Below are 57,671 nucleotides of genomic sequence, written 5' to 3'. Positions count from 1 at the left end.
TTCGGCCTTGGTCAGGGTATCGGACTCCCGCTCCATCAAGGCATCGTGATAGGCAAAAAAGGCGCGGAACTCGTCTGGCCGATGGGCCAGCATTAAAAAGACATTGGGCACGAAACCGGCTTTTTCCTGCACGGTAAGGATGGTCTCGCGAATATCGGCAGGCAGATCAGTGAGTTCTTCCGGTACGCCGAAGCGGCTGAGTGATGTGTTCATGGTGGTTCCTTGTTTTTTTGAATGGTGAATGGTGAATGGTGAATGGTGAATGGTGAATGGTAGGGTGGATCCTTGGCGTTATCCACCGGTTCCTGAACCAAAAACGCCTGGCGGGTTGCCTCGCCAGGCGTTTTTCTTACTTAGCGTTTCGTGATCAGTCTTCCAGGTCTTCAAAACGTGGTACGCCAACATTCCAGGGCACAATGCTGTCGCCTTTCTCGCCCCAGTTGGCGTGATCCGCCAGGCGATGATTGTCTTCCTCGCGTACCTGCCCATAGCTTGAGTGTTTGTGAAAGGTTGGACCAAAGCGCTCCAGCACCTCGTCAACATCACCCGCATAGCGGGGGTCCTGAGGACGTTCCTGCTGCATCATGTAATAGGCCACATCCCAGGCGTCCTGATCAGACAGTGATAGCGGCTGCCCCAACGGCATGTTGTTCTTGATAAAGCCAGCCGCTGTGTAGGTACGTACGATACCAGCCCCCAGTTATTGGAGCCATCTCCCCAGGTGGCAGGAAAGACATACTCGCCGTCTTCATAGTGCCCTGAGCCATCTTCCTGGTGACAGATGACGCACTGGTCCTGATAAACCGCTTTACCATTGGCATAGCTGAGTTCTTCCGGGCGATCAGGTGCCGGGAAACCACGCCCGTAGATGGGTTGATCAGGATACATGGGCGCACCGGTGGCCAGCCACTGGTGGTAGGCAGATAGCGCCAGCATGTCATCGCTACCGTATTCCGGCGGCGTACCGTTCATTGAGTAGGCGAAGCAGCCGGCAATGCGCTCTTCAAGGTTGTTGACGTGCTGGTTCTTACCACGAAAATTCGGCAGGGTGACTGCAGCAGGCCAGATCGGTGCGCTGAACGGCTGGCGGCCTTCACCCAGGTGGCAGCTGGAACAGTTCATGTCGTTAAAGACATGTTTACCGCGCAGCTGCTGGGTGTTGGTAAACAGCTCATACCCACGGCGAATGACTTTCTTGAGCTCAGGATGAATATCCGCTTCTTCCAGGTCTGCCATGGTAGGCGGCACATGCACCAACTCGTTTTCCTTGGGCGCCGGGTAGCCCAATTCTACCAGCGTCTGATAAGGCGCTTCCGCTTCCTGTTGCTCACTGTCATCAGCGGCTTGAGCCATCATGCCGGTTGCCAAGGCGACAGATACCCCGGAAACGGCCAGCGCCAGGCTTTTCTTAGATATGTTCATGATCATTCTCCCCCTTCTTCGCCCGGCGCCTGGTTGGCATACCAGGCCGATACGGCGGCGATGTCATCATCGCTCATACGCTTGGCAATCGCTCCCATCAGATTCTGAGGGTCGTTGGAGCGTTCGCCATCTTTCCAGGCATGCAACTGGGCGCTGATGTAACCGGCATGCTGACTAGCAACCCCTGGAAAATCACTGCCTACCCCGGTGCCGCCGGGGCCATGGCAACTGGAACAGGAAACAATGTAGTCATCCCAGTCGCCGCGATTAGCCAGTTGTTCTCCGCGTGCCAACAGCTTGTCGCTGGCTTCTTCGCCTCCTGATGCTGGGGTGACGTCCATCTGGCTGTAATAAGCCGCCACATCAGCAATTTGCTGATCGTTCAGCATGCTGGCGAAAGGCATCATGCTAGCGTTCTGGCGTCGGCCTGACTTGAAATCATGCAGCTGTTTTGCAATGTAACCTGCATCCTGGCCAGCCAAACGCGGCCAGGACTCCCCTCCGGGTATATTCATCCCGCTACCGTTGGCCTGATGGCAGGCAGTACAAGTTACCGCTGCTGCCTGGCCACGCTGTGGGTCGCCAGGTTCCAGTGCCAGCGCGCTACCTGCACTCAAACCAGCGCCGAGTAGCAGGCCTAGCCCGCTCAATATTCTCTTGCTCATCACGGTTTCCCCTGTGGTGTTATGATTATGAACCCCTTGAAATCCTTTACCTGCCTTATAAACATAGCCCATAGCAGCGCATCAAGGAGTGAACTGTGCCTTTCACTCGCGGGCAGCGAGCAAAGACGCAGGCACAACAAATTCGGCAACCAGACCGCCGCCCTGGTCATTGTGAAACGCCAGACGACCGCCAAAACGTTCGGCAATGGCCGCCACTATCGCCAAACCAAGGCCGCTGCCCTGCTCCTTGCTGGCACGCCAGAAACGCTGGGGCAGCTGCTCCAGCGTTTGCTCAGAGAGACCTTCGCCGCGGTCTCTTACCTGAAAAGCCACGGCCTTTTCTCCCTCAATCCAACGGGCATCCACGTCAATCGGTTGGTCTTTCGGGCCATGGCATAGGGCGTTATCCAGCAGATTACGCAGGGCGGTGATGGCAAGCTCCCTGGGCATTGCCAGCACCGCCCCCGGCCACTGACCGGGCACCACAAAACGAGTGGCATCCGGCACCCGAGAATCCGCCATGGCGCAAGTTGCCACATCGGCCACGTGGCTTTCCTCGCCATCATCAAAGCGTAGCCGACCTTCTACCCGCGCCAGCATCAACAGTTGATCCAGTGTGCGGCTTAACCGCACAACGCCTTGCTCGGCATGGGCCAGCGACGCTGCTGCCGCCTCCCCATCTACTCGCTGCGCGACCTGAAGATGGGTCTTGATAGCCGTCAGCGGTGTGCGCAACTCGTGGGCAGCGTCGTTGGTAAAACGCTGCTCACGAATAATCGTCTGCTGCACGCGGGCCAGTAGCCCATTCAAGGTTTCAATCAGTGGCTGAATCTCAGCGGGCACGCCGAAGGTGGAAATCGGCGCCAGCGCATCCGGATGGCGCTTGGCCAACGATTCGCGCAGGCGCGTCAAAGGAGCAAGTCCGCGCCAAACCACCAGCCAAAGTGCCAGAAGGCTGCCCACCAGGGCCACCACAAAGGGCACGACGGCAACGCGCATGACGTCACTCAGCAGCATGTCGCGTTCGTCCATACGGTCGGCAGTGGTAATCGTCAGCCCGCCCCTTTCATAGGTGAACACTCGCCAGGTCATGTCACCTTCCTCGCGGTAGGCATGGCCACGCTCACCCGGGGTCAGAATGTCTTCCATATCGGTATGAGTGCGTGCCATGATTTCTCCACGCGGGGAGTGCACCTGGCAGGCCAACCCTTCAATCGGTGGAATCGACAGTGCCCGTTGATCCGCCTGCTCCCATACCTCAGGCGGGAGCTGAAGCATCAAACCGGCTACCATCCGTGCCGACTGGGCCAGACGCTGATCAAGGGTTTCCACCACTTTTTCTTCCAGATCCCACATCAGCCAGGCGGCCGCGCTGCCCCACAGCAACAGCAGAGTCGCCCCAAGAGTCATCAATAGGCGTACGCGCAGACTCAAGGAATATCTCCGGGAACAACAGATGCCTTGCCCAGGCGGTAGCCGAGGCCACGCACGGTTTCAATCACACCAGCCCCTAGCTTGCGGCGTAAATGATGGATGTGAACATTCAGCGCATTGCTTTCCACATCGTCGTTCATGCCATAAAGGCTGTCTTTCAGCTGATCAGCAGTGAGGACACTACGGGGTGCATGAAGGAAGGCTTCGAGCAATACCAGCTCACGACGGGACAGGGTGACAGGTTCTCCGTTGAGCATTACCTGGCGGGCCACCGGATCCAATGCCAGCACGCCGTGCTGAATAATACCGCTACTGCGCCCTGATGCCCGCCTTAGCAAGGCATGTAAACGTGCCACCAGCTCATCCAGATCAAACGGCTTGACCAGGTAATCATCAGCCCCGCTGTGCAACCCGTCGACCCGATCACGCACTGCATCTCTTGCGGTTAACACCAGCACCGGAATCTGCACGCCCTTGCTACGCCACTCTTCCAGCAGCTGCAGGCCGTCACCGTCAGGCATCCCGCGATCTAGCACCACGACATCAGTGGTCACCGTGGCCAGTGCCTGGCGCGCTGCCTGCAGGGTCACCACATGGTCGACCACAAAATCATAGGTCATCAGGCCAGCGCGGATGCCAGCGGCCACCAGAGCATCATCTTCAACCAGCAAAACATGCATAACGGATCCTTTCTGTTAATTTCAAGCATGACAAATTGGCATTAACCGAACGTTAAGCGTTAGCTCATCATTTGCCTCACAACAAAAAAGCCCCTGCTAACAAGGGTTAGCAGGGGCACCACTACGACTAAAGAACCAGTTATTGGCGGCGCAAAGGCCATTTTGCAGCGCGCACAATCCTCGATGTAAGCCTTAACGGCTTAAGCGCTGGGCGGCAAACCAGCCGATTACCATGGTCACCAGCATCGCTGCCAGAGGCAAGGAGATGCCGCCAATCGAGGCAATCGCAGGGCCAGGGCAATACCCGGATAACCCCCAACCAATCCCGAAAAGGGCGGCGCCTCCCAGCAGTTTGCTATCCAGATCCTGCTTGGTTGGCAGCTGGAAGCGCTCACCAAACAGAGGCGCATTTTGCTTGAATACCAGACGATACCCTACAAAGCTAGTCACCACGGCCCCGCCGAGAACAAACATCAGAGTAGGATCCCAGGCACCGGCAATATCCAGAAACCCCAGCACCCGGGCCGGGTCGGTCATGCCTGAAATCGCCAGACCCAACCCAAACAGCAGCCCGGCCACATAGCCCATCACCATCTTCATGCGCCACCTCCCATCACGTGGCGAACCACGTAAACCGTAATGATGGCCGTGACCAGAAAAGTCACGGTGGCTGTCAGTGAACGTACGGACAGGCGCGACAGGCCGCATACACCGTGACCGCTGGTACAACCGCTGCCGAGGCCTGTCCCTATACCCACCAGGAAACCGGCAACCAGCATCAACAAGACACCTCCAGCCGGTTCACCGATAACCATCCCTGGGGCATTGGCCACGTTACCCAGGCCACCACCCAACGCCATCACCAACAGTGGCCCGCTAATCAGACCCAGCAGGAAGGTGATACGCCAGGCACTGTCACCTTTTGGCCGCTGGGTAATCAGGTTACCCACGATGCCACTAATGCCCGCGATACGCCCCATGGTACCCATCAGCCAGACGGCTGACAGTCCAATCAGAATACCGCCGACGAGCCCTTGCAGGGTTGCCGTCCAGTCCACTCTGTTCTCCTTGACTTAAATACGTGTTGCTAAGCGGCTTACTTGGTTTTACAGGTGTTGATACCCAGCAAGGAATACGCCGGGCAGGTATTCAATAAACCGGTTGCCAAGGGCACCACACCAATCCAGCCCCAGACACCGATCGTGCCGGTCAGGGCGAGAACGATCAGCAGGGCGCCAATAACGATACGTGCAATCTTATCAATACCACCAACATTAGTTTTCATAGTTAACTCCTTGATTTTATGACGTTATAAAACGTCAAGTTGATATCACTCTGGGTAGTCAGTACACCCTGGCCCCTAAAGCGAGCGTGTGTGTACCGGTTCTGCTGTCACGCCCTTCACCGTCAATCCCGGAGAGTTGGGCACATTACTTTCAAAGGAAAGCGGCAAAGATGTCGCCTGCGGGCAGATTGCCTGTTCAGGGTAAAGTGCATTTGAAGGCTGGGTCAGTGCCACCCAGGCGCTGTAGGTGCTTAAAAATACAAAGCCGGTCAGTTCCTTACAAAAAGCCGTCGTTTGCAGACGATCCATCACTGGACCCTTAACCTCCGCCAGATGCAGAGTTACACCCGCATCCTGCAAACGATGATTGATAGTTTCAAGGCTTTCCAGTGCCGAGGCATCAATCACATTAACCGCCTGACAGGCCAGCACCACGTGCTTGACATCAGGCTGGCGGGTGACCACTTCCATCACGGTATCTTCAAGATAGCGCGCATTGGCAAAATAGAGGCTTTCATCAACGCGAAGAATACATAGAAAAGGCACAGTCTCGACGCTATAGCGCTCCACGTTACGGAAATGCTCACTGCCTGGCACCCGGCCAATCACCGCACTGTGCGGGCGGCTGGTACGGTACAGATGCAGCGCCAGCGATAACCCGACACCGGCAAGAATCCCGCTTTCCACCCCGTTACCCAGGGTCACGGCAATGGTAGCGAACATGGCTGCAAAATCGCTGTGCGAATAACGCCAGGTGCGCACAATAATGGGCAGATCCACCAGGCTGAGCACGGCAATGATGATGGTCGCAGCCAGGGTTGCTACCGGCAGGTAGGCAATCAATGGCGTCAGCAGCAACGCCGCCACGCCGATTCCTACGGCCGTAAAAGCACCGGCCGCGGGCGTCTGGGCGCCCGCATCAAAATTCACCACCGAACGGGAAAAGCCACCGGTCACTGGCATGCCCCCGGAAAAAGCAGCGGCCAGATTGGCACTACCCAGCCCGATCAGCTCCTGATTGGGGTCGATACGCTGGCGCCGCTTGGCAGCCAACGTCTGGCCCACCGAGACCGACTCAACAAAGCCGACAATGCTGATCAAAAGCGCTGCCATCAGCAGCTCCTGCCACAGGCCGACTTCAAACCCGGGCAGGCTGATCGGTGGCAAGCCAGCCGGAATCGAGCCGACAACGGCGACACCCTGTTGATCCAGCTGAAATCCCCAGGTCACCAGAGTGGTGACGGCGACTGCCACAATTGGCGCCGCCTTGGTCAACAGGTCTGCCACCATGGCAGGCGCGCCGAGGTTAAGTAAAGCCCCCTTCAACCAGCGCCGGGTGGAGTACAGGAAAACCAGGGTGCCTAAACCAATCAGAAACGTCGCCAGATGAATATTGCCGACTTCGCGACCCAGGCCGATTAACAGCTCAACAAGATTATGGCCGCTAGCCTCAACGCCCAGCAGGTGGCGCAACTGGCCAGCGGCAATGATCAGGCCTGAGGCAGTGATAAAACCGGAGATGACCGGGTGGCTAAGAAAGTTGGCCAGAAACCCCAGCCGCGCCAACCCCATCAGGGTCAGGATCAGGCCGGAAAGCAGCGCCAGCACCAGAGCTGCGCCCACGTATTCAGCGCTCCCCGGTGTGGCAATATTGCCTAGGGCAGCCGCCGTCATCAGTGACACTACGGCTACCGGCCCCACCGCCAGGGTGCGGCTGGTGCCAAAGATGGCATAGGCCACCAGTGGCAGCACACTGGCATACAACCCGACTTCTGCAGGCAGACCTGCCAGCATGGCATAAGCCAGCGACTGAGGGATCAGCATGATGGTAACGATAACCGCAGCCAGCAAGTCGCGCGTCAGCGTGTCTCGCTGATAATGCGGCAGCCATTGCAGGATGGGTAGATAGCGTTTCACGTTCACTCTATCTCCTTATCAGGGCTTGAGAATCCAACACATAAAACGCTCAACGCGTTACCTTTTGATCAAAACTTATGATAAAAACCTATGCTCAAAACCTGTGACGAACACCGGTTGATCGGTTCACGCTTAAAGCTTGTTGATGGGGACTTTCAGATACACCTGGCCGTTATCCTCGGCGGGCGGCATATCGCCTCCGCGCATATTGACCTGGACGGAAGGGATAATCAGCTTGGGCATGGCCAAGGTGGCATCTCGCTCGGTGCGCATACGCACAAATTCTTCTTCGCTCACCCCATCATATACATGAATATTGGCAGCGCGCTGCTCAGCAACCGTGGTCTCATGCTGATACACATCACGCTGCGGTGCCTTGTAGTCGTGGCACATAAACAAGCGTGTGTCAGACGGCAGGGCCAGGACTTTCTGAATTGACTGATAAAGCGCTCGCGCGTCACCGCCGGGAAAATCACAGCGTGCAGTGCCAAAATCCGGCATGAAGAGGGTGTCGCCGACAAAGGCAGCATCACCGATCACATAGGTCAGACAGGCCGGAGTATGCCCGGGCGTGTGCAACACGCGACCTTCAAGCCCACCAATGGTGAAGGTATCACCTTCTTTGAACAGCGCATCAAACTGGCTGCCATCCCGGGCGAACTCGGTGCCCGCATTAAACGCCTTGCCAAACACGTCCTGAACGATGGTGATATTGGCACCAATGCCGGTCTTGCCGCCCAGGCGCTCATGCAGGTACGGCGCCGCTGAAAGATGATCGGCATGCACGTGGGTTTCCAGAATCCACTCAACGTCCAGCCCGTTCTCACGCACATAGGCAATGATCTCATCGGCTGAACGCACATCCGTACGGCCTGCGGCGTAGTCGAAATCCAGCACTGAATCCAGAATTGCACAGGCTTTGCTGCCTGGGTCTTGAACCACATAGCTGAACGTATTGGTAGGCTCATCAAAAAATGCGTTACCAGCGGGGAAGTCATTAGCGCCTCCATAAGCAATCCATGTCTGAACGTCGCTGCATCCAGAAAATAGAGATAAAAAGTATACTTATTAGAGTAACGCAAAAATCGTTATATGTTTATATTTTTTGAAATATAAAACCTGATGATTAAAACAAGAAGGCGAAAAACTGACCCAGTTACATTTAATTACAAAAAAGTGATACAAGGCCTTGGCAAAAGTTCATAAATAGCTATACTCAAATTGTACCCATTGGCGATCTTGTACACCCCTCCCCTTAGCCAATGGGCTGCAGTGAGCCAAGCCCTTTGATGCCCGCCTTCCCCGGCGGGCTTTTTTTTATTCTGGTTTTTCACTCTACATGGATCAAAACTTCTACACGGCGGTTTCTGGCACGCCCTTCCTCAGATTCATTATCCGCTAGCGGCTGGGTGGCAGCGCGCCCTACTGCCTTTAGACGGCTCGGTTCCACCCCAGCTTCAATCAAAGCCTCAACAATGGCAATCGCCCGTGCACTCGACAAGGCCCAGTTGGAAGGGAATTCCGGCGTATTGATCGGACGGCTGTCGGAATGCCCCTCAACGGAGACGTCGCCCTGATAACGCTGGATTGTCGATACCAGCGAATCAACCAGCCCGCTGCCGTCCTCGGTCAATTCAGCCGCTGAACTGGGGAACAACAGCTGATCCTGAACGCGCAGATTAATGCCTTCTGCCACCCGGGAAACCTCTACTCCATCCAGGTCAGGCAGGTAGGCAGACGCTTCCACGCGTTGGGAAAGCGCCTGCTCCAACGCCACCGCCGATGCCACCGCATCATCGTCAATTTCTTCAACATTTACCGGTGGCCGGTCAGTCAGCACCACCATGAATTCCGCCAGTGGCTGCTGCAGATCAAACCCGGAGGGCAGCATTAAGCGTGGCAAGATAAAAGGCGGCGTCTGCTCAACGACAACGTCCTCTGACTGACCCTTCGACGGTTTAGCCAACAAAGGCGGAACACTGCTGAGCGGCGCAGGCCGTGGCGGCAGACCTGCCACGCCCAGTGCTGCACTCACCGCCGCTGGGTTAAGCAGACCAGGATCAGCGTAGCGGAATTCACGCCCCTTTTGCCATTTCCGTAGCTCTGCCAGAGGCTCGGGCAAGGGCACTTCAAAATGTGGCGTGGGTGGCTCTACCGGTTCCGGCTGACGCGATTTTACCAGCCAGCCGGGGTTTGCTGCTTCAGCCGCTACGATTACAATCACAAATAGCGCCACCAGAAGGGTCATAATATCGATGTAACTAACCATCCAGGCACTATCACTGTCATCCTCACCCTGCGCCTTAAGCAGTGAGTCATGACGCGGGCCGCCACGGTGATCTTCAAGCATCCGGTTTATTACTCATTCAAGAAAAGCGCCTCATAGCCGATGGGGCAACAAGCATGACACACTAACCGTCAAACTGAGACACCATTAGAAGTTCTTCATGCGAGTTCTTCATGCATTGAGCCTACAAGCCATGACCTCTTTATATGGCTACTTTAATAGCCGATTTTGTGTTTCACCCAAGAGATGACACCCATTGGATAATGCCGTTCACTCACAGGCGCGAACCGTCCTGATTACCGGAGCAACAGGGGCGATTGGCAGCGCGCTGGCCATGGCCTATGCGCAACCTGGCGCCCGGCTGATTCTTCATGGCCGCCGCCATGGTGTGCTGGCAAACCTTGCTGAACGCTGCAGAGACAAGGGTGCCCACGTCGAGACAAGCGGCGTCGATTTGACCGATGATATGGCACTGGCCGAATGGTTAGCTCAGGTCAGCACCGCAAGCCTGCCGGATATCGCCATCTTCAATGCCGGGCAGAATGCCCACCCTATCAGCACTGGCTACCTGGAAGCACAAGAGAGTGCGCAGGCTCTGATTGACATCAATCTTAGCGTGCCCATGGCCATGGCTCAGCATTTGGTGCCTGCCATGCGTACGCGGGGCAGCGGCCAGCTGGCTTTTATCAGCTCACTTGCTGGCTGGCATGGGCTCCCCAGCACACCCACCTACAGCGCCACAAAAGCTGGCATCAAGGCTTATGGAGAAGCCTTACGCGGCTTGCTGGCACCGGTGGGCATTGGTGTCAGCGTGGTCATGCCAGGCTATGTTACCTCCCCCATGTGCGACGCCATGCCTGGGCCAAAGCCGTTCGAGATGCCTGCACACAAGGCGGCCATTCTTATACAGCGTGGTATTGCAGCCAACAAGGCGCGCATCAGCTTTCCTTTCCCACTTAATTTTGGCACCTGGTGGCTAGCGGTGCTTCCCGCTGCCATTTCACAGCGAATTATCCGCTTGCTCGGATTTGGTCGTATTAAAAGAGAGGCCAAATGATGGCAGCCCTGTCTGTTATAAGCCTTCCTCTTCTTCTAGGAGGATTGGGCACCCTGCTGATCGAATATCTGCTGCGACCTCAGCCATTGTCTCCCTGGCGGCGAGGTATTGCGCCGGGATTGATTCACCTGGGCAGCTGGCTACTGCTTTTCGGTCTATTTACCCTATTCCTGCAGCGCCCCTGGTTTGCGGTCGTATTTATTTTATCGCTTCAGTTGGTCATTGTGCAGTCCAGCAATACCAAGTCGCGGACGCTCAACGAACCTTTTATCTGTCACGACTTTGAATACTTCTGGGATGCCATCAAGCACCCAAGACTCTATGTACCCTTTTTCGGCATTGGCCTTGCCATCGCCGCCAGCAGTGCAGGCGCAGTAGCCATCGGCGCCTTCCTGTTCTGGGAGCCATCGTTAATGACCCAGACGGGAGTAACACATTTCATCACTCTCACCCTGAGCATTGCAATCACAGGTGCCTTGATACTGGCAGGCACCTGGCGAGCGCTGCCGCCACCCAGCCTGGCGCCCCGGCAGGACATGCATCAACTGGGGCTGTTTTCCAGCCTCTGGGCCTATGGCATCGCCCTGTTTAGCGCCCCGTCAACACCGCCGCTCTCACCCTTCACTCAGCGCCTGAACCGCCAAGGTCAGGCAGCTGATTCCCAACTACCTAACGTCGTGATGGTACAGAGCGAGTCATTTATGGACCCCCGCGCCTGGTGCGCTGAGATTAACCCGCAGTTGTTACCCCACTTTGACGCCACTTGCCAGCAGGCCGTGCAACGCGGTCAACTGAAGGTGCCCGCCTGGGGCGCCAACACGGTAAGAACCGAAGCGGCAGTGTTGACCGGTATCGCACCTGAAGCCTGGGGAGCCTGTCAGTTCAATCCTTATCGCCGCTTGGCCCGCCAGTCGGTTGCCAATCTGGTTCAGATATTTCAGCAGGCAGGCTACCGGTGTATCTGTGTGCATCCTTATCCTGCCAGCTTCTATCTGCGCGACCAGGTAATGCCTAAGATGGGGTTTGATCAATTCCTCGATATCGACGCTTTTGAGGGGGCTGATAAGGCAGGACAGTATATCGGCGATGCAGCTGTGGCGAGAAAGGTTGGACGACTGCTCAAAGATGACGATAATAGGCCACTGTTTATTTTCACAATCACTATGGAAAATCACGGCCCGCTACATCTCGAATCACCGTCCCGTTCAACGCTGGGAGAGACATTACCCGCAGCACCATGGCCATTATCTGGCCATCAGCGCGACCTGGCGGTTTATCTTAATCATCTGCGCCAGGCTGATGACATGCTGGGCAGTGTCAAACGGCACCTGCAATCATCGACACGCTCTGGTGTACTGTGCTGGTATGGCGACCATGTTCCCATACTCCCTGACGCTTACAGGGTTTATGGTGCCCCTGATGGCACGACCCCTTATGTGATATGGTCGACGCAAAATACCCTGGATGGCGAGTCACACCACTCGCCTGCAGCGTCTTCGCCACTTTTCAAGGAAGGTTCCCAGGAACGTCCTGAACTGAAGACAGCGCTACCGGCCGAAGAACTGGGCATCCAGCTGTTTAAACAGGTGTTCGAACGCGGTATAAAGTAGAGATGCGAGCAAGGCGATACCAGAACATCAGGAGTAAGAATGACTAAACGCGTTGCCATTATCGGTGCCGCCCATCGTTTCCCTGGCACGACCCCTGAAACGTTCTGGCAAGATCTGCAAGCCGAAAAGGACTTTGTGACCCAGGTTGCCCCGATCGTTGGGGCCAGGAAGCATTTTGGCACCCCAACAAGCGTAACCCAGGTACCAGCGTCAGTTTTGCAGCAGGCAGTTTGGGCGATATCAGTGGTTTCGATCCCGAATTCTTTGGCGTTTCACCCCGTGAAGCGGCCAATATGGATCCTCAGCAACGTATGTTACTGGAGCTGACCTGGGAAGCCATGGAAGATGCGGGAATCAAGCCTGGCAGCCTGCGCGGCAGCCAATGTGGCGTGTTCCTGGGCGTTGCCAGCCTGGATTATTCCTATCGCATGGCCGACGACATGGCGGCCATCGATGCTTCAACCGCGACGGGCAATACCTCAAGCATTGCTTCCAACCGGGTTTCCTACGTGTTTGACCTGCATGGGCCAAGCATGTCGCTAGATACGGCCTGCTCATCGTCCATGGTAGCCTTTCACCAGGCCTGTCAGGCGATTCGCAGCGGTGAAACCAATATGGCCCTGGCAGGCGGCATCAGCCTGCACCTGCACCCCTACGGCTTTATTATCTTCTCCAAGGCCAGCATGCTCTCCCCAACCGGGCGCTGCCAGGTGTTTGATGAAGCGGGCAATGGCTATGTGCGCTCGGAAGGCGCCGGTCTGTTCATGCTTAAGGACTACGACGATGCCGTGGCCGATGGCGACCAGATCCTCGCCGTTGTGGCAGGCTCAGCCGTCAATACCGATGGCCACAAGTCCGGCCTGACCGTCCCCAACCCCAGTGCCCAGATTGATCTGATGCGCCGCGCTTACCAGCAGGCAGGTATCACACCGGACGAAATCGATTACCTGGAAGCCCACGGCACCGGCACCGCTGTGGGAGACCCGATAGAAAGCCGCGCCATTGGCGAGGCCCTTGGCATGCATCGCCAGACACCGCTGCCGATTGGTTCCATCAAGAGCAACCTGGGCCACCTTGAAACCGCCTCTGGAGTAGCAGGCCTTGCCAAGGCCCTTTACAGCCTCAAGCACCGTGAGGTGCCCGCCACTATTGGCATTCGCAAACTTAATCCCAAAATCAAGTTTGACGAATGGAACATTAGCGTTGTCACCCAAGCCCATGCGCTGAAAAAACGTGGCCGTCTGGTGATTGGCGTCAACTCCTTTGGCTTTGGGGGCGCCAACGCCCACGTTATTCTGGAAAGCCCGCCTGAACGCGCTCCGCGCCCGGCTCCTGCACCGCACCCCTCAGCGCAGAGCCCTTATCCTATACGCATCAGCGGGCGTAGCGACGGCGCATTGGCAGACAACATTGCGCGTCTGATTGCCCTGCTGCGCGCTGACAGTTCAGATGCTTTCTACGATATTGCCCATACGCTCTATCGGCATCGTGAGCATCACACCAAAGGTGCTTTGGTGTTTGCCCATAGCGCCGAGCAGGCAGCTGATGCTCTGGCGCGATTTATCGATGATGCTGACAATAAAGACCAGAGGGAAGCCTCAGCGCCCCTGCCATTCGTCACTGCTTTTGACAGACTCAGTGATGCGCAAGGCCCAGTGTTTGTCTACGACGGTAACGGCTGCCAGTGGGAAACCATGGGCCGTGACCTGCTCGACAACGACGCGATTTTTGCTGCGGCGATTGATCAGGTAGACCAGCTTTTCAAGCCATTAGGTGGTTTTTCTCTCGCGGATGAGTTGCGCGGCAATAACGGCACAGAGCGTTTTGAGCACACTGAAATTGCCCAGCCAGCCCTCTTTGCTTTGCAGGTCGCGTTAACTCAATGGCTCGCCGCTCACGGCGTGCAGCCAGCGGCGGTGTTTGGCCACAGCGTTGGTGAGGTAGCAGCGGCCTGGGCGTCAGGCGCGCTATCACTGGCTGATGCCGTCAAGGTGATTTACTACCGCAGCCACTTTCAGGGCCAGACGCGCGGCCAGGGTGAAATGACCGCCGTCGCCCTTGGCGCCGAAGAAATTCAACCCTGGCTTGAGCAGCCCACCTACGATGATGTCCATCTGGCGGGTATCAATAGCCCCAACGGTGTGACGCTGGCAGGTAACCCCGCTCAGCTGGCGTTAATGGAAGCCGCCCTGGCCGAACAGAGCATCTTTGCCAAGCGTCTACCGCTGGATTACGCCTTCCATAGCCCCGCCATGGATACCATCGCCTCTGGCGTCATTGATGCCTTGGCTTCCATTACCCCAGGCCCGACCCGCATTCCCTATATCTCCACCGTAACTGGTCAGCTCCTGGAGGGTGCAGCGCTGGACGCCACCTACTGGTGGCAAAATATCCGTGAACCGGTGCGTTTCCATACCGCCGCAGCTGACCTGATCGCGCAAAGTTTCAATGTCTTTGTTGAAATAGGCGCTCACCCGATTCTGCGCCGTTACCTGACGGAAACCCTGCGCGAGCAGGATATCAACGGCATTGTGCTCAGCAGTGTAGAGCGCGCCAAGTCGGGCCCTGATTGCATGTCAGCCGCCTTGGGCAAATTGCTACTCAGCGGTGTCGATGTCGATGAGCAGGCCTTTTTCCCGGTAGAGGGCCAGCGGGTATCATTGCCGCGTTACGCTTGGCAGCGCCAGTCGCTCTGGGTCACCCCGAGTAGCGATAGCCAAGGGCTGCTTGACCGCTACTACCAGCACCCATTACTTGGCTACCCGCTGGCTCAGCAGGCGCGTACCTGGGAAAGCCAGTTGGATATTCAGCGCCAGCCCTGGCTGGCGGGCCACGTCGTGGGGGAAGGGGCCGTTTTTCCCGGTGCTGGCTTTGTCGAACTGGCGTTGGCCGCCGCCCTGCAGCGCCAGGATACGCCGGTGGTGGATATCGAAGAGCTGGAAATTCGCGCGCCTTTATTGCTGGATACGCCCCATGGCCGCTTGATGCGCCTGCATATGGGTGAACACGATGGGCGCATGGAAATACGCTCCCGAGAGCCTGCCGTCGGTCAGGAATGGCAATTGAACGGCGTGGCCCGCATGCTGCAGGAAACCTGCGGCTCACTGCTGGAACGCCCGGCGCCAAGTCGTCCGAAGCGCGCCCCGGACTACACGCTTGAGCACCACCTGGCCATGGCAGAGCGCCTTGGCCTGCACTACAGCGGTGCATTCCAGGCCATCGCTCACGGCTGGATCGAAGATAGCAGTGTGATTGGCGAGATCATGGCCAATGATGATCTACGCTCCTCTCAGCAAGGCCTGCATTTACATCCTGGTATTCTCGACAGCGCTTTCCAGATGTTTATCCCGCTTCTGGCCCATCAGGCGGATGCCACTCCTCTGGCGTTTGTGCCTGTGCGCGTCGGGCGCATTCAGCTGGATACCCAGGCCGGCATGCCTACACTGGCTCATGCGGTCATGGGCAAACGCTCGCCACACTCCTTTACCGCCGATTTCGAGCTGTTTGATGCCCAGGGCAAGGCCGTGGCCATCCTGTCAGAAGTGCGCTTCAAGGCCATTCGCCTGAACCGCTCCCAGGATCAGGCATTAAGCTATCTCGATATCCAGCTGACACCGGCTCCCCTAGAAAGCAGCGGCTTTGCCACCCCGGATGACGCCATGGCCCGCCTGGGCAATCTGGTCAGCGCCTACGGAACGCAAACCGGCGAGCGCTATGCCAATGAAGTCGCCCCCTTACTTGACCGCCTGAGCGAAGCGTTCAGCGAGGCACAAGTGGACGAAGAGCAGCCGACACCACAGGCTATCTGGCAGTTGCTGGTGCAGGATTACCCTGATTACTTTGCACCGATCCACCTGGTGGGCCGTCTGGGTTTACACCGTCAGGCGTTGCACTCAGGTGCCACCGATCTTGATTCCCTGGGTATCAATGACGAACAGCTCAGCCGCCTTAATCGGGTATTGGTGGGCGAAAGCGGCTGGCAGAGTATCGCCCAGCAGCTGACTGACCTGCTCGATACTCTGCTGGCCAGCCAGCCAACCGGCCAGCGCCTGTGCCTTTTGGAAGCGGGCTGCTGTGTGCCCGCCCTTGGCGAGCGGCTACTTGAACATCTGGCCCATTCAATGCGACGCTCCATGCTGGAGGATGTTTTCCATCAACGCATTCTGCCCACCACAGAGGCGGGGCTGCACCAGGCTGAGCAGCTGCAGGAAGCTTATCCGCTACTGGATATTCACCCTCTCGATGCGGCCATGCCCTGCTTGAAGGATGGTGAAAAAGCCCAACTGGCGCTGGTCAGCCTGGATGTTACTCACCCCAAGCGTACCTTCCAGTTGCTAGAGGCACTCCCTGCGCTGCTGGCACCCGGCGCACAGGTGCTGTTGCTAGGCATTCACCCCAGCCGTTGGCTGGATGATCTACTCGCTACCCCTGGCATTGATCGTCAGGTGCTGGAACCGGCCATGCTCAGCCAGTGGCTGACAGATACCGGTTGGTTGGCCACACCGGCCACTGCCTTGGAAGGCAATGACAACGGCGCCTACCTGATTCACGCGACTGCCTTGAGCAATAGCCAACCCAACCTGGCTACTCTGCCAAGTCGTCGTCACCTGCTAATCACGGATCACCCGGATGACCCACTGGCCCAAGGGCTGGCAGCACTGCTTGAACGGCGCAATGAAGCCGTTCTACTGATCGACACTCAGGATTCACCGGCCAGCCTGCTGTGCGAGGCACTTGAACAGCCAGCACTGGCCGAGCACACCAAACTCGCCCTGAACGTGGTTGATTTGCGTGGCATGCGTGACATCAATGCTCAGCACCAGGCAGTTGTCGACACCCAGACACAGCGCTGCGACCTGGCCAGACAGTGGACCATGGCATTGGAAGCTGCCTGCATTGAGGCCACACTGTGGCTGACCACCCAAGGCGTAGGTTCGCTATGGCAGCCTGAATCAGCCACCCAAGTGGCTGATCATGCCGTCGCCGCTGACGCCGCCCTTTGGGGGTTTGGCCGCTCCCTGGCCAACGAGGCAGTTGAACATGACGTTCGTCTGGTGGATCTGCCTGACGAGCCCAACACAGTTGCCTTGGCCTGCTGGGCCACCTCACTAAGCAGCCCGGACGCTGAGAGCGAACTGGTAATTACGCCGCAAGGCCAGCGCTTTGCCACACGCCTGCGCACTCTGCCAGCACCCAGCCCCGCTACGACCAAGCAGGCAGCCCAGAACGCTGATGATTTAACCCAACAGGCCATGACCCTTGGGTTTGCCATGCCGGGCCAGCTTCGCCAGCTGCAGTGGCGCCCTCGCGCCCTGCCTGCTCTGGGCGCCGATGACGTGGAGATCAAGGTCAAGGCGACCGGGCTTAACTTCCGTGACGTGATGTATACCCTGGGCCTGCTGTCTGATGAAGCCATTGAAAACGGCTTTGCCGGCCCGACTCTGGGGCTGGAGTTTGCCGGTGAAGTAGTCGCGGTGGGTGATGCTATCTCCCACCTGGCGCCCGGCGATGCCGTGGTGGGCTTTGGCCCGGCCAGCTTCAGTGATCGTCTGATTGCCAGCCAACATGCGGTTGCTCCCTTGCCAGAAGGCATCAGCTATGCGGCTGCGGCGACGATTCCGACCACTTTCTTTACCGTCTACTATGCACTCAAACACCTGGCCCGCCTGGAGCCTGGGGAAAAGGTGCTAATCCACGGCGCAGCAGGCGGCGTAGGTATTGCCGCCTTGCAGATTGCCCAATGGCTGGGAGCCGAGATCTACGCCACCGTCGGCTCTCAGGAGAAGCGCGACTTCCTGCGCCTGATGGGCATTGAAAAGCTTTACGACTCCCGTTCGCTGACCTTCGCCGAAGAAATCCTTCAGGATACCGGCGGTGAAGGGGTCGACGTGGTGCTCAACTCCCTGGCAGGCGAAGCCATCAACCAGAACCTGCGCGCGCTGCGCCCCTTCGGGCGTTTCCTGGAGCTGGGCAAGCGCGATTTCTACGAAAACACCCATATCGGTTTGCGGCCCTTCCGCAACAACCTCAGCTACTTCGGGATTGATTCCGACCAGCTGATGAAGGTACAACCCGCCCTGACCCAACGCCTGTTTGGCGAGATGATGGCGCTGTTTAACGATGGCACCTTAAGCCCGCTGCCGTTTACCGCCTTCAACCACAGTCAGGTCATTGATGCTTTCCGCTACATGCAGCAGGCACGCCAGATCGGCAAGGTGGTGGTTACCTACGAACAGCCGATTGCTGCCCAGACCAAACAGCCTCTGGGCAGCGGAGAGCTGTCCTTGTCCAGCGAGGCCAGCTACCTGGTCACCGGTGGATTGGGCGGCTTCGGACTGAAAACTGCTCAATGGCTGGTAGGTAAAGGTGCCAGAGCATTAATACTGGTCAGCCGCAGCGGCCCCACCAGCGAGGAAGCGCAAACAGCGATAGCCGAGTTCGAGGCCCAGGGTGTCACCGTGCTGGCTGCAGCCTGCGATATTACCGATCGTCAGGCACTGGCTGAGGTGCTGGCCAATGCCAGCCAGGCATTGCCACCCCTGCGCGGTATCGTGCATGCCGCTACCGTGATTGACGACAGCCTGATCCGTAACCTGGACGCTGAACGCATTCACAAGGTGCTGGCGCCCAAGATCGACGGGGCGCGCCACCTTGATGCCCTGACCCGCGACTGCCCGCTGGATTTCTTCGTGGTCTACTCGTCGGCCACGACCCTGTTCGGCAACCCCGGTCAGGCTAACTATGTGGCCGCCAACCACTGGCTGGAAGCCTTTGCGGCAACCCGCAGGCAGCAAGGCCAACCGGCAACCTGTGTACGCTGGGGAGCCATTGAGGATGTTGGTTTCCTGGCTCGCAATACTCGTACCCGGGATGCGCTGCAGGAGCGCCTGGGCGGTTCGGCGCTACGCTCCGACGATGCCCTGAAGGTGCTGGAACAGATGCTGCTATCCCCTCTGGCAACGCCCAGCCTGGGCGTGCTGGAGCTTGACTGGAATGCCTTGGCACGTTTCCTGCCTACGGCCAACACACCGCGCTTCAAGGAAATTGCCCGCACCAGCGATGATGATGGGCAGTCAGACAGCGACAGTAGTGATATTCTTGCGCTGCTCGAAACGCTCTCGCCAGACGAGTTGCATACCGCCGTTGTCGATCTTTTGCGCGCTGAACTGGCCAGCATTCTGCTGATCGAGGAAGACAAGATTGATCCTCAGCGCTCTGTCTACGAAATGGGTTTTGACTCACTGATGGGCGTTGAGCTGATGACGGCCATCGAAAACCGTCTTGGCATTGCCATCTCCGTCATGGTGTTGAGTGAAGCCTCTACTCTGGATAAGCTCGCTGCCGTACTGATTCATAAATTGCAGCAAAATGACGACGATGTTGAAGAAGCTCCGCAGGATGCGTTAGCCTCTCTCGCTGCTCGTCATGGAGCAGAAGGCCTGGAAGCCGATCGAACCACTGCCACTTGAGAAATAACATGACCGCGAAGCGCTCAGAACTAAAACGGCAATTGCTTGAACAGGCTCGACAAAGGCCCACGCCCCGCACCGCGGGCAATACGGGATTGGGGCCGTCTGGGCAATCGTCGCGCCCTGCATCGCGCAAGGTGCCTGAGCGCTTCACTCGCTTTGATGCCCACCCCGGCTATCAGCAGATTGCACTGATGCGCCAGGGCGCTGAACAGCTGGGTCTCAAGGACCCTTTCTTCAAGGTGCATGAAGGTACGGCGGGCGCCACCAGCGTGATTGACGGGCGTACCTGCATCAACTTTGCCAGCTATAACTATCTGGGCTACTCCGGCGACCCAAGAGTCAATCTTGCCTCCACCGAGGCCGTACAGCGTTATGGCACCTCGGTATCTGCCAGCCGGGTGGTGTCCGGTGAGCGCCCGATTCATCAGCAACTTGAGCAGGCCATTGCCAAGGCCTATCAGGTTGATGATGCTGTGGTATTCGTCAGTGGTCACGCCACCAATGTCTCAACCCTGGGTTACCTGCTAGGGCCAAAGGATCTGGTCATTCACGATGAATATATCCATAACAGCTCACTGGTAGGCGCTCAGCTATCCGGCGCCAAGCGGATGTCTTTTAGCCATAACGACCTGGCGTCACTCGACGCCCTGCTGGAACGCCATCGTCACCAGTTCGAACGTACCCTGATCGTCGTCGAAGGCCTCTACAGCATGGATGGCGACATTCCTGATCTGCCCGCCCTGGTCGCATTGAAAAACCGCCATCAGGCATGGCTGATGGTCGATGAAGCCCATTCCTTCGGTGTGCTGGGAAAAACCGGCCTTGGTTTGCGTGAGCATTTCAATATCGACGCCGGCGATGTGGATATCTGGATGGGCACCATGAGCAAGACGCTCTCGGGTTGCGGTGGTTATATCGCTGGCAGCGTGCCCCTGGTCGAGACCCTGCGTTATTTCGCCCCTGGCTTCCTGTATAGCGTTGGCATGCCCGCTCAAGTAGCGGCACCCTCGCTCAAAGTGCTGGAACTGATGCCCGAGGAACCCGAACGAGTCGAGAAACTACAGGCTATTTCACGCTATTTTCTCGAACAGGCCAATGCCCGCGGCATGGATACCGGCCACAGCATTGGTGCGGCCGTGGTCCCGGTGATTGTGGGCAGTTCGCCGCTCGCCGCCCACCTCTCCCATGCCTTGTTCGAGCAAGGAATGAATGTTCAGCCCATTCTGCACCCGGCAGTGCCTGAAAAAGCGCTCGCTTACGCTTTTTCATCTCCTGCGAGCATACTCAAGCCCAGGTTGACCAGACCCTGGATGCTTTGGCAGATTTATTAAGTGACGCTTGAAACCACAAGGATTGTCCATGTCCGTGCCTATCAATAACCCGGAACCCGCCTGGTACGTGATTCAGTGCAAAGGGGGAGAATCATTCCGGGCGGCAGAAAATCTGGGCAACCAGGCATACGACGTTTTTCACCCGGTGCTGAATACTCAGCGAAAACGCAACGGCAAACTGACCACTGTCTGTGAACCGCTGTTTCCGCATTATCTGTTTATCCGCCTGGATCAGATTGCCAGCAACTGGCGGCCGATTCGCTCAACCCGAGGCGTGCTCAGGCTGCTGACCTTTGGCGATACCCCGGTGCCCGTCTCCGATGCGCTGATTGAAACCCTCAAACAGCAACCTCACAAGCAGGAAGGCATCCACAGCTACTTCACTCCGGGGCAAAAAGTCACCATTACGGAAGGGCCGTTCAAGAACCTCGAAGCCATCTTCAAAAGCACCAAAGGCGAAGAGCGCGCCATCGTGCTGATCAACATGCTCCAACGCCCCCAGCACATCGAAATGAGCGTGCACCAGCTGAGTAAAGAGTGAGGAGGGAGGAGTGAGCGCGCTTCGCGCTTGAGAGGAGTCACCTCTCATCAGCCTAAAGCCCGCAGGGCGCTCACAAGCCCGCAGGGCGCTTACTTATCCCCCCCATACCACAAAATGCGGGTTGAGTTTTTCAGCGGGGGTGGCGTAGCTCAGCGGCGTGCCTTCCAGGGTTTCTACCCGGCCACCGGCCTGTTCGACGACGGCGTGGGCGGCGGCGGTATCCCACAAACAGGTGGGACCTAAGCGCGGGTAGACATCCGCTTCCCCTTCGGCGATGGCGCATAGTTTAAGCGAACTGCCCATCGGCACCATTTCATGCGCATCGAGCTGGTCTAACCAGGCGGCCAGGTCCGGGCTGGGGTGAGAACGGCTGCCAACCACGCGCCAGGAGGTGCCAGCGGCAGGCTTGCCTGCCACCTGAATCTCATGGCGCTGGCCATTGTCATCCACCTTGACGGCACCAAGGCCCTGAGCAGCCAGATAGGCGGTTCCCAGAGCAGGCGCGATGACGACGCCCAGCACCGGCTTGCCCTGCTCAATCAAGGCGATATTGACGGTAAACTCACCGTTACGCTTGATAAACTCCTTGGTGCCATCCAGCGGGTCAACCAGCCAATAGCGGCCATCGTTATCTACCCCTGTAAAACCCGCCTCGTCTTCTTCCGACAATACCGGGATCCCATGAGGCAAGGCGTTCAGACCTTTAACGATAATCTCATTGGCGGCTTTGTCAGCTTCGGTCAAGGGGCTCTTGTCTTCTTTCTCTTCGACGCTGAATTCCCGCGCGTAGACGGTCATGATCGCCTCGCCTGCCTGGCGGGCAATCGCTTCAGCGTTTTCCAACAGCGCCTGGTCAATTATTGCCATGTTCTTGTCCTTGCGATGGTGTGTCGCTCAACCCATAAAAAAACCCGCCAGCCAAGGGCCAGCGGGGAAAGTCAGTCGGCTATCAGTTAATCAGGCCGCGTTCACGCAGCGCCTTGATAACCGCATCGGCGGCGTCTTCCGGCTGCATTTTTGCCGTATGCAGGTGAATTTCCGCTGACTCAGGTGCTTCATAAGCAGAATCAATCCCGGTGAAGTTCTGCAACTCACCGCGACGCGCCTTCTTGTATAACCCTTTGGGGTCGCGCTCTTCAGCAACATCCAGCGGCGTATCAACAAAGATCTCGATGAACTCACCCTCGTCCAGCAGGTCGCGCGCCATACGGCGTTCGCTGCGGAACGGTGAAATAAAGGCTGTCAGCACAATCAGGCCAGCATCCACCATCAGCTTGGCCACTTCAGAGACACGGCGGATATTCTCGACCCGGTCAGCATCGGTAAAGCCAAGATCGCGGTTCAGGCCGTGGCGCACGTTATCGCCGTCCAGCAGATAGGTATGCTGGCCCTGAGCATAAAGCTTCTGCTCAACCAGGTTGGCAATGGTTGACTTGCCTGCCCCGGAAAGGCCGGTGAACCACAAGACCGCTGGCTTTTGCACCTTGGCTTCCGCGCGCTGCGGCTTGCCGATATCCACATGCTGCATGTGGATATTCTGGCTACGGCGCAGAGCAAAGTTGAGCATGCCCGCCCCGACCGTATTGTTGGTCATACGGTCGATCAGGATAAAGCCACCGGTATCTTGATTTTCCTTGTAGGGGTCAAACGCCACCGCCTTGTTCAGGCTCAGGGTGCACACACCAATGGCATTCAGATCCAGCTGCTTGCTGGCGGTATGCTCCAGGGTATTGACGTTGACCTGATACTTGATATCGGTGACGGTCGCCGACACCGTCTGAGTGCCCAGCTTCATCAGGTAAGGGCGGCCAGGCAGCAGCGGTTCGTCATGCATCCACACCAGCGAGGTTTCAAACTGGTCAGCGGTCTGCGCGGGCGAATCCACACCAGAAATAATATCGCCACGAGAGATATCAATTTCATCTTCCATCAGCAGCGTGACCGACTGCCCTGCCACAGCCTGTTCCAGGTCGCCATCATAGGTATAGATGCGCGATACCTTGCTGGTGCTACCTGACGGCTGTACGCGAATTTCATCGCCCGGCGTGATCACACCGCTGGAAATCATCCCGGTAAAACCGCGGAAATCCAGGTTCGGACGATTGACCCACTGAACGGCCATGCGGAAGGGATTGCGCTGCAGCCGCTCGTCATCCACCTCCACGGTTTCCAGATACCCCATCAGAGTCGTGCCGTGGTACCAGGGCATTTTCGCGCTATGCTCGATAACGTTATCGCCCTTGAGCGCCGACATCGGGATGAAAGTAATATTCTCCAGGCCCAACTGCTTGGCAAACTCGCGGTATTCCTCGACGATTTCATCAAAGCGGGCCTTGGAATAATCAACCAGGTCCATCTTGTTGATGGCCACGATCACCCTACGCATTCCCATCAGCGACATCAGAAAGCTGTGGCGACGGGTCTGGGTCATGATGCCATGACGCGCATCCACCATCAGGATGGCGGCATCCGCATTGGAGGCACCGGTGACCATATTACGGGTGTACTGTTCGTGGCCGGGGGTATCCGCAACGATAAACTTACGCTTGTCGGTAGAGAAAAAGCGGTAGGCAACATCGATGGTAATGCCCTGCTCACGCTCTGCCGCCAGGCCATCCACCAGCAGGGCAAAATCCATATCCCCGCCCTGGGTGCCATACTTTTTGGAGTCCGCTTCGATGGAAGCCAGTTGGTCTTCAAACAGCAGCTTGGATTCAAACAGCAGGCGGCCAATCAGGGTGCTCTTGCCGTCATCAACGCTGCCACAGGTGATAAAGCGCAGCAGCCCCTTACTCTCATGGGACTTCAGATAGCCCTCGATGTCGGCGGCGATCATATCGGATGAATGTGCCATTAGAAGTAGCCCTCCTGCTTTTTCTTCTCCATCGAGGCGGCGCTGTCGTTATCGATCACGCGCCCCTGACGTTCCGAGGTATTGGTTAACAGCATTTCCTGAATAATCGCCGGCAGCGTGTCGGCTTCCGACTCAATGGCGCCGGTCAGCGGGTAGCAGCCCAGGGTACGGAAACGCACCTTGCGCATCATCGGCACCTCACCCGGCTCCAACGGCATACGCTTATCATCGACCATGATCAGGGTGCCATCACGTTCAACCACAGGACGCTCGGCAGAGTAGTAAAGCGGCACAATCGGAATGTTCTGCAGATAGATATACTGCCAGATATCCAGTTCCGTCCAGTTGGACAGTGGGAAGACACGAATCGACTCACCCTTGTGCTTGCGGGTGTTGTAGATTTTCCACAGCTCAGGGCGCTGGTTTTTCGGGTCCCAGCGATGCTGGGCGGTACGGAAAGAGAAGACACGCTCTTTGGCGCGGGATTTCTCCTCGTCGCGGCGGGCGCCCCCAAAGGCTGCATCAAAGCCGTATTTATCCAGCGCCTGCTTCAGACCCTCGGTCTTCATGATCTCGGTATGAATCGCCGACCCATGGGTAAACGGATTAACGTTTTTCTCAACCCCTTCCGGGTTGATATGCACAATCAGCTCCATGCCGATATCACGCGCCATATCATCACGGAATTCGTACATGGCCCGGAATTTCCAGCGTGTGTCGACGTGCATCAGCGGAAAAGGCGGTGGCGAGGGTGCAAACGCCTTACGTGCCAGGTGCAGCATGACTGCACTGTCCTTGCCGACAGAATAAAGCATCACGGGATTGTCGGTCTCGGCGACCACTTCCCGCATGATCTGGATGCTTTCTGCCTCCAGACGTTGTAAATGGGTAAGAGATGTCATCGTTTTACCTGCTTGCTATTGGAATCAGGGTTGTTGGAAGCCCGGTTATGAGGAACACAGCCATTGGAAATACAGTTATTAAAAACAGTACTTTTTGCGCCAGCGCGAACAGATTCGCCGGGCACCAGGCCAATATCGGCGGGTACAGGCACCAGCCAAAAATCCCGCTGAGCGGCCAGCCACGCCGTTAGCTCAGGGGCAGCGCTCAAGGCAGCACCGTGAAACACCAGCGCAGCCGGGCCATTGGCGGCCAGTGCCTTCAGCGTTATCAGATAATCCTCAGCCACCGGCGGGCGCCTGAAAGAGCGCATCCACAACCGGCCGCGAGAACCATGTAAATAGATTTGATAGAGGGAGCCATCAGGATGTGACAGATGGCGTACTCCACCCTGCCAGCGCTGCGCGGCGCTGTTGAGCTGTTTGAACACAGGGGCGACCGCCTGGCGATACCAACGGCCACGCATTGAGCGCTCCTTGCTCAAGGAACCCAGCGGCCAGGCCTCGCGCTTTAGATGCTCTTCCTCCCACCAGTGCTCCACCGCCCGCTGGCTAACCGGCTGGCTATGCGCTTTTTCAAGGCACTGCGCCAGATCGGCGCTATTCCATCCAGGCTCGCCCACAGGTGGCAGCTCATGTAGGCATTGCCATAGCGTTGCTTTCAATGCAGGCGCCAGCACATTGGCCTGCCCTTTATGGCGGCCACGAGGCCTAACGGGCACCGCTGCCCATCCTCCTTCACGAAACGCTTTCCAGGCAGCAGAAACAGTGGGTGCAGAAAGCCCTGTGCGTTCACATACCTGCACCACAGTGAGACCGTCCAAGCGCAGCTGAACCGCTTTGATGCGGCGCTCATTCAGCTTTTCAGGCGATAAATGTTTAGTCATTTAAAAATCTTTAACTCACTGTTATACATGCATAAAAATTACAAATAAACGCTATTTCCAATCAACTGTTAGACACCATCATAAAAGGCTGCGTAAAATTGAGCAAGTCACCCGTTCACATGCAAGGATAATGACCAATGACGCCCTGGGCGGTTCTCGCTTCCATCGCTGTGCTGCTTGCCAGTCTGATCAGCGGAAAAGTCAAACCGGCAACAGCCTTTGTCAGCCTGGCAGGCGCCTACCTGGTCGCTGGCCTGGTGGACACCTCCGTTCTGCTGGCCCAATACACCAACCCGGCGCTGGCAACGCTATTGCTCCTGTTGCTGGTATCGCTGGCCCTGGAACGTTCCCCGCTGCTTGACTGGCTCTCCAGTCACCTGCTCAAGGGCAGCCCACGCTTCGCAACGGCGCGCCTGATGGGCACCACAGCGGTGCTTTCCGCGTTTTTGAACAATACGGCCGTGGTAGCGGCCTTTCTGGGGCCATATCGCGCCAGTCGCGTATCGCCCCTTCGCGTTTGCTGATTCCGCTGTCCTATGCCTCCATTCTCGGCGGTGTCACCACCCTGGTCGGTACCTCCACTAACCTGGTGGTCAATTCTTTCTATCTGAATGCCAACGGCAGCGAGCTGGGCATGTTCCAATTTGCACTGGTTGGGCTGCCCGTGGCCCTGATCACCTTTGGTGTACTGCTCTGGCGCGCTCAGAAACTGCCTCACCATCACCCTGAAGACACCGATGAAAAGCTCTCCTATTTTCTGGCCGCCGACCTGCATGCCAACTCACCCATGGTGGGTAAAAGCATCGAGGACAACGGCCTGCGCCGCCTGGAAGGTCTTTACCTACTGGAAATCGAGCGCCATGGCCGCCTGATCAGCCCAGTGGGACCGGATGAGCTGCTGCAGCCCGACGACACCCTGGTGTTTACCGGCGAAACCAACAAGGTTCAGGCCCTGCAGCGCTTTCCCGGCCTGACTCTGTTCGGGCATCAGGCCGACGATGTACTGGCCACCAACCTGGTGGAAGTGGTGATTTCTCATGAATCAGAACTGCCCGGCAAAACCCTGCAGGATGTGGATTTCCGTAGCATGTTCAGCGCGGGCGTGGTGGGCATAAGGCGGGGAGAAAAGCGTCTTGAAGGCCAGCTGGGCAAGATTCCACTGCGCGTAGGTGATTGCTTACTTCTGGCGGTCAGCGCCGATTTTCGCCAGCATCGCAATCTGGACCGCAACTTCCACCTGCTCAGCGGCAGTTTCAAACGCCCCCAACTCAATCGGCGTGAGAGCCTGCTGACGCTCAGCGGTTTTATGGCCGTGATCGGGCTTGCGACCTTTAACCTTTTACCGCTATTTCACGGCCTGATGCTGCTACTTGGCGGCTTACTGGTCGGCAAGGTGCTCAGCGTGACCGAGTTGCGCCGCCGCTTTCCGTTTGAGCTATGGCTGATCATTGGTTCAGCGCTGGCCATCGCCCAGGCGCTGGAAGCCTCAGGCGCAGCGGCTCTGCTCACGGAAGGCATGCAGGCCATGTTCAGTGACTATGGGATCTATGCGGCCTTTATTGGTTGCTACCTTCTCACCCTGCTATTGACCGAAACCGTTACCAACAACGCCGCTGCAGCGTTGGCATTTCCGTGGCCTGGAGTACCGCCCAAGCCTTTGGCGCCGACCCGCTGCCGTTTGTTATGGCGGTTGCCTACGGCGCCAGCGCCTGCTTTTTGATTCCCTTTGGCTACCAGACCCACCTGATGGTCTACTCACCCGGGCGTTACCGCATCAGCGACTTTCTAAAAACCGGTTTACCCGTCAGTCTTGTCTACTCCGCCGCCGTGCTGATCCTGACCCCGCTGGTGTTTCCGTTTTAGTGGATCGTGAGTCGTGAGTCGTGAGTCGTGAGATGTTACTACTTACCATTCACTACTCACTACTCACCATTCACTACTCACCATTCACTACTCACCATTCACCACCCTCAAACATGCAAACCACATTCGCGCTGCAGGCCGAAGAAGCGGGTATCTTCTTCCTGCATGCCGGGGCGTAGGGGCTGGCTGGTGTGCCAATCGCCGACGGTCACGTAGCCTTCTTCCCACAGTGGGTGGTAGGGCAACTCATGGCGGGTCAGGTAACGGTGGATATCGCGGTTATCCCAGTCAATCAGCGGGTAGACCTTATAGCGGCCATCCTGACGCTGCTCTACTACCGGGCGGGCCTGACGAGAACCGGATTGTTGGCGACGCAACCCGGCGAACCAGGTGCCCACCTGAAGATCTTCCAATGCCTGCTCCATAGGCGTGACCTTCATCAGCTGGTTGTAGCCGTTAATCCCCTCGGCACCCTGTTCCCAGAGTTTGCCGTAAAGAGTTTCCAGCCGCGCGGGCGACATCTGCGGAGTCACGACCTGCAGGTTCAGCTGCAAGCGCTCAGTAAGGGTATCAATAAACTGATAGGTCTCTTTGAACAGGTAGCCGGTGTCTACCAGTAACACCGGCAGGTCTGGCTTGATACGGGTCGCCAGATGCAAGAGAACCGCCGACTGAATACCAAAGCTGGAACTCAGTACAAACGCTCCCGGCAGGTGTTCCAACGCCCACTCAACCCGCGCCTCAGCGGGCTGCTGCTCCAATACTGTGTTAGCAGCACCCAGCTCAGCGGACGATGGTTCAAAACGGGTGATGCCAGTAACAGGTGATGCATGTTCAGTGTGATGGGCGGAATACGCCATGATCGCACCTCCTCTGTTAAAAGATGGAGAATGCCACCATGATAGACCGCCAACGAAAAGAACATAAAAGAATAAAAAATAATTTTATGATTCTTTTAAAGAATATAGTGATGTCAACCTTACTACTCGCGACTTGTCATGCTGCATAGCTTCTCAACAATGGCCATGCGCCTTGCTTAGACGCCTCAAGAATCACAATTTCAACAATCGACCCGTCGTTCGCATAGCTTATATGGGTATTCCAATCCTGAGAAACTTCTTTCACTATCGGCTTTTCAGAAAGATGGAGCACAAGAATATCATCAGCGTCATCGTAAGTTGTTCTCATGAAATTACTCCCCTTCGAAATAGTGCATTACCGTTTTAACTACCAATCGAGCCTCTAATGTTACAGCCACACGAAGCAAATTATCACTCCGAAAATCAAACTCTTTAGCTATCCATAACCGACTGTCATCTTTATAACGTGTTACTCCTGTTTCTAATAGATCATGCAGCTCAATCTCCGAGACCCCTCTTTGAAACATTCGTTCACGTGCATGTCGAGTAACCAAAACAGATAGCCCAAATCGCTCAGAAAACATCTTATTTCCTTCGTCTATTTTCTCCCCAACCGTTGCCAGAAATCTGCAAAAAGGGGCGCGGCTGATTCAAGGAAATAGATATCCTCGGTCGGCCGCGCCCCATCGCTTAATACTAACCAGCGCTCACTCCTCACTCCTCACTCCTCACTCGCCTAACGCAACGAAAAATCCTCATACGCCAAGGTAAGGTTAGGGTTATAGGCAGGATCATGATTCAGCAGATCTCTCCAGGTTCGACGCATGTAAGCCATTTCCCTCAATCTTCTAGTGCGCTTTTTAGGCGTATTATCAGCCCCACGCGAAATCGATTCATGATGATAAAGTTCTGCATAAGGCGTCCACAGATTTCGATATCCCGCTTTGTAAACTTTCAGGCATAGGTCCACATCATTGAAGGTAACCGCCAGTTTCTGCTCATTTAGCCCGCCCACTTCGTAGAATACGTCCTTGCGCACTAAAAGACAGGCGCCAGTAACTGCGGTTAGATTCTGGGTCAGTTTCAACCGTCCGCAATAACCCTCCGCCTGACGCGGAAAGAAGCGGTGCGCATGGCCAGCCACGCCACCCAATCCAAGAATGACGCCACCGTGTTGCAGGGTTCCATTCGGGTAATACAGCTTTGCCCCGACACAGCCGATGTCAGGGCGTAATACCTGCCCAACCATCTCGCTCAACCAATCGCCATTGATCGGCTCAATATCGTTATTCACCATGCCAATGATGTCGCCATTAGCGTGACGCACGCCGAAATTATTAATCGCCGAATAGTTAAACGGATGATGCCAATGCAATACCTTAACGCGTGAATCGCGCGCTGCAACATCCGCCAGATAAGCCAATGTTTGCGGGCAAGTACTCTGATTATCAAGAATTAATAGCTCGAAATGACGGTAGTGCGTCAGCGCTAGGATACGGTCGACACAAGGCCTGAGGATGTCGACGCCATCGCGGGTAGGCACCAGCAGACTGACTAACGGTGGCCTTTCACCAAGGGGCCATCGGACATGAGCGCTAAAGGGTAATTGGCCATGACTCACCCTTGCTTCACACCCCGGCAAGGTGAGCTTTACCCAGTCTTCGACCAGTAAGGGGATATAATCCAAGCGCTTCTGGTCTGCTTTATGGTGAGCAATATGGCGATGGTACAGCATCCAGGGTAAACGCTTGACCGTACCCACCGTCGAAGTTTCCCGTTGGGACAGCCAAGCCAAAAAGCGCAATGCGCGAGCATAATCCAGATCATCACGCCGCATATCACTGCGCACACGCCCACCGATCTCCTGATAGACTTCAAGGCGCCATAAAATACGTCGTTTATAGACCGCCATTCTGCCAACATAATGGGTTGAGAGCAGCAGATCGGGATTCCATTCAGGCTTGAAGGACGGCTGGGATCGCCGCTTTTCATTATCGACCACATCCTCATCGGCATAGAACAGCTGGCAGCTCGGCGCTTCGAGCCAGGCATCCGCTATACGGCTGAGTGCCAGCGGTGCAAGAATATCACCCGGTGATAAAAATAAGGTGCCTTCGCCAGAGGATTGAATAAACGCATGACGCGTCAAAGCGGCTAACGAGGCTTGCTGACAAATGCTCACATAGGCCGCGCTAGCGCATATATTGTGAGCCAACAGACGAATAGCTGCTACCTGTTTGGCATTCAGCGTAGCAGGAAGTGCAATGCTGACTTCCCACTTGGAATAACGCTGAGCCATCAACGAAAGCAGTGTTTGCTTAAGGCCCGCCATGCCAACGCGCTCAAACTCAACGTCATGCAAAGGCAAAAGAATGGCGAATGTAGGAGAGGCTTTCTCATCGGAATATAACCAATTTTCAGCCAATCGACATAAATCTGGCTCAACGCTGCTAACCCAATGAGTGTAGCCATATTGTGTACTGGCACGCATAAAGGTTTGGGTATGTTCCGCCAGCGCTACACTCTTTCACCGACAGCCACGCGCAACAGATTCACGGTGCAAGGCTCGTTTAACCTCACTCACCCCCATACCTTTGTAATCAGGATGAATACTTGATAAACGTCGCGCTAGCCGGTCATGAGCAAACCATGGCGTCAGCCACACCCAACGCAGGCGCTTTATCTTAAGGGTATTTGAAGCATTGGAGGTCGCCAGTGAAATGCGCCTCACACCTAAAGGGATGAAAACAAGCCGTTTAGCTATTTTCCCCGGCTGAACAGGAATACCCAGTTGGAACTTTTTGTGGCGCGTTTCTACCAGAATGATAGCCACACCATACATGGCACCTTCATCGACATGCAGTTCAATCATATTCCAGCCTGGCCAGGGCCGCTCGCCAACCAGATCGAACTGTAACTGATTCCCTGGTTTGCCAGGCTGCAACACAGGTTCTCTATGCCAGAAAGGCTTTCCAGAGAATTGCTTGCTCAACCACTGCTGTACCACATCAGATGCCTTTACCACTGTTTTAAACAAGCCATTTATAGCGATTTTTAGCATCGTCTGTGTTTACTCACGTCATTGCATAGTCAATCGATAAGCGTGACTCGCTCTATTTTGCAGGAAAGACTTCCTCGCTGTCACTCAACCGTCACACTCTTGGCCAAATTACGGGGCTTGTCTACGTCAGTCCCTTTAACCAGAGCAACGTGGTAAGACAGCAGCTGAAGCGCCACCACATGCAGCACAGGCGAAAGCAGGCCATAATGCTCAGGCATTTGCAGTACGTTCACGCCTTCACAGGAAGCCACCTGGCTATCGCCATCGGCAAATACATACAATTGGCCACCTCGGGCGCTGACTTCCTGCATATTGGCCTTGAGCTTCTCAAGCAACTCATCATTAGGCGCCACTACTACGACCGGCATCTCTGCATCCACTAGCGCCAGAGGGCCATGCTTGAGCTCACCAGCTGGATAGGCCTCCGCATGAATATAGCTGATTTCCTTCAGTTTAAGCGCGCCTTCCAGGGCAATCGGATAGTGGCGACCACGCCCCAGGAAAAGAGCATGGTGCTTGTTGGCAAAATGCTTGGCCCAGGCCTTAATGCTGGGCTCCAGTTCCAGCACGTTTTCCACAGCCACAGGCAGATGGCGCAATTCATCCAGGTAGGCTTTTTCATCCGGCTCACTCAAACGCTGATTGGCCTTGGCCAGCAAGAGCGTTAACAGAAAAAGCGCGCTTAATTGAGTGGTGAATGCTTGGTGGAGGCCACACCGATTTCCGGCCCTGCGCGAGTAATAAAACGCAGCGCGGTTTCACGCACAATCGCGGATTCCGGCACGTTACAGATCGCAAGTGTGTGCGTATGGCCCTGCGCCTTGGCATGTTCAAGCGCGGCAAAGGTATCTGCCGTTTCTCCAGATTGAGAAATCACCACCACCAGTTGACGCGGGTTGGCCACACTCACCCGGTAGCGGTATTCGCTGGCAATCTCGACATTGCACGGCAGACCCGCTACCTGCTCGATCCAGTACTTGGCGGTCATGCCCGCATAGCTGGAAGTACCACAGGCAATAATCAGCACCGAATCTACCTGCTGAAATACCTCAGCGGCCTCAGCGCCGAAAATACCGGGTTCCAGCTTGCCCGCCCCACTGATCATCTCAAGCGTGTTACCCAGCGCCTGAGGCTGTTCAAAGATTTCCTTCTGCATATAGTGGTTGAACTCACCCAGTTCGACCGCATTGGCAGAAAGACTGGAAGTGATGACCTCACGCTCCACCTGTTGACCACTAGCGTCTATCAGAAAAATGGAATCGCGGGTCAGTTTGGCCACGTCGCCGTTTTCCAGATACATCATACGCCTGGTCACCGACAGCAAAGCCGACGCGTCCGATGCCGCATAATGGCCATCATCGGCAACACCCAGCATTAACGGTGAACCTTGACGGGCCACTATCAGAGTATCCGTTTCATCCTCACTGATCACCGCCAGTGCAAAGGCCCCCTGCAAACGCGCAACAGCAGATTGCACCGCAGAGAAAAGATCACCCGCTGGCTCTGTACCATCAAGCTCACCTTTCAGGCAGGCACGGATCAGGTGCGCGATGGTTTCAGTATCCGTATCAGAGGTAAATTCGTACCCCAGCGTTTGCAGCGTGGAGCGCAACGCTTCGTAATTTTCGATGATGCCGTTATGCACTACCGCCAGACCGGTAGAAATATGCGGATGCGCATTATGCTCTGCCGGCACACCATGAGTGGCCCAGCGCGTATGGGCAATACCCACTTGCCCCGAAAGCTGCTGTTCAGCTACACGCGCCTCAAGCTCAGCCACTCGCCCCTTGGCTCGAGCACGCTGCAAGCCGTTGTTAAGCACCGCAAGCCCAGCAGAATCATAGCCACGGTATTCGAGTGTTCTCAGGCCCTGAAGCAGAAAAGGGATACATTCCGTTGCGCCGATCGCGCCGACAATGCCGCACATAGTGTTTCCTGTTGGTAGTGAGTAGTGAGTAGTGAGTAGTGAGTAGTGAGTAGTGAATAGTGAGTAGTGAGTAGTGAATAGAATAAAACCTGTCTGGCCACAGACCCTCACGGACGACACGGACAAAGACAAGAACAAGAATAAAAAGATTTTTAGGTTTTCGTCCGTGTTTTCCGTGAGTGTCCGTGGCCAAGAATTAACTTGAATCTGCCCTCTTTTATTCTTGTTTAGAAAACAGCACCTTGCCGACGCGCTGAATATGTGATTTTAGTTCATTGTTCTCAATCTGATCATAGATAGACAGGTCAATTTTATAAGGCAGCAGTAAGTCATCAAGCTCCATTTCCAAGCGATTAAACGTCTGCCAATCCAAGCGTCCTATCAAGGTGATGTCGATATCTGACGAAGCACGATAATTACCCTTAGCACGTGAGCCATAAATCACTGCCTTCTGAATGCCCACGTACCGTGAGAGTACAGATTGCAGTTTTTCAATATCGCCGAGTGATAGGCCAAAGCGAGAAGTCATGCTGGCTTTCCTTGAGCCAAACCACCTTGTTGAATTTCAAGCTGCACGAACGTTTCTTCAAGATCATCAAGAAGTAATGCGTAGCGCTGTTCAAGGTTAGCCAGAATTTCATTAGCCGTTGCTTCATTATAGGTATGCACAGTGCGATTTCTATCCTGCAACATCGCCATCCAGGTATGTCCGTCACTGATCAGACCTGCCTGAAACGCATTACGAATGGCATCTCTTGACCCTGCGATCGTTTCTCCTTGCCAGAGCAAATAATCACGCAACAAATTCCAGGCAAGCTCATAGGTAAATTCGAAGGCCTGAATGGTTCCCTGTTTTTCAAGTTCACTCAATGAACGTTCATGCATCAATGACAAAGCACTATTAAGCTGAGCATGAGCCTTTTTGAAATTCTCAAAACGCTGACGCCAGCGTATATCCTGATCGCTCATACCTCACTCCTCTCTTCAAGCAGCCACGGATGCACACGGATAGCCACGGATAAAACCTTAAAATCTTTTGGGTTCTGAATTTGTCCTTATCTGTGTTGATCCGTGTGTATCCGTGGCCCAACAGATTTTATCTGTGGCCTAAGTGTTTTTCACCCCAGCGCATCGGCAATTTCACGGGCGCAGCGGTGTGCCATCTGGGCATCTTCGGCTTCTACCATGACCCTGATAAGTGGCTCGGTACCCGATTTACGCAACAGCACACGCCCCGTTTCTCCCAGATGCTTCTCAACATTGGTAACAGCTGTTTTAACCGCCTCGACATCCAATGGGTCAACCCCCTGCTCGGCCTGGTAGCGTACGTTGATCAATGTCTGCGGCAGCTTGCGCATCCCTTGTTTGGCGGTATACAGGTTAATGCCACGCTTCTGTAACGACGCCAGTACGCGTACTGAAGCAATAATCGCATCCCCGGTTGAAGCATGATCCAGGCTCAGCAGGTGCCCGGAACCCTCACCGCCAATGCGCCAGCCGGTTTCTTTCAGTTGCTCCATGACATAACGGTCGCCTACTTTGGCCCGTCTGAACGGAATGCCACGCTCAGCCAGCGCCAGCTCAAGCCCCAGGTTACTCATCTGGGTACCTACAATGCCACCGGTGTAGCCTTCTGCCTGAGCCTCACGCGCCATCAGGAATAGCAGTTCATCGCCATCCACTTCAGCTCCGGTGTGATCCACCATCATCAGGCGGTCAGCATCACCATCCAGCGCAATGCCCAGATCAGCGCGTTTTTCGATCACCGCAGCCCGCAGGCTGGCCAGATCCGTTGCGCCGCACTGATGGTTGATATTCACCCCATCCGGCTGGTCGTGCAGGCTGATCACCTCGGCACCCAATTCGCGATAGACGGCCGGTCCGACTTTATAAGCCGCACCATTAGCGCTATCCACTACCACCCGCAAGCCGTTGAGGTTCTGCTGGCCAGGAAAATGAGATTTGCAATACTCAATATAACGCCCCGCCGCGTCATCAATGCGCCGCGCCTTACCCAGTTTTTCAGAACTGACGCAGGTCATGCCGTCTTCAAACGCACGATCCAGCCACTGCTCGATTTCATGCTCCTGCTGATCGGTCAGTTTCAGGCCAGATTGCGCAAACAGTTTGATGCCGTTATCGTAAAACGGGTTATGTGAAGCGCTGATCACCACCCCCGCATTGGCACGAAAAGTAGTGGCAAGATAAGCAATCGCAGGCGTCGGCAGCGGGCCGACCAGCGCAATATTCACACCAGCGGCAGAAAAGCCCGACTCCATGGCCGACTCCAGCATATAGCCGCTCGCCCGGGTATCCTTGCCAATCAACACCTCGCTGACCCCTTCTGCCCCCAACACCTGGCCTGCCGCCCAGCCCAGCTTCATTGCAAAGTCCGGCGTCATCGGAAACTCGCCAACACGCCCGCGTACACCATCAGTACCGAAATACTTACGCATAAAAATCTAGCCCTAGGGTATTTTTGCTAATTGTAAAAAAATTTTGCCATAGACACACACAGAAAACACATACAAAGCCAGCTCTCCCACGGACCCTCACGGACGACACGGACAAGAACAATTCAAAAAATAGAACCCTAAGAGATTTTTGGGGGTTTTAGGTTTTCGTCCGTGAGCGTCCGTGGCATAAAAAAGGTTTTATCCGTGGCTGAACTAACGGTCACTCGCTATCCAAGTACCCAGTCGATAGCGAAGCTGATGTAGACGCGCATCGGAAAGTGTCCCTAACTGCCCCAACAGAAGAGCACCGTCTAACACCGCAAGCCGCGAGAGACGAAATACGCTAGCGACCTTTAAACCCGATGCAGAAAACGCTTCATCATCAGGCATCAGCACCCAGTCCAGGCTTGGATTAGCCTGATGTAACTGAGACGGATCATGCACACCAACCAGTCATCCCAGGTGTCATTTAATTGACGCAATAGAAGTACGGGGCGCTTCTTACTGCTTTTCAAATCCGTGTAAGGAAACGGCATCAACGCAATCTGCCCGGCACGCTTCATTGCCAGCGTTCCTTCAAGTCATACTCGGAGTAGAGTTCTGGCTCCTCTTCAAGCCCACGCATGGCTTGATCCAAGCTCATGGCTTGAAACTGGTTCTCCGACCAATCGGCTTCGGCACTCTCAGAGGCTTCTCCATAGCGCTGCTCCAGAAAAGCGACAAAATCCATCACCTCTTGTTGACGAACAGCGGGAAGACGGCTGACCTTAGCAATAAGCTCTTCAAATCGCATGACAACGACCTCGAAATGATATCACTTAATTAACATCAGAATAGCATAGCGGTAGCGCCTTCCGCAGACTCCACATGGCCGCGCTTAAACAATAAATTAGAGGTTTATCGAGCAAGGTCTATAGCGCCACGGACGCTCACGTAAAACACGGACGCAAGCCTAAAACCCAAAAAAACCTTTTAAGATTTTGTTTTTGAATTTTTCTTGTCCGTGTCGTCCGTGAGCGTCCATGGCATAAAAAAGGATGTATCCGTGGTTATCCGTGCTCATCAGTGGCAGAGTTGGTAAGGGCTACACCTCGTACCCGGCCTCGCGGGCTAGCAGCGTATTTGCCTGTAGCCAGCCTTCGATGTGGCCGCAATCAAACGTGCGCCCGAGCATGCGGAATGCCTGCACAGTCTGGCCTTCCTGCATCAAGCGGTCGATGGCATCCGTCAGCTGGATCTCGTTACCCGCGCCGGGCGGCTGATCGCGTAACAGCTCCATAATGCGATACGGCAATACATAGCGACCAATCACAGCAGAAAGACAGGAAGGCGCTTCCTCAGGCGTAGGCTTTTCAACCACACCGCGCATATCGGCACTTTCACCGGCGTCAGGCTCATCGCAGTCCACAATACCATAGCGCTGCACATCTTCTTTCGGCACGGCTTCCACCATGATCTGGGCCGCTTGGTTAGCATTCCAACGCCCCACCATATCGCCCAGGTCACAAGCGCTGCTTGCCACCTGAGGCTTGACCAGCACATCCGGTAGGATCACCGCAAAAGGCTCGTTTTCATCCAGCAAGTGAGCCGCACAGTAAATGGCGTGCCCAAGCCCCTGAGCATTGGGCTGACGCACACTGGTCACTTTCAGCTGTTTGGGCGAAATGGCCGACAAGGTTTCCAGCAGGGCATTCTTACCCTTGCTGGCCAGTGAATGCTCAAGCTCAAAATGCCCATCAAAATGATCCTCAATGGCAGACTTGCCCGCCCGCGTGACCAGAATAATCTCATTGATACCCGCCGCCAGCGCTTCTTCCACCACGTGCTGAATCAAGGGGCGATCCACCACGGGCACCATTTCCTTGGGAATGGCCTTGCTGATCGGCAGTAGCCGGGTACCAAAACCGGCAACCGGGATAATGGCTTTATGTACTTGCGTCATCAAAATGATCCTTTAAGTCCCCATACCTATTAACAACAAAAGAGTCTGTTTATTTTACAGCGTCTGACGCTGCCTTGTGATGAATTGCTTCGCGAAGCCACCCTACGAAATACCCAGAGATCATCATAACCCTTAGGGTGGATTCTCGGCGGCATACGCCCGGCACATAACCTGAATCAATCAATAAACCCACCGACGGATGACGACGCAATCCACCGATTCCCGAAGCATAAACACATCAACCGCGTACGCTCGCCCACCTATAGCAAACAAGACAAATAATCAGCCGTTGTCTACCAACAACGCTTGTATGTCTTCCTGGGGCACCTGAATACTCTCAGGCGCTGCAAATGCCCGCTCGACACCTGTTGGCGCCACGCGCAGCGGTTGCCTGTTGCGTAATTGGTAAATATGCCACCGGCTCCAGCTCTCCCAATAGGCCAAACGTTGAGGTGACACCGCGTTTTCCTGGTGGCCGGTTTCCTTGGCCGTCATCAAGGAATCATCCCGATGCGCCCCAAAGGCCAAAGGCAGCGTCAGCCCCTTGACAGCCCTTTTGCCAAAATGCAATTTCAACCGCGCCAGAAATTCACTATCTGCACCGGTACGCACCAGATCCCAACCACCCATTTGCTCAATCACCTCACGTCTGAACAAGGGTGAAGACGGGTTCAAACGTGTGAACGGCGCCGTCTGGCGCACAAAAAACTGCCCGTCATCACTCAACCTTACCCATCTGGAGGTTGTTGCAATAACCTTCCTGGATGCCAACATAGGTGCTAGCTGGCGACTGATTTTCTCTGGGTGAGACCAATCATCAGAATCATGGCAGGTAATAAACTCCCCATTTGCGCGCTGTAGGCCATAGGTTTTAGCCACATAAGTACCCACGTTTTTAGGCAATTGATAACACCTTACCCGGCTATCGTGTTCAGCACATGCCTGCAACATCTCAAAGGTGTTATCCGAACTGGCATCATCCACCACAATAATTTCCAGCTGGCGGTGGTGCTGTGCCAACAAAGACTCAATCGCACGCACCGCTCGCGCACCAGAGCAATAGGTTGTCATCAAGACACTGACCAGCGGGCCCTCTGATAACGGCCCAGCCTGTTCGACGCTGGCAGTGGCCAGGTTCATTACGCCCATGGGCGCAGCCGCATCAACAGGCTGAACTTCTCCAAGCCCATGGCTTGCCAGAAAACGGTTAAGATACGCGCCCTGTTGCTTAGTTGATTGAGCTTTCAGGTTACTTTCAACCAACACCGCTTCAGGGTCAGGCTGCGTGACAGCATTCAGGTAAGCGCTCAAACGTGTTTCAGCCACATCTACCTGCCCCAAACGCAGCGCCAGCGCTGCCGGTAAAAACGAACCCCTCAGGCAAACGGGCACTATCACACAGCGATTCAGCCAAAGGGGTGAAAACGCCGCGATTGCCTGAATAAAGGCGGGCTCACGACGCCCCAGCAAACCGCTTTCCAGCAGCGAGCGCGCCACAGCCTCGGCCTTTTCAGCCTCACCCTGCGCGGTTAACGAAGCCGCCCTGGCAAACTGGGCGTTGGCATGATGGGAGTAAACAGGTAAATCAACCACCGTCTGATACATACCCAGCCGATAATGAGACCACACACCCATAGGCGACCGAGCAAAACGATGACCACCAGTGGCAAGCGCAGGAGCGTATTGCTGAATACTTGCATACAACCGCGCTTTCGCTGCCTGAAGAAAAGGCATTCATACTCCTGTTAGGATCAATTATTCGGCGGCTTTATTAACCGGTACGCTTAATTCTAAAAATTGGGTTGTTTATCCACGGGCCAGACCACGTCCAGATGCAGATGTGCATACAGAGCCGTCGCGAGTTATTGCCGAGCTCTGAATCTGATGTCAGGTTGATGCGCTAAAGCGGGATCAAGGTGGTACATCTCTCGCGGTGGTTACCAGTGACAGCAGGCAGCCTGCAACACACGAATACATGCTTGGCCGGTAAAACGCCCAGGTCTGCCTGGCATCCAAGTATAGGTGGCGGCGGCGAAACGGGCCAAGGCGTGAGGGTAACGCCTTAGCCACAAAAAACCGCAACACTAGCCTCGTTAACCAGGTTACGCATCATGCCTCTGCCTCCGGTTCACCTACTCCCCGATGCTCAGGCGGATAGCCGTTCGGCCAATCAGCCTGAACCTTGAACGCCTGATGCAGATGCTCGTCAATCGCTAAACACTCTTGTTCCGTCATGGTGTCGAGGCCTGCTTTATCGACCACGACTTGCTCACATTCCCACTTCGGGTACTGATCCAGGCAGTGCCGTGCCAATAAAGCGCCCACCACCACCGCCCTGGTAGCACGCACGCAGTCCTGAGGCCCGATAATGACTACATTACCCGCCGCTGCCATGGCTTGGTAGCGATCACGCACTGGCTGCATGGCCGGAGAATCGTAGTGACGCCAATGAAACAGCGCCACAGGCTGTGAGACGGAGTACATGCGAATCAATTGCTCTACGGCTTGACGTTCGGGTGAAGCCTCCCCAGATCAGCGACGATTAGCCAATCACACTTGAACGGCAACGGCGTTTTTTCAACAGCTGAGACGGAGCAAAGAAAGGCCGCTGACCGACTTCACAGGGCAGCGTACGAAAAGCGGGCTTACCGGCGGTACGGTGCCACCAGACCTGGGCCTCGCGATAGATACGCCGAGAGCCATAGTGAATGGTGCGCACATGTGTAGGGCCAGTTCGCGTTAACGAGGCGCTGTGCTGCAACGCGAAAGAAAGTGGTATATTAGGTTTGACCGCAACGATGGCGTTCTTTCCAAACGCTGCGCGAATGCGCCAGATAAACTCGGTGTCTCCTCCGGCACGCACCCGGTCCCAGGCGCCAATTTCATTGATTAGCGAACGCCGGAACATCAGCGAAGATTCATTTTCGCGAAGATAGCCCTTGCCAGGCGTGGCACCGATCAGCCTCACGGCGAACTCTTCACTCACCCGGCATAAGCTGCTAATGCAAGCCTGGGCTCTGGGCGCAGCCAGCAAGGCGTTTACTTGCAGTGCAAGTTTTTGCGGATGTGACCAGTCGTCAGCATCGTGTACGGTGATCAGCTCACCTCGCGCCTCGGCTAAAGCCGTTAAGCGCGCCGCATAGGCACCCTGATTGTGCTTATGCTGCAAGGGCCTGACGCGGGAATCCTCTGCTGCCAACCGGTTCAACACCTGCCAGGTGGTATCATCGCTGGCGTCGTCCACGGGTAATATTTCGAGCGCTTGCCAGCTCTGCGCCAGTAAACTACGGATTGCCGTTTCCACGGTGGCAGCTGACCGATAGCAGGGCACCAGAACACTGACTAAAGGGCAAGACTCATTAATAGTATCGACACAGCATTCACCACCACTCAGGTTGGCTAGCGTCAGCGGCTGATATTTATCTCGAAGCATCAACGGCTGGAGCTTGTAGCGCGCTAGTATGACATTGATCTGTGAAAGACGTTGTTCATCTTCTTTTCCCTCGGCCAGCGCCAGATTAGAGCAGGCCAGATACCACTCACTGTCGGGCTCGCCACTCTCTGCCAGAGCAGCCAGCAGCTCCCGGGCCTGTTCGAGACGCCCAAGAGAGATCAGAGCCTCGCACTCCAGCACGCCTTGCCCCGGTTGCCAGCGCCGCGCAGGGTGCAGGCTCCGCGCTAGCACCAAGTAGTGCAGCGCCTGCTCAGTATCCGCGCCATCGGCCAGATACCAGCGCGCCACCACCCATGCCGCCAACGCCTGAGCGCGTGGCAAGCCTAACGGTGCCGACGCAACATACACCAGTGCCGGCAGCGCATAACGGGCATAGCCAGCCCACAGCTTGCGCTCCAACTCCAGAACCGTTGCCATGGTTGGAACATTGGCTTTCGGCGCTACGTTAACAGTAATATCCCACCGGAGTTCAGTACCAAGTGCATTGAGTCTTGGCATCGGCTGCCGTTCAACTTTAGCGTAGCACCACAGCAGCCCTTGCAGTATTGCTTTGACCATGCCCTTCAATGGGCCGTTTATCAGCCACGCCAACAGGCGTTCAAGCTCGCGGAGTGTTTCAAACCTTGAAAAATTCAACTTGAGTCCTGTTCACCGTGAAATGCTTTTACCCAGCAACAATTGATGCTGATTTAAATGTTCATTCGAGCTTTAAAGGCCTCTGAGCCAATTCGCATACAGCCACGCTTTCCCTATGCACAACGAGGGCATGGCTACGCTTGCGTATACTGTAGCCACCCTGGCTTGATTGTACTCGGCTGCAGCCATCAGCAAAGACACTAACTGGATAACAGGCCACAGCACTTTAGGTGCAGGCTGCTGGTAATAATATAAACGCAACCAATAGGCGCAGTAATGCCAATCTTCCTGAAAGGCGAACCAACGTGCCAACATCCAGGCAGCAGAGCGCACATCGCCCGGCGGGCCTTTTTCAGTACATCAATACAGTCGGCGGTATGCTCACGCCGCCATAACTGCTGCATCAGCTCTTAAATGGTTTGTGCGACCCGCACTTGCCTTCCCGTTGGCCACGCGTTGCAAAATGGGCAAGCAGGCTGGGCTCGATATCAGCCAGTTCCGGGTAAGTTTCGGCATAAAAAAGTGAGTTGAACGCGGGACTTGGTTTTTGGCCCAGGCTTTCGCCACAACGAAGGAAGTCTTGCAGCGGCTGCATCCCCGTTTCTTGCACGTCCGGGTAACGCTTGCAGTATCAGGAGGCATCAAAAAAGCCTCAAATTTGGCTGACATATCGCTCCCTGATCATGTTAGTAACATTGGCTGGCGGCAGGCAACAATGGGGGTATCTCGATCACAACGAAACAACAGGATTTTCAAGAGGTGTGGCGATCTTCCGGTAATGAAAATCAAGGCCAAGGTGCCGCTCGTCATAGGCAGTAAATGTATTACTTTCATCGCTGGCTGCTTCTACTGGTAGCGTATTACCAGCTACTCCTTGTCTTACATGCTTCAAGCATGCTAGGCCTTTTTCCAGCGGAAAAACTCAAGATCAAACCCATAAAGTTCTGCCCAACGTTTACAAATGTCTATTTCATCCTGGCGATTGGCATCGTCTATCCAGACTTCAACATCAGCAGCCATGCGTTCATGTAAGGCAGGAACGGCTGGGTAGCGTGCGTAGCTGCAAGTCCCCTCGGGCGGGCCATCTACTACCAGTAACTCAATCTGTTGAATATTTTCGAAATGAAGCGGATACCAGCGAGACTTTTTTTTCTGCATTGACTGGGTTCAGGTGATCATTATGCCAATCAACCAACTCACCGACGCGAAGGTCTACCCAGCCAGTCAGATTTTCATCAACCAATGTTTGCCATGTTTGATTGCCGAATTTTTTAAGATGTTCAACTATACAGCTTACCCTGGTTATTTTGACGTAGTGCGTCTGCAATAACCAGTGTGCTCGCCCCACTCCCTGTCTCGACGATAACCTTTGGCTTGTGTTCAATGATCCAACGGTGCAGGCGTAGTAAAAAATCAGGAGAGACTGGCCAACCGCGCAAAGGCGGCAGACTGCCTTGCAGCTTTAATGAACGCTGAAGCCAAAAGAAGCTCTCAAGCTGTGTGTATATCTGGTCAACTTGACTTTTAATATTTCTTTCTTGCTGATTATTTAGCTTTCTAACCTGATTTGTAAGCTGCTTGACAAGTTCATCCTGTATATTTTGATCCACCAACAACCCCTTTGAATTAATTAACTATAAATCAGAAGCATTATGCCTTTTCGAAAATTCGCATAAAGCAGGTTCCAAATCCCCCTCAGCGCCAATCGCGCCCACAATAGTGGTAAATCTTCAGTCGTTTTTCTAAATTTACTGTTAACTGATGAAGTTTATTTTCAACAAATAAAGCGATATTTTGATTGACTATGTCGCAGTAATATAGACAAAAATTAATTTTGGGAACAGTAGGGTTTTTTTCAAACCTTACATAATAACAGAAGAATGGTAGGCCGCCATGATTCCTCGATCAAAACGCTTAAGAAAAGACTCAGCGGTCGCTATACGGTCGCGTTTCAAATGCACATAAAAGGCATCATTACCAAACCTTGAATGCAACCTCCCCAACATCCATGAAAGACGATTATCCACTTTAATATGCCTTGCTGGGTAGTTTATACGAGATTTACTTACTTTATGAGAGCTCGTTTCGTGACCTTATGTGTAGTTCTTAACATAGCTAAATGACCGAACTAAAGAAACAGAGCCACACCTTCCTATACATAAAACAAACACATTATCAAAAATCAAAAAACACCGCCTCAAGAAAAGCTGGCTTACAAAAATGATATAATTTATTTATATCGTCTCAATACGTTTCATCTGAGGACAATTTTATATTCGCCTCTTAGTTATGAAAATTTTTCCAAGGCTTCTTCATCGCAAATAATTTCGTTATCATCATTGCTTGAAGGCAAAATAAAATCTTTTTTACCAATAGATTTAAAGAAATGCTCCATTACATATCTAACACCAACATCATTAACTTCCCTTAAATTTGGCTGATAAAACATACCTCTAGAAGGGTGGCTAGATATAATTTCATAAGAAGGGAAATAGAAGACATCATCATAATCTTCGGCAAAATCACCAGCGACCGATCTAAGTATAGATTTTGAACGAATAGTAGCGACAAGAACATGATCGTTACTAGCAGTGGCATTTAATGGCACTGGGGAAACAGTCAGCAACATCTTGAAGAAAGGATTTATCTTTTTAACTATCTCTCGGAATTCTTTTAAATCATTATAGATATCATTATACCTGAAATTTTTAAAGTAGAACTCTTCCTCATTATAATTCCCTGCAATGGTTCCAGGGGCTGTAGGAAAAGCAGTATCATCCTTTTTGATAACCATGCTTCTGTTAAACCAAGAGTAAAAACAAAAACATCCAAATTTTCTAGCATTTCTCTTACGGCTTGAAGGTGCTTACTTCTAACTTTATGGACTAAATCTTCTGATTCGTAACCCGCTGGATCAACGGAAGGTCTTAATGCATCAAAGTATCTATTATTTTTTTCCCACACAATTTTTTGAGGAGAGCGAGCTTGCAATGCTTCTTTAACCAATTGCAACAGCTGTCTTGTCGTATAAATATTACCATATCTGCAGCTATAAACTTCATAGCCGAATTTTTTAGCTTGCTCTGGTTTAATAAAATCTGGCCTTGGCTCCATATCTAGATAATTAAAACCACTTTTTGTAAATGACGACCTATATGCTGAGCAAAACAACTTCCAGCTGTAGCTATTTTATCAGTGTCTTTAATTTCTATAGGTTGTGCCAAATCCTGCATATCAAAATAATGTACATCACGAACTGACTTTCCCCAAAAATTTTTGATAGGAAGTTTTGAATAAGGGTTTTTCATAGCAACACCATTAATTATAAGTTAGAAATTTTGCTCTGGATAGCAATCTCATCAGCTTCAAAACCAGCTTCTGAAGCAACAACCTTTAATTCATAAGCTCTGTCTTTTTCATCCTCTTTTCTTAATAATTCATATTTATCTGCAATACCTAGCACACTATTGGTATCATCTTCACAAGCAGCTTTAACCCAACGGCCCCATTCATTTGGTGGAAATCTATGACCAACATAACCTGTATGGTGAGAACTAATAAAAAGGATATATTCTTTATCTTTTTTATTTAAATCATTTATTTTTTGTAAAAAACCAACTGCTTGCATCCAAAAATGGTGGTCAGAAGGATTTTGGATGTAAATAATTTTAACATTGTTATCTTTATATTTCATATAGCAGTCAGCTGCATCCCAAACAACGTAATTTTCGATATCGTTCAAATTTGAAGCGCTCCAACCATATTTAGCATAACGCTCTATATGGCCAGAAAAATAATTTTTAATATTTAGTATTGGGTTTCTTAAAACCACTATTGAATTTTTAATTTTAGCGGCATGAGCAAGTGCTGGATATCCACCTATAGAACCTCCAGAAAACAAAACTTTTGATGGATTAATCTCATCAATTATTTTTTTAAATAAATAGTCTAAAAACACAGGCAAGTCTAAGTCTTTAATCCCAGCGTACCAAGTAACACCTAGCTCATCTGATATATTAAGTGTTGGGTCTGCTATTGAAATTACTAGCGCTCCTTCAATATCTATATTTTTTAAAAAATTTCCTTCAAAAACTGGCAAGGAGCGTTTTTTTCTATCAATGGCACCATGAAAGAAAAAGACTAATTTATCACAAAGCTCTTTATTTTCTGGCTTTTTTATAACTTTTACTGGAATATCCGCACACTCACAGTTAATAGAAACTGTAACATTCTTCCAATCTTTATATCTATTACCATCAAAAGCATGACTTAAGAATTCATCAATATTTAGAGCATTATCCAAATTCATATACTTCACCTAAATAAATCAAGAAACGTTTGATAAAACATCGCAGTTGGGCACTTGCATTTCAGCTTCTGCAGTATACCTTCTTTTCTTTAATGGGAAGTCTAAATATGCATTATCTATATTCAAAGAATTTTTATGCCAGCACACCCAAGAATCGCGATATGTTTTACGAGAATTTGACAACCCGCCATTATTAGAACGTATTCCATGATCAGGATGATTTGTTAAGCTAGTTTCTAAATCTAAGCAAATCATACCAATTTGTTTAAAATTCTTAAATTCATTACCTAATAACTTCTCTGCTCGCGCTATCATTTCGCTATCAGCACCAAACCTTACTGAGTCCCAATAGCCAAGCACTTCTTTTATGAATTTTCTTTCAAACATACAAGAGATTGACGCTTTTCGAGCAGCACCATCAAAAGAAAACCCTGTAACTTTGCCAATACTCCCAAAATAACCACTCGGTCTCATTCTTAGCATATGAGTAAGACTTGCCCTTGGATAACCATTCTTTTTAATTAATTCTATATGTTTTTCAATACGCTGAGGATGAGCCCAATCATCAGCATCATGGCCAGTTATATAATCGCCTCTTGCTTCTTTCAAAGCTATATTCTTCGAAACATATGGCCCTACATTAACTTTATTACTTATAACTTTAACACGCGAGTCACTCTCTTTTATTTTTTTAAAAAACCAGCAGTCTTATCTGTACTACAATCATCGACTAAAATAAGCTCAATATTTCTCCAAGTCTGATTGAGTATTGACTTAGCAGCATAGTAGACTGTATCTTGAGAGTTCCATACGGGCATAATAACAGTTACTAACTCTGCGTCAATATCCTCAAACCTCCCCTCAGTATAAAACCTAGATATCATACCCTCTTCGCGATCGTCCTTAAGCAACAATTTTGATATATTGAAGTACTCAAGATATTTATTAAAGTAATCTAGCCATCCTTTTTCATTTCCTTTTTCTAGCTCACAGTTTGCCAATATTATATTTTTAGTATAAGCAAGTTCTTTTGGTAAATTATCATCTAAAAATTTAATAGCCTTATTTTTAAAACCTCTACTTAAAAGATTGTTAGCTGCCCACAATATACAGTCTTTCTGTGGTTCCCTCCCACTTTTATAGCAAAGGTAGTGAACAAGAGGGTTCATCCCCTTTTTTCAATTCCAGGACGAGTATCAAAATGAAAAGAGGAGCTAAAATTTGGACCAGGATCTCGACGCAGCAACCCACCATACTTATAAAAATGCTCCACGGGAGCCATACCGGTCTTAGCAACATCTGGATACTTTTTTAAATACCATTCCTCATCAAAAAGATCTGATTTTTTTATTCTTAAAATTTCTTTATCGTTTACCTTATTCATTTAGAGCCTCACCTCACTCTTGCCTTCACTACTAAGTACGCTTTTCATATCAAAATATGTAGAAACATCTTTCCCAAACTTATAAATATCACTGCCCATGGCTTTAAATTCATTATGCGCTACGGCAATTACCACAGCATCATATTTGCCATTATTCAAGCTGGACACCATGCTAACACCGTATTCGTGCATGGCTTCCTCGGGGTCTACCCAAGGGTCGTAGATATCCACGACCATGCTGTAGGATTTCAACTCGGTAATCAGGTCGATCACTTTGGTATTACGAATATCCGGGCAGTTTTCCTTAAAGGTCATGCCCATTATCAGCACCTTGGCGCCTTTGATCAGTTGGCCTTTTTCAATCATCGCCTTGATCAATTTGGAAGCAACAAAACGTGCCATACCGTCGTTGATTTCACGCGCCTTACGAATCATGTCCGGGATATGCCCTACCGACATGGATTTGTGTACCAGGTAGTAGGGGTCTACCCTATGCAGTGGCCACCCACCAGCCCGGGCTGCAGCTTGATGAAGTTCCACTTGGTCGCTGCGGCTTCAATCACGTCGTTGGTGTCTATCCCCAGATGGCTAAAGATCATCGCTAGTTCGTTGATCAAGGCAATATTGACATCCCGCTGGGTGTTTTCAATTATCTTGGAGGCTTCTGCGACTTTAATGCTGCTGGCCTTGTGGGTGCCTGCCTCAATAATGTTGCCGTACAGTTGATCAACAAAATCAGCCACTTCCGGTGTGGAGCCTGAAGTAACTTTCATGATTTTGGTGACAGGGCGCGCTTTGTCGCCCGGATTGATACGCTCCGGGCTATAGCCCGCATAGAAATCTTGGTTGAATACAAATCCTGAAACAGTTTCAACTACAGGTATGCACTCTTCTTCTGTTGCGCCTGGGTAAACCGTGGATTCGTAAATCACAATATCACCCTTTTTGACAACACGCCCCAGCATTTCAGAGGCTTTGATCAGCGGGGTCAGATCCGGTTGGCGGTGGTCATCAATCGGTGTAGGTACCGTCACGATCAAGACATTGGCAGCTTTCAAGTCTTCTTCATTACAGCTGAAGGTAAGGTTAGCCGCTGCTGCCAGTTCCACCTCGTCCACTTCCCGGGTGTTATCTTTCCCCTGCTTCAGCTCTTCTATCCGCGCTGCCTTGATATCAAAACCAATGGTCGGGAAGTGCTTGCTGAAGGCTACTGCCAGAGGAAGACCAACATAGCCAAGGCCAAGGATTGCAATCGTAGTATTTTCCATTTGCATGGAGACTGACTCCTAATCATGTTATTTGCCTAAAGCAAACATATGGTTATTCATTAAGCAGAGGTTGGGTTGTTACGTTCTTCCAGCATGCGGGTAAGAATGGCCAGTTCTTCAAATCTTTCGTTGATATTGGCATCTTTTTCCTGCAACTGACGCTTTAAATCAGCAATCTGTTCGTTCAGCTGTTGTATTTCCTTACTTTCCAGCACTTGCTTTATACCTGGAGGCTTTTCACCTTCACCTGCCGCTATACTTTGTTCACATAAAGCGATGTTAATATCGAAGAGCTTTTCACCGTATTGTTGCGCTGCTTTACTGTAAAGCTCTTTCGCAGCTTTATAATCACCCTGATTAAAAGCATCGTGGGCGCGTTTGACGAGGTCTTTTTCCATGAGTGTCTCGTGAGTGGTGAGTGGTGAGTGGTGAGTGGTGAGTGGTGAGTGGTGAGTGGTGAGTGGTGAGTGGTGAGTGGTGAGTGGTGAGTGGTAAGTGGTCGAGCGAGTGGGGACTCTCTGTACTCAACACACTATGTTTATGGCTCACTGTTCACTTTATCCACTCTTATTCTCTTTGCACCTACCCTTCTACTCTGAGGCTTTGGGTATTGGGTAGGTTTAGCCAGTGGCCAGGGCGCTGGCGATTTTCTAGCAGTTTATTCCAGTTTTCTTGCAAATTGGTTTCCTGCGGCTGGCTGCTGCCTTCCAGAACGATATCCAGGCGCTGGGTGGGCAGTTGCTGTAGCAGCACAGGCAGCGTCACTTCACGGCTGTGGCTAGCATCGGGCAGGGCTTCACCCACTATTACCAGTACCCGGGCATCGTCGGGTAGCCATTGGTTAAGCCGTTGTAATGTGGCATCGGCTGCGTAGAACAGTGCTGATTGGCCGTTGGCCTGACACTCTACCCAGGGGGCATACACCACGCTCACCGCTTGCGCCAGCGTCTTATTACCAAGACGTTGCTTGAGCGCTTCACTGGCGGCTTTCTGGTGCTCAATGCTGACGACTGCCTGGGGCAGATCCGCATTGGAAAGCGTCACTTCATTGTCTTGCTGTTCGCGCTGGCCACCGCTGAGCCTTCGCTGCTGTTGACGAGTGTTAAGTATCGCCTGAGCCAGCAGCTCGGTGGTTTCTGAGCTCCCCAGTACCACGACAACATCATGTTGGGTAGTTTCGTAGTGCTCCAGCAGCGCCATGGCATAACCCGGGGGCAGTTGAGTACTTACCGGCCGCTGGCCATGCTGCAGGTAATGAGTCAGGGCCTGTTCGTCACGCTGCTGGCGGGCGCTGCGGGTCACATGTTGACCAAGGGCATTGGTAGTTTGCTGGATATAGGTTTTCTGCTCACCGAACAGCGCTTCCAGCTTGCCTTCAAGCTGTGCAAAGCGCTCATTGCTTTGCTGAAGTGCGTCCAGCTGTTCGCTGAGCTGGCTGATGGTGGCATCTCTTTCCTTCAGCGCTTGCTGGGCATCTCTCAGCTGAACTTTAGCTTCTTCATGCTGTTTCTTGCGGTCTGCGAAGTAACCATTATATTTTTCTCGTTCTGCTTCTGTGGCCTTTAGCCTTTCCTCAAGGTTAGCTGCTTGCTCTGCCTTGGTATGGAGTTCGCCCTGTAAGGTTGCAATCTTTTCTGCACCCTCTTCAGCCTGCTGCTTGCGGCTTAAAAACCAGCCGTGGGTTTCTTCAAGCTTGTGTTGTAGTTCCTGATGGGCTTTTTCAATCTCCTGACGCTGCTTTTCAGCCTGTTGATAGTTGCCCTCGGCAGCCTCCAGTTTTTGCTGCGTTGTTTTCAGCTGCTGGTTGGCTTGCTCAAGCTTTTCAGCCGTTTCTTTCTGTGCTTGCTGGTGCTGCTGGCTAGCTTTTAATGCTTTGTTCAGACGATTTTTCAGCGTGTCGCGTTCTTCACTAAGCTGCTTGAACTGCGCCTGCTGTCTGGTTAGCTGTGCCTGCTTGTCTTCCAGCTGTTGCTGGGCTTGCTGCTTGTCCTGTTGATAGATTTCTTCCAGCTGTTGTTTCAGGATCCTTCTTTCTTCAGATGGTGATCTGATGCATAGCCAGTGCTCAATATGCGGGTGCCGCTCCTCTTTGCGATGCACCACACTAAAGCCTGTTTTTTCAAGCGCTGTTGTCCAGGCCTTGGCCGATAATGCTTTTGGTGACTGCTCTGCTGTGCTGACGCGTATCATCAATACGTCTACATTTTTGAAAGCATCTTGGCAGGCATTCAGCAGATCTGCCTCACAGAAATAATCAATAAACACCCACTGACCAGCGCTTTTCCAGTGGGTGGCTGCCCAGCTGGAAAGGCTTTTGGGTTCACAAGGCTGCCGCTGTGTTTCTGAGATATTGGGCCATAGCACGTTAAGGGCGTCGGGGGCCAGCACGCCGCTTTCCGCGGGCAGGCTTGCCGTATAAAAAGTGTTTGCCTGATTGGCACTTGCTTGCATTACCTGATTGTGCAGCTGCCATTCTGGATGTAAAGCTTGCCAGACAGCGACAAGATGCTCGTATTGATCCTTATTGCCTTCTATTAAGCAAACGTTTTTGACCCCGTTTGCAGCAGCCCACTCAATCGCGGTGCTTTTGCCTTTACCGGCACCGAATACGGTTAACTGCGATAGTGGCAAAACACGGCCCAGCGCCTCAAGCCATTGCGCCTGAGACAGAGTTTCGTTGCCGGTCGTAGGCTGTGATATGAAGGGTTGGGCATTGGTTGCAACCGTCATGGCAAACTCTCTGATGAATGTTGGCAGTTAAAGAAAAGGGGCTTAGCGCTGGCGTTCGCGGCGAAACGCCTTGGCCTCACGGCTGAGCGCAAACGGTAGCCTGAACCAACCAATGGGTGAGCCTGCGTTTGCCATGATTGCCTGGCCCAGGCGGTAGGATAGGTGTTGTTTCACTTGGTCTGCTTTATCGGCATCGGCGTAGTGAGCAATAGGCGGTAACTGCTCCCCTTTTCTTGCTTTCATATCCTTTTTATAGGCGCTGTGTGCTCGTTTTAAGGCAAACGGCAGGAAGATAAAATCTGTGATGCTGTGGCTGTTGACCACCACGGCTCCCAGGCGGTAGGTCAGCTGGCGTTTAATGCGGTCATCGGCACCGTAATAAGACTTTGAGGGTGAGTGGCTTGCTTGGCTGGCTTTGCCAGAGGTGTACAGTTTTTCCAACTCTTCCTGTACTAACTGCAATTGCTGGAGTAATAGGCTGTTTTCTTCTTCCAGCTGTTGGGTATTGGCGCCTGCTGCGTTAGCTACGGATTCTTTTAGCTCACTGTTTTCTTTTTCCAAAGCGTTCTTTTGAGTTTTTTCTTCATCAAGAGTTTGCTGAAAAAGATTGATGATGCTACTAAGTGCCAACTGATGCTCACCAAAATACTGCCATGCGTCTTGATCCGTCACGGCTTGAATATTTTCTGCGGGTAGCAGTGCACTGGATTGCAGTTCTTCATACACGGTTTGTGCTGGGTGATGGCTGGCAACCTGGTTACTCAAGAAGTCTTCCAGCGGGGCAGCCTTTAGGCTTTCATACTGTTTTTCAGCTTCTTGGCCCAGTGCTGCCAACGCATTGGCCAGTGGCTCTGACTTGGCTGAGGGTGTGGCAGGCACCCCCGCCTGTTGAGCTGAAATGCCTGGCATTGCCTTAAGTAGTGCTGCGGGCTGGCTTAGCAGTTGCTGGGTGTTGGCGAGAACACAACGCTCCGAATGGCGAAGGTAAAAGGCCAACATGGCGCCGTGGTACGCCGCCCAGTTATCCAGGCATTCCTCAGGGTTGATGTCTTTCTGCTGGGTTAATGCTTGTTGCAGGGCAGCAGTTGGCGACTGGTACACCAGCAGAAACATTGTCTGCTCGTCCAGCTGGTGCCACATATCCAGCAGCAGCAGGGTTTCTGGGGCCGCCCACCCCCATACGGTTTCCTGCTCAATATTGCCCAGCAGAAAATCCAGCGCCAGGCCCTGCCATACAGTGCTGGGCATCACCTGGCTCAGCTGGCCTTCTTTTCGGGCTTGCGTAATAGAGGGCGCGTTATGATTCTTTAATAGCGTGGACTGGATTTCTTCAACACGCATGCCTTCCTTTCGGGAAGGAGCAGCGTGTAATAAGCCGTGATGTTGAAGCAGAGCTTCTGCGTCTAAATACCCTGATGATGGATGGCCGACAATGGCAATGCGTTTCACTGATTCAGGTCTCCTATGCGGGTGTTGGGCGTTTTACTCGGCCATTAATCGAGGCCATCCATTTCTTCCAGGGTGGTCTCTGCCTGCTCTTTCTGGCGGTGCGCTTCTTTCAATGCTTTTTCCAGCGTGGCCTTACGGGCGGTTTCCCACTGTTCAGCCTCTGCCTGTTCCAGTAACCGGGCAAACGCCTGGATACTCAACTGTGCCTGATTGATTTGCGCCTTGGCTTGCTGACGGGCACCGATTGGCGTCTTGTTGGTGACGTCGTTCAGTTCGGTTACCTGCTGATTGGCTTGTTGGCGAAGCTGATTAAGCAGCTGCACCTCTTCCTTCGGCCATTTTTCAAGTCTCGCCTGCTGAAGCCGCTGACCAATGCCGTTCATATGCTGGCGAGCTGCTTTGAGTTCTTTCTGCAGTTGCTGTACCTGCGTCTTATTGAAGGTGGTTGGGTCACCTTCAATAATGGGCGACGTTTCTTCTTCGCCCTGCTCGGTGGCTTGTTTTTCTCGTCGACATCGCTGTGGTAGGCCAGGATGGCTTCGTTGATATCGTCGTACCAATAAGCTTGGCCCTTCTTGATGTATATGCCTACCTGGCAGAGATCGCGCAGTATCCCTTCGCCGTGAGAGACCATGATAAGTGATGCCTTACCTATTTTTTCATTGAACAAGGCCTTCGCTTTTTCCTTGAAGGCACGATCCCCTACGGCAGTGGCCTCATCAGAGATATAGACATCAAAATCAAAGGCAAGGGAAAGCCCGAAAGAAATGCGCGATTTCATGCCTGAGGAGTAGGTTCGCACTGGCTCGTCAAAAGCCTCGCCTATTTCCGCGAAATCCTCGACAAACTGGATGACCCGTTTGACATCTGCAGGCCCGCTGCCTTGGGCGCGTGCGACAAACTTGACGTTCTGCCGGCCTGTCATGTTGTTTTGCATGCCCCCGGCCAGGCCCACCGGCCAGGAAACGCGGCTGTGGCGGATTACCTCTCCCCGCTCTGGTGTATCCATCCCGGCAATAAGGCGTAACAGGGTGGATTTACCCGCGCCGTTGGCACCAATCAGCCCGACACTCACACCGTTGGGAATGGTGAAGTTGATGTTTTTTAGTACCCAATCGCTGCCGTGGTGGTTGTGGTAGCGCTTGTAGAGGTTTTTGACTTCGATCATTTTGGGCTAGTGAATGGTGAATGGTGAATGGTGAATGGTGAATGGTGAATGGTGAATAGTAAACTCATGAGGCGTTGAGGTTTTATCGACTTTTCAGGTGATTGATCAAGCCGCCTAATTGAGAGGATATTTGCTGTAAGCTATTGATGCATATAGAGACATCACTTAAATAATTTAATCGGTCTGCTATGAGCACCTGAGTTTCAAGCTCGCTTAGTGCCCCCGGGCGATATGTAGAAATCGAATAAATTCTAGTGTACTCCCTCTTGCAGCACCTTCCGCAATATTGCTGGGTACCGATACTGCACAGCGCCTCATCTGGCTAATAAGACCATAACGCTCATCACTAGGGAATGTTTTCGTCATTCCATAAATTAATTCAACCAAATCCATGGACTGTTGCCATACACGCAGTTCCTGGTGTTTTCTCATCTTCGGCCTCCATGCCTACTCACCACTCACTACTCACCACACACCACTCACTACTCACCACTCTCAAATCTCTGCCCTTCCAAGCATACATGGCGTCCAGCTTCTCTTTGAGCGCCTGGCGGGCGTGGGTTTCGCCGTGTACCAGGTGGATTTTGCTGGGCCAGCGGCGCATGCGTTTGACGAAGTTAAGCAGGTCTTTCTGGTCCGCGTGGGCGGAGTAGCCACTCAGCGTGGTGATGCCTGCCTTGATATCGATGCGTTGCCCGTCGATTTCCACCCAGCCGCCTTGGGGGCCGTATTGCTGGATATCCCGCCCTGGGGTGCCTGCTCCCTGGTAGCCGACAAACACCACTTGATGGCGTGCGTCGCTAAGCATGGCTTTCAGGTAGTTCATGATGCGCCCGCCTGCGCACATGCCGCTGGCAGCGATTACGACGGCTGGCCTGCCAGTTCTGGCCAGATAATTCACCGTTTGCAGGTGTTCTTCGTGGCTATCCACCGTGTAGAGGTTCTCGAAACTCAGTGGGTGGCGGCCTCGTCGCAGGTGGCGTTGGGCTTCGGCGTCCCAGTAGGGCTTGAGTTCCCGGTAGACTTGAGTAAACCGCGCAGCCAGGGGTGAATCCACGATAATTTCCAGAGACTGCCACTGCGATGGCTTGGCCGCGTGAATAATGCCTTCCAGTTCGTAGAGTAATTCTTGGGTGCGGCCAATGCTGAACGCCGGGATCATCACCGTGCCGCCATTGTGAAGCGCCTGTTCAACCGCCTGCTTCAGGCTTGCCCGGCGCTGGCGGCGGTCCGGGTGGCGCTTGTTGCCATAGGTGCTTTCCAGCACCAGTTGATCACAGCTGTAAGGCGATCTGGGTGCAGGCAATAGTGGCGCGTAAGGAGCGCCAAGATCCCCAGAAAACACAATTCTTTCTTTTTTGTCGGCATCCTGATGAGCAATTTCAACGTAGCTGGAACCGAGGATATGCCCGGCCCGCTTGAGTTTGATCCGGGTGGTAATGCCTTTCACATCTGGTGCTTGTGCTTTTTCGTTGATCACCGTATGCCACTGGCCATAGGGCAGACTGACGACCTGTGATTGCAGCTGGGCCTGAAAGCGTTGGATCAAGTGAGTATTGCGGGTGAAGCCGATTTTCAGGGCGTCTTCAATGGCTAGAGGCAATAGCTTGGCAGACGGTATGGAGCAGATAATCGGCCCTTTGAAGCCAGCGGCCAAAAGGTAAGGCAAGCGGCCCACGTGGTCGATGTGTACATGGGTGATAATCAGCGCCTTGAGGGTGCTGATATCAAAGCTGACCTTGAGCTGTTCGAACTGGGCGCTTTCATCCTGCTCGGCGTCTTCGCCCTGGAAGAGGCCGCAATCAATCAGCAGTGAGTGATGGTGGTTCAATACCAGCTGGTGGCAGCTGCCGGTCACACCCTGGGCGCCACCATGGTGGATAATATCAGCCATGAAAAGTCCTTTTTTGGCTACGGAGAAAAGCTGTTTTGCCACGGACACTCACGGAAAACACGGACAAGGTCAAAAACAAAAACAATAGAAATAAATAGGTTTTGTCCGTGCCGTCCGTGAGGGTCCGTGGCAAGAAATACACCACTCACTACTCACCGCGATTCAAGACTGCACTTACTTCTTTTTCTAAGCGCTCGGCAAAGTACGTCAATGTTTCGATATTTTGGTGTGCTGTGATCAGAGCGTTATGTAATACAGGGGCCTCTTCAATGTACTCATGAATCATCTGATTTCTGAGCTGGCGTAACTCTACCCACTTTTCTGTAGAAACCAACCAGCCAAATTTTTCGGCTTTATCCAGGTTGATCAGCAATGCTTTATCCGGCTCACCTAAAGCACGCAGCAGGGTAGGAAGTAGCTTATCGCCCAGAGTATCCTGTAAGCGACAAAAGCGGCTCGCAAAAGCTTCTAACTTCAGAGCTAATTCAGGTTTTTGATCAAGCATTTCAATATCGGAAAGCTGCAAGCTATTGCCAAAAATCTGTTGATCAGCATATTGCAGGTGCATTATTTCCTTACTGACAACACGCAGCAGAAACTCAAGTCTGCTTTGAACATGAGGTTCAAGCGTCATAAGACAACCCCTTGGGTTTTGGCTATCTGATGGATGCTGGTGTGAGTTAGATTGGGGGCATCCAACACAACATCAATTTTTCGATCACCCAGCGCCATTATCATTTTTGCCTGTGCCTTGGCGATACACCTGGCAGGTTCTTCTATAGGCGCATCAAGGCTGACCATTAAATCGATATCTCCACCTTTTGCGGTGTCATCCATACGGGAGCCAAACAACCTAACGGATGCGTGATTACCAAACACATCAGTAATAGCGCCTTTGATGACATTGATTTCGTTTGGCTTCAGACGCA

53 protein-coding genes and 5 pseudogenes (2 of these 58 cut by a window edge) are annotated in these 57,671 nt (G+C 53.2%); 8 read left to right on the top strand and 50 right to left on the bottom strand.

Annotation, left to right across the window (positions count from 1 at the left end; all coding sequences use genetic code 11):
* The 12 genes and pseudogenes from HLB35_RS07540 to HLB35_RS07490 form a co-directional block, all read right to left on the bottom strand.
* A pseudogene (locus HLB35_RS07540) lies at window positions 1-213 on the bottom strand (peroxidase-related enzyme); it reaches 371 nt to the left of the window's first position.
* A gap of 154 nt (window positions 214-367) precedes the next feature.
* Complete coding sequence (locus tag HLB35_RS17090; protein WP_235937028.1) at window positions 368-598, bottom strand: hypothetical protein; 231 nt, start codon at window positions 596-598, stop codon at window positions 368-370.
* Entirely contained in the window at window positions 583-1,422 is an 840-nt protein-coding gene (locus HLB35_RS07535; RefSeq protein WP_235937027.1) for a c-type cytochrome, read from the bottom strand. Before HLB35_RS07535 ends, HLB35_RS17090 begins: the two co-directional genes overlap by 16 nt.
* A 2-nt stretch (window positions 1,423-1,424) precedes the next feature.
* On the bottom strand, window positions 1,425-2,087 hold the full coding sequence (locus HLB35_RS07530) for a c-type cytochrome (RefSeq protein ID WP_171702092.1): 663 nt from the start codon (window positions 2,085-2,087) through the stop codon (window positions 1,425-1,427).
* 102 nt (window positions 2,088-2,189) lie between these two features.
* Window positions 2,190-3,521 (bottom strand): ATP-binding protein, encoded by a 1,332-nt coding sequence (locus HLB35_RS07525; protein WP_171702091.1) that lies wholly within the window; start codon window positions 3,519-3,521, stop codon window positions 2,190-2,192.
* Window positions 3,518-4,201, bottom strand: a complete 684-nt coding sequence (locus HLB35_RS07520; protein WP_171702090.1) for a response regulator — start codon at window positions 4,199-4,201, stop codon at window positions 3,518-3,520. The genes HLB35_RS07525 and HLB35_RS07520 overlap by 4 nt, the downstream gene beginning before the upstream one ends.
* Before the next feature lie 192 nt (window positions 4,202-4,393).
* Complete coding sequence (locus HLB35_RS07515; protein WP_171702089.1) at window positions 4,394-4,801, bottom strand: DUF6691 family protein; 408 nt, start codon at window positions 4,799-4,801, stop codon at window positions 4,394-4,396.
* Complete coding sequence (locus HLB35_RS07510) at window positions 4,798-5,259, bottom strand: YeeE/YedE family protein (protein WP_171702088.1); 462 nt, start codon at window positions 5,257-5,259, stop codon at window positions 4,798-4,800. Before HLB35_RS07510 ends, HLB35_RS07515 begins: the two co-directional genes overlap by 4 nt.
* A 38-nt stretch (window positions 5,260-5,297) precedes the next feature.
* Complete coding sequence (locus HLB35_RS07505; RefSeq protein WP_171702087.1) at window positions 5,298-5,486, bottom strand: YgaP family membrane protein; 189 nt, start codon at window positions 5,484-5,486, stop codon at window positions 5,298-5,300.
* A gap of 75 nt (window positions 5,487-5,561) precedes the next feature.
* A complete protein-coding gene (locus tag HLB35_RS07500) occupies window positions 5,562-7,409 on the bottom strand; it encodes a SulP family inorganic anion transporter (protein ID WP_171702086.1) in 1,848 nt (615 codons plus the stop codon).
* Between the two features lie 126 nt (window positions 7,410-7,535).
* The gene (locus tag HLB35_RS07495; RefSeq protein ID WP_422822427.1) at window positions 7,536-8,345 is read right to left on the bottom strand and encodes an MBL fold metallo-hydrolase; all 810 of its coding nucleotides are present in this window, start codon (window positions 8,343-8,345) and stop codon (window positions 7,536-7,538) included.
* Between the two features lie 388 nt (window positions 8,346-8,733).
* On the bottom strand, window positions 8,734-9,753 hold the full coding sequence (locus HLB35_RS07490; RefSeq protein WP_171702085.1) for an OmpA family protein: 1,020 nt from the start codon (window positions 9,751-9,753) through the stop codon (window positions 8,734-8,736).
* Window positions 9,754-9,946: 193 nt separating this feature from the next.
* On the opposite strand from HLB35_RS07490, the gene HLB35_RS07485 reads away from it, so the two are divergent.
* The 5 genes and pseudogenes from HLB35_RS07485 to rfaH all read left to right on the top strand — a co-directional run bounded on the left by HLB35_RS07485 (window position 9,947) and on the right by rfaH (window position 21,701).
* Window positions 9,947-10,747 (top strand): SDR family NAD(P)-dependent oxidoreductase, encoded by an 801-nt coding sequence (locus tag HLB35_RS07485; RefSeq protein WP_171702084.1) that lies wholly within the window; start codon window positions 9,947-9,949, stop codon window positions 10,745-10,747.
* Complete coding sequence (locus tag HLB35_RS07480) at window positions 10,744-12,357, top strand: LTA synthase family protein (RefSeq protein ID WP_235937026.1); 1,614 nt, start codon at window positions 10,744-10,746, stop codon at window positions 12,355-12,357. The genes HLB35_RS07485 and HLB35_RS07480 overlap by 4 nt, the downstream gene beginning before the upstream one ends.
* Before the next feature lie 104 nt (window positions 12,358-12,461).
* Window positions 12,462-19,826: an SDR family NAD(P)-dependent oxidoreductase gene (locus HLB35_RS07475; RefSeq protein ID WP_328731348.1), complete on the top strand. Its 7,365-nt coding sequence runs from the start codon at window positions 12,462-12,464 to the stop codon at window positions 19,824-19,826.
* Between the two features lie 8 nt (window positions 19,827-19,834).
* Window positions 19,835-21,171 (top strand): annotated as a pseudogene (locus HLB35_RS07470) (aminotransferase class I/II-fold pyridoxal phosphate-dependent enzyme).
* Window positions 21,172-21,188: 17 nt separating this feature from the next.
* A complete protein-coding gene (gene rfaH / locus HLB35_RS07465; protein WP_171702083.1) occupies window positions 21,189-21,701 on the top strand; it encodes a transcription/translation regulatory transformer protein RfaH in 513 nt (170 codons plus the stop codon).
* 93 nt (window positions 21,702-21,794) lie between these two features.
* Here the strand turns inward: rfaH and cysQ are convergent, their stop codons facing one another.
* From cysQ to HLB35_RS07445, 4 genes are all read right to left on the bottom strand, one after another.
* On the bottom strand, window positions 21,795-22,568 hold the full coding sequence (gene cysQ / locus HLB35_RS07460; protein WP_171702082.1) for a 3'(2'),5'-bisphosphate nucleotidase CysQ: 774 nt from the start codon (window positions 22,566-22,568) through the stop codon (window positions 21,795-21,797).
* 82 nt (window positions 22,569-22,650) lie between these two features.
* On the bottom strand, window positions 22,651-24,555 hold the full coding sequence (gene cysN, locus HLB35_RS07455; RefSeq protein WP_171702081.1) for a sulfate adenylyltransferase subunit CysN: 1,905 nt from the start codon (window positions 24,553-24,555) through the stop codon (window positions 22,651-22,653).
* Complete coding sequence (gene cysD, locus HLB35_RS07450; protein ID WP_171702080.1) at window positions 24,555-25,457, bottom strand: sulfate adenylyltransferase subunit CysD; 903 nt, start codon at window positions 25,455-25,457, stop codon at window positions 24,555-24,557. Before cysD ends, cysN begins: the two co-directional genes overlap by 1 nt.
* Entirely contained in the window at window positions 25,454-26,341 is an 888-nt protein-coding gene (locus HLB35_RS07445) for a helix-turn-helix domain-containing protein (RefSeq protein WP_171702079.1), read from the bottom strand. The genes cysD and HLB35_RS07445 overlap by 4 nt, the downstream gene beginning before the upstream one ends.
* A gap of 137 nt (window positions 26,342-26,478) precedes the next feature.
* Between HLB35_RS07445 and HLB35_RS17845 the strand changes: the two genes are divergently transcribed.
* Genes HLB35_RS17845 through HLB35_RS17085 form a run of 3 tightly spaced genes read left to right on the top strand, consistent with a single transcriptional unit; the run spans window position 26,479 to window position 28,204 of the window.
* On the top strand, window positions 26,479-26,865 hold the full coding sequence (locus tag HLB35_RS17845; protein ID WP_268895891.1) for an SLC13 family permease: 387 nt from the start codon (window positions 26,479-26,481) through the stop codon (window positions 26,863-26,865).
* Window positions 26,859-28,061 carry a cation:proton antiporter regulatory subunit gene (locus HLB35_RS07440; protein ID WP_268895890.1) on the top strand — a complete coding sequence of 401 codons (1,203 nt, stop codon included), beginning with the start codon at window positions 26,859-26,861 and terminating at the stop codon, window positions 28,059-28,061. Before HLB35_RS17845 ends, HLB35_RS07440 begins: the two co-directional genes overlap by 7 nt.
* Window positions 28,025-28,204, top strand: a complete 180-nt coding sequence (locus HLB35_RS17085; protein ID WP_235937025.1) for a hypothetical protein — start codon at window positions 28,025-28,027, stop codon at window positions 28,202-28,204. The genes HLB35_RS07440 and HLB35_RS17085 overlap by 37 nt, the downstream gene beginning before the upstream one ends.
* A gap of 107 nt (window positions 28,205-28,311) precedes the next feature.
* On the opposite strand, the gene HLB35_RS07435 is transcribed toward HLB35_RS17085, so the two are convergent.
* From HLB35_RS07435 to HLB35_RS07270, 34 genes and pseudogenes are all read right to left on the bottom strand, one after another.
* Window positions 28,312-29,064 (bottom strand): phosphoadenylyl-sulfate reductase, encoded by a 753-nt coding sequence (locus HLB35_RS07435; RefSeq protein ID WP_171702078.1) that lies wholly within the window; start codon window positions 29,062-29,064, stop codon window positions 28,312-28,314.
* A 136-nt stretch (window positions 29,065-29,200) separates the two neighbouring features.
* A complete protein-coding gene (locus HLB35_RS07430; RefSeq protein ID WP_171702077.1) occupies window positions 29,201-29,392 on the bottom strand; it encodes a DUF2283 domain-containing protein in 192 nt (63 codons plus the stop codon).
* A 4-nt stretch (window positions 29,393-29,396) separates the two neighbouring features.
* A complete protein-coding gene (locus tag HLB35_RS07425) occupies window positions 29,397-29,648 on the bottom strand; it encodes a DUF4258 domain-containing protein (protein WP_171702076.1) in 252 nt (83 codons plus the stop codon).
* A gap of 152 nt (window positions 29,649-29,800) precedes the next feature.
* Window positions 29,801-31,066 carry a glycosyltransferase family 2 protein gene (locus HLB35_RS07420; RefSeq protein WP_216601431.1) on the bottom strand — a complete coding sequence of 422 codons (1,266 nt, stop codon included), beginning with the start codon at window positions 31,064-31,066 and terminating at the stop codon, window positions 29,801-29,803.
* Between the two features lie 525 nt (window positions 31,067-31,591).
* Entirely contained in the window at window positions 31,592-32,125 is a 534-nt protein-coding gene (locus tag HLB35_RS07415) for a hypothetical protein (protein WP_171702074.1), read from the bottom strand.
* Between the two features lie 80 nt (window positions 32,126-32,205).
* Window positions 32,206-34,052: pseudogene (gene glmS / locus HLB35_RS07410) on the bottom strand (glutamine--fructose-6-phosphate transaminase (isomerizing)).
* Between the two features lie 217 nt (window positions 34,053-34,269).
* A complete protein-coding gene (locus HLB35_RS07405; RefSeq protein ID WP_171702073.1) occupies window positions 34,270-34,581 on the bottom strand; it encodes a nucleotidyltransferase domain-containing protein in 312 nt (103 codons plus the stop codon).
* Window positions 34,578-35,021: a nucleotidyltransferase substrate binding protein gene (locus HLB35_RS07400; RefSeq protein ID WP_171702072.1), complete on the bottom strand. Its 444-nt coding sequence runs from the start codon at window positions 35,019-35,021 to the stop codon at window positions 34,578-34,580. The genes HLB35_RS07405 and HLB35_RS07400 overlap by 4 nt, the downstream gene beginning before the upstream one ends.
* A gap of 149 nt (window positions 35,022-35,170) precedes the next feature.
* Window positions 35,171-36,508: a phosphoglucosamine mutase gene (glmM, locus tag HLB35_RS07395; RefSeq protein WP_171702071.1), complete on the bottom strand. Its 1,338-nt coding sequence runs from the start codon at window positions 36,506-36,508 to the stop codon at window positions 35,171-35,173.
* A gap of 213 nt (window positions 36,509-36,721) precedes the next feature.
* Window positions 36,722-36,952, bottom strand: a complete 231-nt coding sequence (locus HLB35_RS07390) for a hypothetical protein (RefSeq protein WP_216601430.1) — start codon at window positions 36,950-36,952, stop codon at window positions 36,722-36,724.
* A gap of 115 nt (window positions 36,953-37,067) precedes the next feature.
* A complete protein-coding gene (locus HLB35_RS07385; RefSeq protein WP_171702070.1) occupies window positions 37,068-37,301 on the bottom strand; it encodes a DUF2281 domain-containing protein in 234 nt (77 codons plus the stop codon).
* Window positions 37,302-37,592: 291 nt separating this feature from the next.
* Window positions 37,593-38,450, bottom strand: a complete 858-nt coding sequence (locus HLB35_RS07380; protein ID WP_171702069.1) for a UTP--glucose-1-phosphate uridylyltransferase — start codon at window positions 38,448-38,450, stop codon at window positions 37,593-37,595.
* Window positions 38,451-38,732: 282 nt separating this feature from the next.
* The gene (locus HLB35_RS07375; protein WP_171702068.1) at window positions 38,733-40,184 is read right to left on the bottom strand and encodes a glycosyltransferase family 2 protein; all 1,452 of its coding nucleotides are present in this window, start codon (window positions 40,182-40,184) and stop codon (window positions 38,733-38,735) included.
* Window positions 40,185-40,559: 375 nt separating this feature from the next.
* Window positions 40,560-40,934, bottom strand: coding sequence for a hypothetical protein (locus tag HLB35_RS07370; protein ID WP_171702067.1), 375 nt, complete (start codon window positions 40,932-40,934; stop codon window positions 40,560-40,562).
* Between the two features lie 58 nt (window positions 40,935-40,992).
* Window positions 40,993-42,540, bottom strand: coding sequence for a glycosyltransferase family 2 protein (locus HLB35_RS07365; RefSeq protein WP_171702066.1), 1,548 nt, complete (start codon window positions 42,538-42,540; stop codon window positions 40,993-40,995).
* 403 nt (window positions 42,541-42,943) lie between these two features.
* Window positions 42,944-43,135, bottom strand: coding sequence for a hypothetical protein (locus HLB35_RS07360; protein ID WP_171702065.1), 192 nt, complete (start codon window positions 43,133-43,135; stop codon window positions 42,944-42,946).
* Window positions 43,136-43,437: 302 nt separating this feature from the next.
* Window positions 43,438-43,698, bottom strand: coding sequence for a hypothetical protein (locus tag HLB35_RS07355; RefSeq protein ID WP_171702064.1), 261 nt, complete (start codon window positions 43,696-43,698; stop codon window positions 43,438-43,440).
* Window positions 43,699-43,820: 122 nt separating this feature from the next.
* On the bottom strand, window positions 43,821-44,150 hold the full coding sequence (locus HLB35_RS07350; RefSeq protein WP_171702063.1) for an O-methyltransferase: 330 nt from the start codon (window positions 44,148-44,150) through the stop codon (window positions 43,821-43,823).
* Between the two features lie 677 nt (window positions 44,151-44,827).
* Complete coding sequence (locus HLB35_RS07345; RefSeq protein WP_422822431.1) at window positions 44,828-45,328, bottom strand: GSCFA domain-containing protein; 501 nt, start codon at window positions 45,326-45,328, stop codon at window positions 44,828-44,830.
* The gene (locus HLB35_RS18815) at window positions 45,214-45,654 is read right to left on the bottom strand and encodes a GSCFA domain-containing protein (RefSeq protein ID WP_422822426.1); all 441 of its coding nucleotides are present in this window, start codon (window positions 45,652-45,654) and stop codon (window positions 45,214-45,216) included. The genes HLB35_RS07345 and HLB35_RS18815 overlap by 115 nt, the downstream gene beginning before the upstream one ends.
* Window positions 45,655-45,656: 2 nt before the next feature.
* On the bottom strand, window positions 45,657-45,848 hold the full coding sequence (locus tag HLB35_RS07340) for a hypothetical protein (protein WP_171702061.1): 192 nt from the start codon (window positions 45,846-45,848) through the stop codon (window positions 45,657-45,659).
* Between the two features lie 14 nt (window positions 45,849-45,862).
* Complete coding sequence (locus HLB35_RS07335; RefSeq protein ID WP_171702060.1) at window positions 45,863-46,849, bottom strand: hypothetical protein; 987 nt, start codon at window positions 46,847-46,849, stop codon at window positions 45,863-45,865.
* A gap of 18 nt (window positions 46,850-46,867) precedes the next feature.
* Window positions 46,868-47,667: pseudogene (locus tag HLB35_RS07330) on the bottom strand (glycosyltransferase family 2 protein).
* A gap of 347 nt (window positions 47,668-48,014) precedes the next feature.
* Window positions 48,015-48,233 carry a hypothetical protein gene (locus HLB35_RS07320; protein WP_171702058.1) on the bottom strand — a complete coding sequence of 73 codons (219 nt, stop codon included), beginning with the start codon at window positions 48,231-48,233 and terminating at the stop codon, window positions 48,015-48,017.
* Window positions 48,234-49,507, bottom strand: a pseudogene (locus tag HLB35_RS07315) (nucleotide sugar dehydrogenase).
* 53 nt (window positions 49,508-49,560) lie between these two features.
* Window positions 49,561-49,899 (bottom strand): hypothetical protein, encoded by a 339-nt coding sequence (locus HLB35_RS07310; RefSeq protein WP_171702057.1) that lies wholly within the window; start codon window positions 49,897-49,899, stop codon window positions 49,561-49,563.
* A gap of 184 nt (window positions 49,900-50,083) precedes the next feature.
* Complete coding sequence (locus tag HLB35_RS07305) at window positions 50,084-52,231, bottom strand: coiled-coil domain-containing protein (protein WP_171702056.1); 2,148 nt, start codon at window positions 52,229-52,231, stop codon at window positions 50,084-50,086.
* A 42-nt stretch (window positions 52,232-52,273) separates the two neighbouring features.
* Window positions 52,274-53,572: a hypothetical protein gene (locus HLB35_RS07300; protein ID WP_171702055.1), complete on the bottom strand. Its 1,299-nt coding sequence runs from the start codon at window positions 53,570-53,572 to the stop codon at window positions 52,274-52,276.
* Window positions 53,573-53,724: 152 nt separating this feature from the next.
* Complete coding sequence (locus HLB35_RS07295; RefSeq protein ID WP_171702054.1) at window positions 53,725-54,063, bottom strand: hypothetical protein; 339 nt, start codon at window positions 54,061-54,063, stop codon at window positions 53,725-53,727.
* Window positions 54,060-54,848, bottom strand: a complete 789-nt coding sequence (locus HLB35_RS07290) for an ABC transporter ATP-binding protein (RefSeq protein ID WP_171702053.1) — start codon at window positions 54,846-54,848, stop codon at window positions 54,060-54,062. Before HLB35_RS07290 ends, HLB35_RS07295 begins: the two co-directional genes overlap by 4 nt.
* A 213-nt stretch (window positions 54,849-55,061) precedes the next feature.
* Entirely contained in the window at window positions 55,062-55,214 is a 153-nt protein-coding gene (locus HLB35_RS17080; RefSeq protein ID WP_235937072.1) for a four helix bundle protein, read from the bottom strand.
* An 85-nt stretch (window positions 55,215-55,299) separates the two neighbouring features.
* Complete coding sequence (locus tag HLB35_RS07280) at window positions 55,300-56,742, bottom strand: MBL fold metallo-hydrolase RNA specificity domain-containing protein (protein WP_171702052.1); 1,443 nt, start codon at window positions 56,740-56,742, stop codon at window positions 55,300-55,302.
* Between the two features lie 148 nt (window positions 56,743-56,890).
* Complete coding sequence (locus tag HLB35_RS07275) at window positions 56,891-57,376, bottom strand: hypothetical protein (protein ID WP_171702051.1); 486 nt, start codon at window positions 57,374-57,376, stop codon at window positions 56,891-56,893.
* On the bottom strand, window positions 57,373-57,671 hold the 3' portion of the coding sequence (locus tag HLB35_RS07270; RefSeq protein ID WP_171702050.1) for a nucleotidyltransferase domain-containing protein. Its footprint extends 1 nt past the window's final position; 299 of the gene's 300 nt are visible here — the last part of the coding sequence; its start codon straddles the right edge of the window (only 2 of its three bases are visible, at window positions 57,670-57,671); it ends in the stop codon at window positions 57,373-57,375. The genes HLB35_RS07275 and HLB35_RS07270 overlap by 4 nt, the downstream gene beginning before the upstream one ends.

Source organism: Vreelandella azerica (genome assembly GCF_013112225.1).
GTDB classification, from domain to species: Bacteria; Pseudomonadota; Gammaproteobacteria; order Pseudomonadales; family Halomonadaceae; genus Vreelandella; species Vreelandella azerica.
The sequence above is the reverse complement of the archived record's forward strand: the minus strand, read 5'-3'. Positions and strand labels throughout refer to the sequence as shown.

Coding starts and splice junctions, on each gene's coding strand:
- HLB35_RS07320 (WP_171702058.1), bottom strand. CDS start 48,233: ATGAATAAGGTAAACGATAAAGAAATTTTAAGAATAAAAAAATCAGAT.
- HLB35_RS07275 (WP_171702051.1), bottom strand. CDS start 57,376: ATGACGCTTGAACCTCATGTTCAAAGCAGACTTGAGTTTCTGCTGCGT.
- HLB35_RS18815 (WP_422822426.1), bottom strand. CDS start 45,654: ATGGAGCCAAGGCCAGATTTTATTAAACCAGAGCAAGCTAAAAAATTC.
- HLB35_RS07280 (WP_171702052.1), bottom strand. CDS start 56,742: ATGGCTGATATTATCCACCATGGTGGCGCCCAGGGTGTGACCGGCAGC.
- HLB35_RS07505 (WP_171702087.1), bottom strand. CDS start 5,486: ATGAAAACTAATGTTGGTGGTATTGATAAGATTGCACGTATCGTTATT.
- HLB35_RS07530 (WP_171702092.1), bottom strand. CDS start 2,087: ATGAGCAAGAGAATATTGAGCGGGCTAGGCCTGCTACTCGGCGCTGGT.
- HLB35_RS07515 (WP_171702089.1), bottom strand. CDS start 4,801: ATGAAGATGGTGATGGGCTATGTGGCCGGGCTGCTGTTTGGGTTGGGT.
- HLB35_RS07415 (WP_171702074.1), bottom strand. CDS start 32,125: ATGCTAAAAATCGCTATAAATGGCTTGTTTAAAACAGTGGTAAAGGCA.
- HLB35_RS07380 (WP_171702069.1), bottom strand. CDS start 38,450: ATGACGCAAGTACATAAAGCCATTATCCCGGTTGCCGGTTTTGGTACC.
- HLB35_RS07535 (WP_235937027.1), bottom strand. CDS start 1,422: ATGAACATATCTAAGAAAAGCCTGGCGCTGGCCGTTTCCGGGGTATCT.
- HLB35_RS07295 (WP_171702054.1), bottom strand. CDS start 54,063: ATGAACGGCATTGGTCAGCGGCTTCAGCAGGCGAGACTTGAAAAATGG.
- HLB35_RS07445 (WP_171702079.1), bottom strand. CDS start 26,341: ATGACTAAACATTTATCGCCTGAAAAGCTGAATGAGCGCCGCATCAAA.
- HLB35_RS07305 (WP_171702056.1), bottom strand. CDS start 52,231: ATGACGGTTGCAACCAATGCCCAACCCTTCATATCACAGCCTACGACC.
- HLB35_RS07430 (WP_171702077.1), bottom strand. CDS start 29,392: ATGAGAACAACTTACGATGACGCTGATGATATTCTTGTGCTCCATCTT.
- HLB35_RS07310 (WP_171702057.1), bottom strand. CDS start 49,899: ATGGAAAAAGACCTCGTCAAACGCGCCCACGATGCTTTTAATCAGGGT.
- HLB35_RS07400 (WP_171702072.1), bottom strand. CDS start 35,021: ATGAGCGATCAGGATATACGCTGGCGTCAGCGTTTTGAGAATTTCAAA.
- HLB35_RS07405 (WP_171702073.1), bottom strand. CDS start 34,581: ATGACTTCTCGCTTTGGCCTATCACTCGGCGATATTGAAAAACTGCAA.
- HLB35_RS07340 (WP_171702061.1), bottom strand. CDS start 45,848: ATGAAAAACCCTTATTCAAAACTTCCTATCAAAAATTTTTGGGGAAAG.
- HLB35_RS07480 (WP_235937026.1), top strand. CDS start 10,744: ATGATGGCAGCCCTGTCTGTTATAAGCCTTCCTCTTCTTCTAGGAGGA.
- HLB35_RS07370 (WP_171702067.1), bottom strand. CDS start 40,934: ATGTACTCCGTCTCACAGCCTGTGGCGCTGTTTCATTGGCGTCACTAC.
- cysD (WP_171702080.1), bottom strand. CDS start 25,457: ATGACATCTCTTACCCATTTACAACGTCTGGAGGCAGAAAGCATCCAG.
- HLB35_RS07490 (WP_171702085.1), bottom strand. CDS start 9,753: ATGCTTGAAGATCACCGTGGCGGCCCGCGTCATGACTCACTGCTTAAG.
- rfaH (WP_171702083.1), top strand. CDS start 21,189: ATGTCCGTGCCTATCAATAACCCGGAACCCGCCTGGTACGTGATTCAG.
- HLB35_RS07375 (WP_171702068.1), bottom strand. CDS start 40,184: ATGCCTTTTCTTCAGGCAGCGAAAGCGCGGTTGTATGCAAGTATTCAG.
- HLB35_RS07335 (WP_171702060.1), bottom strand. CDS start 46,849: ATGAATTTGGATAATGCTCTAAATATTGATGAATTCTTAAGTCATGCT.
- glmM (WP_171702071.1), bottom strand. CDS start 36,508: ATGCGTAAGTATTTCGGTACTGATGGTGTACGCGGGCGTGTTGGCGAG.
- HLB35_RS07290 (WP_171702053.1), bottom strand. CDS start 54,848: ATGATCGAAGTCAAAAACCTCTACAAGCGCTACCACAACCACCACGGC.
- HLB35_RS07360 (WP_171702065.1), bottom strand. CDS start 43,135: ATGCAGCCGCTGCAAGACTTCCTTCGTTGTGGCGAAAGCCTGGGCCAA.
- HLB35_RS07520 (WP_171702090.1), bottom strand. CDS start 4,201: ATGCATGTTTTGCTGGTTGAAGATGATGCTCTGGTGGCCGCTGGCATC.
- cysQ (WP_171702082.1), bottom strand. CDS start 22,568: ATGGCAATAATTGACCAGGCGCTGTTGGAAAACGCTGAAGCGATTGCC.
- cysN (WP_171702081.1), bottom strand. CDS start 24,555: ATGGCACATTCATCCGATATGATCGCCGCCGACATCGAGGGCTATCTG.
- HLB35_RS07300 (WP_171702055.1), bottom strand. CDS start 53,572: ATGCGTGTTGAAGAAATCCAGTCCACGCTATTAAAGAATCATAACGCG.
- HLB35_RS17085 (WP_235937025.1), top strand. CDS start 28,025: ATGGCGGTTGCCTACGGCGCCAGCGCCTGCTTTTTGATTCCCTTTGGC.
- HLB35_RS17080 (WP_235937072.1), bottom strand. CDS start 55,214: ATGACGAAAACATTCCCTAGTGATGAGCGTTATGGTCTTATTAGCCAG.
- HLB35_RS07385 (WP_171702070.1), bottom strand. CDS start 37,301: ATGCGATTTGAAGAGCTTATTGCTAAGGTCAGCCGTCTTCCCGCTGTT.
- HLB35_RS07355 (WP_171702064.1), bottom strand. CDS start 43,698: ATGCAGAAAAAAAAGTCTCGCTGGTATCCGCTTCATTTCGAAAATATT.
- HLB35_RS07425 (WP_171702076.1), bottom strand. CDS start 29,648: ATGTTTTCTGAGCGATTTGGGCTATCTGTTTTGGTTACTCGACATGCA.
- HLB35_RS07435 (WP_171702078.1), bottom strand. CDS start 29,064: ATGGCGTATTCCGCCCATCACACTGAACATGCATCACCTGTTACTGGC.
- HLB35_RS17845 (WP_268895891.1), top strand. CDS start 26,479: ATGACGCCCTGGGCGGTTCTCGCTTCCATCGCTGTGCTGCTTGCCAGT.